A 55860-nucleotide genomic window follows, 5' to 3' on the forward strand; every position below is an offset into this window, starting at 1 on the left:
ATCGTGGCCCGCTCGTACTGATCCACCGTCCCGCCGGTACCGACGTGGTGACGTACTGACCCGTTAGTACCGGTGTGGCTCGTGTGAATTGATACGCCCGATGTGACGGGCGTGACGTGAGGGGTGCCCCGGAACGTAGTCCGGGGCACCCCTGTACGTACCGACTCCTCCGGAGTTCTGCGCACCCGCCCTCCTCAGGGTGCATGAGACTGAACTGACTGGTACGTGCAAAAAATTTGGAATGGCCCGGAATCGGAACACCGGGGCCCCCAGGCTCGTTGTCACGACGTGAGCACGACACCACCTGTTCTGGCCGCAGAGCTGGCGCTGGCGTGGGCCGACATTCAGCGGTACCACCCCGAGCTGCCCGACCTCGCCGCGCCCGAGTCCCTGATCGGAGAGTCCTCGTCCGCCTGTGGCGCCGAGCTCTCCTTCGAGCGACTGCTGCACGAGGCAGTCCACGGCATCGCCGCGGCCCGCGGCGTCCGGGACACCTCGCGCGCCGGCCGCTACCACAACCGCCGTTTCCTGGCGATCGCCGAGGAGATGGGCCTCGACCATTCCGAGGAACCGCACGCGAGCAGCGGCTTCTCCCTGGTCACGCTCAACCCGGAGGCCAAGAAGCGGTACCGCCCGACGATGGAGCGGCTGCAGCGCGCCCTGCGTGCGCACACCGTGGCCACCGCCGCCGACACCAAGCGCAGCTTCCGCGGACCGGCCGCCCGGCACGGCTCCTCCGGCGGCGGCGTCCGGGTCAAGGCGGTCTGCGACTGCGGGCGCAACGTCCGGGTGGTGCCGTCCGTGCTGGCCCAGGCCCCCATCGTGTGCGGCGGCTGCGGCAAACCCTTCCGCATCCCGGAAGTCGCGGTGGCTGCGGCCGCGTCCTGACGCGCCCGGGGCGTGTGGCAGAATGGGCAGCTGTACTCGACAGCCGCACAGGACCCCTCTCTCCTCCGGCTGACGCGTCCATCGGGCACCCGAGTACCGCAACCCCACGTGGCATCTCATGTGCCCAACCACGTCAAGACCAGGAGACACCACTCCAGTGGCAGTCAAGATCAAGCTCAAGCGCCTCGGCAAGATTCGCCAGCCGCACTACCGCGTCGTCGTCGCCGACTCCCGTACCCGCCGTGACGGCCGGGCCATCGAGGAGATCGGTCTGTACCACCCGACGTACAACCCCTCGCGCATCGAGATCGACTCGGAGCGCGCGCAGTACTGGCTGTCCGTCGGCGCCCAGCCGACCGAGCCGGTCCTCGCCCTCCTGAAGCTCACCGGTGACTGGCAGGCGCACAAGGGCCTCCCGGCCCCGGCGCCGCTGCTGCAGCCGGCGACGAAGGAAGACAAGCGTCGTTCCTTCGACGAGTTCGCGAAGGCGCTGGAGGGTGGCGACGCCAAGGGCGAGGCCATCACCCAGAAGAAGAAGGCTGAGAAGAAGGCGGACGAGGCCGAGGCCGCCGCCGAGTCGACCGAGGCCTGAGCATGCTCGAGGAGGCTCTTGAGCACCTCGTAAAGGGCATTGTCGACAACCCCGATGACGTGCAGGTCGCCTCGCGCAACCTGCGTCGTGGGCAGGTGCTGGAGGTCCGGGTCCACCCCGACGACCTCGGCAAGGTGATCGGCCGCAACGGCCGCACCGCGCGCGCCCTGCGCACCGTCGTGGGAGCCATCGGCGGACGGGGAATCCGCGTCGACCTCGTCGACGTGGACCAGGTCCGCTGAGCAGTTGAACCACCGGCACGGGCCGGGGAGGGCGCACCGTTGCCCACCCCGGCCCGTGCTGTTTCACGATGGCGGGAGCAGCCATCGATCGAGCAACCACGACGGAGAGGTACCACCTCCGCGAGAGCGGCGGCGGTTCGGCCGCGAAAGAGGAGAGAGAGCGTGCAGCTCGTAGTCGCCCGGGTGGGCCGTGCCCACGGCATCAAGGGTGAGGTCACCGTCGAAGTGCGCACCGACGAGCCGGAACTCCGGCTCTCCCCGGGTGCCGTGCTTCACACCGAGCCCGCGTCCGCCGGCCCCCTCACCATCGAGACCGGCCGGGTGCACAGCGGCCGGCTGTTGCTCCGCTTCGAGGGCGTGAAGGACCGCACCGCCGCCGAGGCGCTCCGCAACACGCTGCTGATCGCCGAGGTCGACCCCTCCGAACTGCCGGAGGAGGAGGACGAGTACTACGACCACCAGCTGCTCGACCTGGACGTGGTGCTCGCCGACGGCACGGTGATCGGCCGGATCTCCGAGATCTCCCACCTGCCCTCGCAGGACCTGTTCATCGTGGAGCGCGAGGACGGCACCGAGGTGATGATCCCCTTCGTGGAGGAGATCGTCACCGAGATCGACCTGGAGGAGCAGCGGGCCGTGATCGACCCGCCGCCGGGCCTGATCGACGACCGCGCCGAGATCGTCTCCTCGCGCGATGCCGGGGGAGAAGAAGCCTGATGCGGCTGGACGTCGTCACGATCTTCCCCGACTACCTGGAGCCGCTGAACGTCTCCCTCGTCGGCAAGGCGCGGGCCCGCGGGCAGCTCGACGTACACGTCCACGACCTGCGCGAGTGGACGTACGACCGGCACAACACGGTCGACGACACCCCCTACGGCGGCGGCCCCGGCATGGTCATGAAGACCGAGCCGTGGGGCGACTGCCTGGACGACGCCCTCGCCGCCGGGTACGAGGCCGGCGCCCACGGCCCGGTCATGGTCGTCCCCACGCCCAGCGGTCGGCCCTTCACCCAGGAACTCGCCGTCGAGCTCTCCGAGCGGCCCTGGCTGATCTTCACCCCGGCCCGGTACGAGGGCATCGACCGCCGGGTCATGGACGAGTACGCCACCCGCATGCCGGTCTACGAGGTCTCCATCGGCGACTACGTCCTGGCCGGCGGCGAGGCCGCGGTCCTGGTGATCACCGAGGCGGTGGCCCGTCTGCTGCCCGGTGTCCTGGGCAACGCCGAATCGCACCGGGACGACTCCTTCGCGCCCGGCGGGATGGCGAACCTGCTGGAGGGCCCCGTCTACACCAAGCCGCCGGTGTGGCGCGGCCGCGGCATCCCCGAGGTCCTGCTCAGCGGCCACCACGGGAAGATCGCGCGCTGGCGCCGGGACGAGGCGTTCGCCCGCACCGCCCTGCACCGCCCGGACCTCATCGAGCGCACCGAGGCCGCGGCCTTCGACAAGAAGGACCGCGAGACCCTCAGCATCCTGGGCTGGGCTCCCACCCCCGACGGCCGATTTTGGCGCAGGCCGGAAGGCGTGGAAGAATAAGCGGCTGCTGTACGCCCGCGTGCGCCCCTGCCACAGGGGGACCGTCGCCCGCCGGGTGGCGCAGCTCCCGAATTCTCTACGGAAACCCGCACGGCGGCCTGTGGCGTCGTGCGAAGAAAGCAGACGAAGAACATGTCTTCTCTCCTCGACGGTGTGAACGCCGCCTCCCTGCGCTCGGACGTCCCGGCCTTCCGCCCGGGTGACACGATCAACGTGCACGTCCGCGTCATCGAGGGCAACCGCTCCCGTATCCAGCAGTTCAAGGGCGTCGTCATCCGCCGCCAGGGCTCCGGCGTCTCCGAGACCTTCACCGTCCGCAAGGTCTCCTTCTCCGTCGGCGTCGAGCGCACCTTCCCGGTGAACTCCCCGATCTTCGAGAAGATCGAGCTGGTCACCCGCGGTGACGTCCGCCGCGCGAAGCTGTACTACCTCCGTGAGCTCCGTGGCAAGGCCGCGAAGATCAAGGAGAAGCGCGACAACTGATCTCGCGCCGGGTCCAGGGAGCGGCCGGATAGGCTCCTCCCGATGGACACCGAAGCACGAGTCACGCAGCGCGGCCACTCTTCCCCCGACGAGGGGGCGGAGCGGTCGCGCTTCGCGTTTTCCGGACGTCTGACCTGGCGGCGTGCCGGGCTGGCCGGTGTCGCCCTCACCGTCGGCCTGCTGCTCTTCAGCAACTTCGTGCTGCAGCCCTTCCTGATTCCCAGCCGCTCGATGGAGCCGACCCTGGAGGTCGGGGACCGGGTGCTGGTCAACAAGCTGGCGTACCGTTTCGGCGAGCAGCCCCGCCGGGGCGACGTGGTGGTCTTCGACGGCCGAGGCTCCTTCGTACAGGAAGGGCCGGAGGGCAATCCCGTCGGCGAGGCCCTGCGCGGTGCGGCCGCCGCCCTCGGGCTGGCCGAGCCGGCCGACACCGACTTCGTGAAGCGGGTGGTGGGCGTGGGCGGCGACGACGTGGTCTGCTGCGACGACCGCGGCCGGATCAAGGTCAACGGAACGCCCGTGGACGAGCCCTACGTGTACCCGGGGGACGTCCCCTCGACGGTTCCGTTCCGGATCGTCGTGCCCGTCGGCACCCTGTGGGTGATGGGGGACCACCGGTCCCAGTCCCGGGACTCCCGCGACCACCTCGGCTCGCCCGGCGGCGGGATGGTGCCGGTGGACAAGGTCATCGGACGGGCCGACTGGATCGGCTGGCCGCTCTCCCGCTGGGGCAGACCCGGCGGCTCCGGCGGTACGGGTGGGTAGCCGCGGGCGGTCACGCCGCGAGCGCGACGCGGAGCTGGAGCGGCTCGGCGGGCGCGCCGAACGACGCCGGCTGGCCCGGCGCAGCAAACGGCGCCGTCGGACCCGGCGGGCCGGCGAGCTGCCGCTGCTGGTGGTGGTGGCCCTCTGCATCGCGCTGCTCCTCAAGACCTTCCTGGTGCAGGCGTTCTTCATCCCGTCGGGCTCGATGGAGCAGACCATCCGGATCGGCGACCGGGTGCTGGTGGACAAGCTGACCCCGTGGTTCGGGGCCAAGGCCGAGCGCGGCGACGTGGTCGTCTTCAAGGACCCGGGCGGCTGGCTCAAGGGCGAGACCCGGGCCGCCCCCGACCCGGTCGGCGTCAAGCAGCTCAAGCAGGCACTCACCTTCATCGGCCTGCTGCCCTCCTCCGACGAGCAGGACCTGATCAAGCGGGTGATCGGGGTGGGCGGGGACACCGTCAAGTGCTGCGACGCCCGGGGCCGGGTGAGCGTCAACGGCGTGTCCATCGATGAGCCGTACGTGATGAGCGGGAACACGCCCTCCGACATCAGGTTCGAGGTGAAGGTCCCCGAGGGCCGGCTGTTCGTGATGGGCGACCACCGGGCCAACTCGGCGGACTCCCGCTACCACTTGGACGAGCAGTTCCAGGGCACCATCGCCGAGAAGGGCGTGGTCGGCCGGGCCTTCGTGATCGCCTGGCCGTCGGGCCACTGGGGCGGCCTGGACAAGCCCGCCGTCTTCGCCACGGTGCCCGATCCCGCGCGCCGGGGACGCAGGAGGCACAGGCCCGTCGCATAGTGTGTCCTCCGTCTCCCGATGCTTGGGGAACTCCCGCTCGTTAGAGGAGTGGAGGGCCCGCGTCAGTTCCGGCGCGGGCGGGTGTACGAAGTGAGGAGTGGATGTGGGGGATGTGGCGGTAGGCGCACGTTCCGGACGGGATGAGCCCGAGGAGCGGCCCGAGCGGCCAGGGGCCCAGCAGCCGGAGGACGCCGTCGACGGTGCGGGCGGGACGGACGGGACCGCCGGAGTCGACGAGGCCGCCGAGAGCCCGCAGCGCTCCTTCTGGAAGGAGCTGCCCCTCCTCATCGTCATCGCCCTGGTGCTGGCCCTGCTGATCAAGACCTTCCTGGTGCAGGCGTTCTCGATCCCCTCCGACTCCATGCAGAACACCCTGCAGCGCGGGGACCGGGTGCTCGTGGACAAGCTGACCCCGTGGTTCGGCTCGGAGCCGGAGCGCGGCGAGGTCGTGGTCTTCAACGACCCGGACGAGTGGCTGGCCGGCGAGCCGACCCCGGAGCCCAACATCTTCCAGCAGGCCCTCAGCTGGATCGGCCTGATGCCCTCGGCCGACGAGAAGGACCTGATCAAGCGGGTCATCGCGGTCGGCGGCGACACGGTGGAGTGCCAGAAGGGCGGACCGGTCAAGGTCAACGGGAAGGCGCTCGACGAGCCGTACATCTTCCCCGGCAACACCCCGTGCGACGACAAGCCGTTCGGCCCGCTGAAGGTGCCGAAGGACCACATCTGGGTCATGGGTGACCACCGGCAGAACTCGTACGACTCCCGGTACCACACGGACGACAAGACCAAGGGCTTCGTGCCGAACGAGAAGGTCGTCGGCCGCGCCGTGGTCGTGGCCTGGCCGGTGACCCGCTGGGCGACCCTGCCGGTGCCGGACACCTTCGACCAGCCGGGCATCGGCGACCAGGCCGCGGCGGCCGCGATCGGGCTCGGGCCGGCCGGACTGGGAGTGGCCGGTGCGGTACCGCTGGTGATGTGGCGCAGGCGGGTGCTGACCCGGGGGCGTACCGCCGGGTAGATTGCCGCCCAGTCGACGATCTCCGAGGTGGGGGGCGCTGGGATGGGCGAAGCAGCACGTGGGACAGGTGGCCGCGGCCGCCTCGGCAACATACTGTCGGGGCTGGCCGTGGCCATCGGCTTTGCCCTCTTCCTGGGCGGATTCGTATGGGGCGCGCTGGTCTACCAGCCGTACACGGTCCCCACGGACTCGATGATGCCCACCGTGCGGCCGGGGGACCGGGTCCTCGCCGAGCGGATCGACGGCGGCGAGGTGCGCCGCGGCGACGTGGTGATCTTCACCGATGCCGACTGGAGCAACGCGCCCATGGTCAAGCGGGTCGTCGGCATCGGCGGTGACACCGTGCGCTGCTGCGACCAGGACGGACGGCTGACCGTGAACGGCAAGGAGCTGGACGAGCCGTACGTCGACGACGTCAAGGCCGACGGCTCCGGGCGCCGTTCGGGCCTCGCCTCGGACACGCCGTTCGAGGTGACGGTCCCCCAGGGCAAGCTGTTCCTGCTCGGTGACAGGCGGGCCGCCTCGCTGGACTCCCGGGCCCACCTCCAGGACGCCGGACAGGGCATGGTGGACCGCTCCGCGGTCACCGCACGCGTGGACGCCCGGGCCTGGCCCTCACCGGCGATGCTGGACCGCCCGCGGACCTACGCGGGGCTGCCCGGCGGGACCTCCTCGCCCGGCCCGCTGGCGCTCCAGGTGTACGCCGCGCTGGCCGGTGCGGTGCTGGTGGTCGCAGGGTCGGCGTACGGGCCCGTCGCGCGGCGCTTCGGCAGGGCACGGCGGGAGCCGACCGATGTCCGCTGAAACCGGTCCGCGCAAGGTCTCGCGGCTGATCCTGCTGGACCCGGACGACCGGGTCCTGCTGCTGCACGGCTTCGAGCCGGCCGATCCGGCGGTCGACTGGTGGTTCACCCCGGGCGGCGGCCTGGAGCCGGGAGAGACCCGGGAGCAGGCCGCGCTGCGCGAGCTGGCGGAGGAGACCGGGATCACCGGCGTGGAGCTCGGCCCGGTGCTCTGGCACCGGTACTGCGCCTTCCCCTTCGACGGGCGGCGCTGGGAACAGGACGAGTGGTACTTCCTGGCCCGGACCGACCGGACGGAAACCGCCCCGACCGGCCTCACCGAGCTGGAAAAGCGCAGCGTCACCGGGGCGAGATGGTGGACTTGCGAGGAACTTCTCGCAGCACGTGAGACGGTGTACCCGACCAGACTCGCCGAGCTGTTCCGCGCACTGCTCGACGACGGTCCCCCGGCCGCGCCGGTGGTCCTGGACCCCGAAATCGTTTAGGGGCGCACGGGCCTGGCGCACAATAGGGGGACGCACGGCTGAAGGGGAACATGCCATGAGCGCCGAGGACCTCGAGAAGTACGAGACCGAGATGGAGCTGAAGCTCTATCGCGAGTACCGCGACGTCGTCGGGCTGTTCAAGTACGTGATCGAGACGGAACGCCGGTTCTACCTCACCAACGACTACGAGATGCAGGTGCACTCGGTCCAGGGCGAGGTGTTCTTCGAGGTCTCGATGGCCGACGCGTGGGTCTGGGACATGTACCGGCCGGCCCGATTCGTCAAGCAGGTCCGGGTGCTGACCTTCAAGGACGTGAACATCGAGGAGCTCAACAAGACCGACCTGGAGCTCCCGGGCAGCTGATCCGGGCCGCCGGCAGGACAACCCGTTCACCCCTGTGGGTGAGCGGGTTGTCCACAGGCCCCGGGTTGTCCACCAAGATCCACGGGGTGCGCACGGCTGAGGGACCGTCGGTCCCGGAGGTGGTGCGCGATGGACGCACGAGGGGCACTGGGCAGGTACGGCGAGGACCTGGCCGCGCGGCGGCTGACCGAGGCCGGGATGAGGGTGATCGCGCGGAACTGGCGGTCCGGGCCCGGCGGGGAGATCGACATCGTCGCCCGGGACGGCGACGCGCTGGTGGTCTGCGAGGTGAAGACGCGCCGGGCGGGCCCGTTCGAACATCCGATGGCGGCCGTCGGACGGGGCAAGGCCGACCGGCTGCGGATGCTCGCCGCGCGCTGGATCGCCGACCACGGCGGACCACCCCCGGGCGGGGTGCGGATCGACCTGGTCGGGGTCGTCCTGCCGCGCCGGGGCGCCCCGGTCGTGGAGCACGTCCGGGGGGTGGCGTGATGGGCTTCGCACGGACCTGCTCGGTGGCGCCGGTCGGCGTCGAGGGCGTGCTGGTCGAGGTCCAGGCCGACCTGGAACCGGGCATCGCCGCCTTCACACTGGTCGGACTGCCCGACAAGACCCTGTTCGAGAGCCGGGACCGGGTCCGGGCGGCAGTGGTGAACTCCGGCGCGGAATGGCCCCAGAAGAAGCTCACCGTGGGCCTGAGCCCGGCGTCCGTGCCGAAGTCCGGCGCCGGCTTCGACATGGCCATCGCAACGGCGGTGCTGGGCGCGGCGGAACGGATCGACCCGGCCGCCATCGCCGACCTCGTCATCGTCGGCGAACTCGGCCTGGACGGCCGCGCCCGCCCCGTCCGGGGCGTGCTCCCGGCGGTCCTGGCCGCTGCGGAGGCCGGCTACCGCCGGGTGGTCGTCCCCGAGCAGTGCGCCGGGGAGGCCGCCCTGGTCCCCGACGTCTCGGTGCTCGGCGTCCGCAGCCTGCGCCAGCTGATCGCCGTACTCACCGACGGCGAGATCCCCGACGAGCCTCCGCCGTACCCGCCGGACGGGCCGGACCCGATGCTGGCGGGCCTGGTCGTGCCCGGAGCGGCCGTCGGTGCGGGGATCGGGACGGGCGTCCGGGCCGGGCTGCCCGACCTGGCGGACGTCGCCGGGCAGCGGTCCGCCCGGCGGGCCCTGGAGGTGGCCGCCGCCGGCGGACACCACGTGTTCCTCACCGGCCCGCCGGGAGCGGGCAAGACCATGCTGGCGGAGCGCCTTCCGGGGATCATGCCGGCCCTCACCCGGCGGGAGTCCCTGGAGGTCACCGCCGTCCACTCGGTCGCCGGACTCCTGCCGCCCGGCGAGCCGCTCGTACGGGCCGCGCCGTACTGCGCCCCCCACCACTCGGCGACCATGCAGTCGCTGGTGGGCGGCGGCAGCGGGCTGCCACGGCCCGGCGCGGTCTCGCTGGCCCACCGGGGCGTGCTCTTCCTCGACGAGGCACCCGAGTTCAGCACCAAGACGCTGGACGCGCTGCGGCAGCCGCTGGAGTCGGGAGAAGTGGTGATCGCCCGGGCGGCCGGGGTGGTGCGGCTGCCCGCGAGGTTCCTGATGGTCCTCGCCTCCAACCCCTGTCCCTGCGGCCGGCACACGGTGCACGGCACCGGCTGCGAGTGCCCGCCGGCGGCGATCCGGCGTTACCAGGCCCGGCTCTCCGGTCCGTTGCTCGACCGGGTGGACCTGAGGGTGGAGGTGGAGCCGGTCAGCCGGTCCGACCTGCTCGGGCAGGGCGGGCGGGGCGAGCCCAGCGCGGCCGTCGCGGCCCGGGTGGCCGGGGCCAGGGACCGGGCGGCGGCCCGGCTGGCCGACACGCCCTGGAGGGTGAACAGCGAGATCCCCGGCCACGAGCTGCGGACCCGCTGGGAGCCCGCCCCCGGGGCGCTGGCCCAGGCCGAACGGGACCTGGAGCGCGGCCTGCTCACCGCCCGCGGCCTGGACCGGGTGCTCCGCGTCGCCTGGACGGTGGCGGACCTCGCCGGCAAGGAGCGGCCGGACGCCCTGGACGTGGCCGTCGCCCTGGAACTGCGCACGGGCATCGCCCGCGGCGCGGCGCTCGCCCCGGGGGCCGTGTGATGGCCGGCGACCGGGACGAACTCCTGGCCAGGGTGGCCCTCACCCGGGTGCTGGAGCCGGGGGACGAGCACGGGGGACGCTGGCTGCGGCGCCACGGGGCGGAGGGGGTGATACGGCGCCTCGCCGGGGGACCGGGGGACTGGGGCGAACTCGACGGCGTGGGGGCCGGACGGCTCGCCGGGTACCGGGAGCGGGCCGCCCGGGCCGACCCGGAGCGGGACCTGGCGGACATCGCCGGACTGGGCGGCCGCTTCGTGTGGGCCGGCGCGCCGGAGTGGCCCGGCCAGCTGGACGACCTCGGCGACGCCCGCCCCGTCGGACTGTGGCTCCGCGGCCGGCCGGACCTGCGGGTCTGGGCGCTCCGCTCCGTCGCCCTGGTCGGGGCCCGCGCCTGCACCCCGTACGGCACGCACATGGCGCAGACCCTCGCCGCCGGACTCGCCGAGCGCGGCTGGGTGGTGGTCTCCGGCGCCGCCTACGGCATCGACGGGGCCGCCCACCGCGGCGCGCTCGCCGTCGGCGGGGCCACCGCGGCCGTCCTGGCCTGCGGGGTGGACACGCACTATCCGCCCGGGCACGCCGGCCTGCTCGGCCGGATCGCCGGGGCGGGCCTGCTGATCGGCGAGCTGCCGCCCGGCAGCCACCCCACCCGCAGCCGGTTCGTCCTGCGGAACCGGGTGATCGCCGCCCTCACCCGCGGCACCGTGGTCGTCGAGGCCGCCCACCGCAGCGGCTCCCTGGTCACGGCACGCCGCGCCCAGCGGCTCGGCCGGCTCACCATGGGCGTGCCCGGCCCCGCCACCAGCGGGCTCTCCGCCGGGGTGCACGAACTGCTGCGCGGCGAGGCGGCCCTGGTCACCGACGCCGACGAGATCGTCGAACTGGTCGGCGGCATGGGCGAACTGGCCCCCGAGCGCCGGGGGCCGGTGCTCCCCCGGGACCTGCTCCACGAGGAGACCGCCCGGGTGCTGGAGGCGCTCCCCGCCGGGCGGCCCGCCGGCGCCCGGGAGGTGGCGCTCGCCGCCGGCACCGGCACCGATGAAGTCATCGGCAGACTGTACGAACTTCACTCTCTGGGGTTCGTCGAACGGCAGGGCGACGGATGGAGGTTGACGGGACACCCGGACGGCCAGGCCACTCGAACCGGTGGCGCCCGGCGAGGCGACCGTTGACCTGGGGAGTTCCGGTGAAAGAGTGAAGCCGATGAGAGACGCGGTCTTCCCGGTGGCAGTCCCCGGGACCGTGCGCGAGGCGCCGGTCCCGGACCACCCGCGCGACTCCGGGGGCGCCGGGGCCGTCATACGATCCCGTACTCTTCGCGCACCGCGACTGTTCAGTCACGCTACGCTCCCCACGAATCCGGCCCCGACAAAGGCGACCCATGCCCCAGCACACCTCAGGGTCTGACCGCGCTGCGGCACCCCCCGCTGCCCGCGGCAGCGAGCGGTCCACCGCGCCCTCGTCCCTGGACGCGCTGTGGCGCTCCTACAAGGACTCGGGCGACGAGCGCCTGCGGGAGCAGTTGATCCTGCACTACTCGCCGCTGGTGAAGTACGTGGCCGGCCGGGTCAGCGTCGGCCTCCCGCCCAACGTCGAGCAGGCGGACTTCGTCTCCTCCGGGGTCTTCGGACTGATCGACGCCATCGAGAAGTTCGACATCGACCGCGCGATCAAGTTCGAGACGTACGCGATCACCCGCATCCGCGGCGCGATGATCGACGAACTGCGCGCCCTCGACTGGATCCCGCGCTCCGTCCGGCAGAAGGCGCGTGCCGTGGAACGCGCCTACGCCACCCTGGAGGCGCAGCTCAGGCGCACCCCCACCGAGGCGGAGGTGGCCGCCGAGATGGGCATCTCGGTGGAGGAACTCCACACCGTTTTCAGCCAGTTGTCGCTGGCCAACATGGTCGCCCTGGAGGAGATGCTGCACGTCGGCGGCGAGGGCGGCGAGCGGCTCACGCTGATGGACACCCTGGAAGACACCGCCGCCGACAACCCGGTCGAGGTGGCGGAGGACCGGGAGCTGCGCCGGCTGCTGGCCCGCGCCATCAACACCCTCCCCGAACGGGAGAAGACGGTGGTGACCCTCTACTACTACGAGGGGCTCACCCTGGCCGAGATCGGCCACGTGCTCGGCGTCACCGAGTCCAGGGTCAGTCAGATCCACACCAAGTCCGTGCTGCAGCTGCGGGCGAAGCTGGCGGATGTCGGCCGCTGACCTGGCGGAGCTCCGTAGAGTGGGAACGTGCCCAGGATTCGAGCGGCCTCCGTGGCCGAGCACCGGACGATGCAGCGCGGCGCCCTGCTGGACGCCGCCCGTTCCCTGCTGTCCGAGGGCGGTACGGAGGCGCTGACCTTCCCCGCCCTCGCCGAGCGGACCGGCCTGGCCCGGTCCTCCGTCTACGAGTACTTCCGCTCCCGCGCGGCCGTGGTCGAGGAACTCTGCGCCGTGGACTTCCCGGTCTGGGCGGCCGAGATCGAAGCGGCCATGGAGGCCGCGGACACCCCCGAGGCCAAGGTCGAGGCGTACGTCCGGCAGCAGCTGGCCCTGGTCGGGGACCGGCGGCACCGGGCCGTGGTGGCGATCTCGGCGAGCGAGCTGGACGCCGGTGCCCGGGAGAAGATCCGCGCCGCCCACGGCGGCCTGGTGGCGATCATCGTCGAGGCGCTCGGCGCCCTTGGTCACGACCGGCCCCGGCTCGCCGCGATGCTCCTGCAGGGCGTCGTGGACGCCGCCGTCCGCCGGATCGAGCTCGGCGCCGCCGAGGAGCCGGCCGAGGTCACCGAGGCGGCCGTGGCCATGGCGCTCCGCGGCGTACGGGGCTGAGCCCGGCGGCCCCGGCCGACGGCAGCAGCCGGGGCGAGGACCGGGGGACCAGGGGCAGCGGGTTGAGGTAGACCTCCCCGGCGAGCAGCCCCCAGTGCAGGCAGGACGCCCGGCAGTGGCTCCCCGCCTCCAGGACCGCCACCACCTGCCCCGCCCGCACCGCCTCGCCCTCGGCGACCAGCGGGCGGACCGGTTCGAACGTGGTGCGCAGACCCCCCGGGAGGGTGAGCGACAGCACTCCGCGGCCCGCCACCTGTCCGGCGTAATGGACCCGGCCCGGGCCCACCGCCCGTACCTCCGCGCCCACCGGGGCGGCCAGGTCCACCCCGCGGTGCCCGGCCGCGTACGGGGTGGGCGGCGGATCCCACCACCGCGCCACCACCAGCGGCGCGGGCAGCGGACGGACCCGCCGCACCGGATCAGCCGGCCCTGCGGCGCCGGGCGCGCCCGCAGCCGGCAGGGGCTGCAGCAGGGCCGGAACCAGGGGCTGGACAAGGGGTGGAACAAGGGCCGGAAGCAGGCCCAGCAGGAAGATCGGCAGCAGTGGCGTCATGCCCGCAGGGTCCCGCGCACCCCGCCCCCGCGCTGCGGCCTGTGGACGACGGGGCCGCTGTGGGCAGGGGCGTCACCCGGCACGGTGCCCGGTCCCGTACACTTCTTGTGGCGATCCGGGTCACCGGGTCGACTTCGCACGCCCCAGCGCCGACCGGTCATGCGGTCTGGCGGCGGCGTCCCTCGGTCCCCTTCGACGGGGGCGGGACGCGGCCGGGGCGTCAGGAATGAAACCGAGAATCCAAGGAGATACGGCCATGGCCGTCGTCACGATGCGGGAGCTGCTGGAAAGCGGCGTCCACTTCGGTCACCAGACCCGTCGCTGGAACCCGAAGATGAAGCGCTTCATCTTCACCGAGCGCAACGGCATCTACATCATCGACCTGCTCCAGTCGCTGTCGTACATCGACCGCGCCTACGAGTTCGTCAAGGAGACCGTCGCGCACGGCGGCTCCATCATGTTCGTGGGCACCAAGAAGCAGGCCCAGGAGGCCATCGCCGAGCAGGCGACCCGCGTTGGCATGCCGTACGTCAACCAGCGCTGGCTCGGTGGCATGCTCACCAACTTCTCCACCGTCTACAAGCGCCTCCAGCGTCTGAAGGAGCTTGAGGCGATCGACTTCGAGGACGTCGCCGCCTCGGGTCTCACCAAGAAGGAGCTCCTGGTCCTCTCCCGCGAGAAGGCCAAGCTGGAGAAGACCCTCGGTGGTATCCGCGAGATGTCGAAGGTCCCCAGCGCGGTCTGGATCGTCGACACCAAGAAGGAGCACATCGCCGTCGGTGAGGCGCGCAAGCTCCACATCCCGGTCGTCGCGATCCTCGACACCAACTGCGACCCCGACGAGGTCGACTACAAGATCCCGGGCAACGACGACGCGATCCGCTCCGTCACCCTGCTCACCCGCGTGATCGCCGACGCCGTCGCCGAGGGCCTCATCGCCCGCTCCGGCGCTGCGACCGGTGACTCGAAGCCGGGCGAGAAGGCCGCCGCCGAGCCGCTCGCCGAGTGGGAGCGCGACCTGCTCGAGGGCGAGAAGAAGGCCGACGAGGCTCCGGCCGCCGAGGCCCCCGCCGCCGAGGCTCCGGCCGCCGAGGCCCCCGCTGCCGAGGCTCCGGCCGCGGACGCCGAGCAGGCCTGATCCCACTGGGAGAGGCCCGGCGTTCATCCGCCGGGCACTCGCAGCACGGACGATGACGACGGGGGACGGTGCACACCAGAGCACCGGCCCCCGCCGTTCACCCGTAGATCTACGACTTCGAGAGAGAATCACAGACTCATGGCGAACTACACCGCCGCTGACGTCAAGAAGCTCCGCGAGCTCACCGGCGCCGGCATGATGGACTGCAAGAAGGCGCTGGACGAGGCCGAGGGCAACGTCGACAAGGCCGTCGAGGCCCTGCGCATCAAGGGCCAGAAGGGCGTCGCCAAGCGCGAGGGCCGTTCTGCCGAGAACGGTGCCGTCGTGTCCCTCATCGCCGACGACAACACCTCCGGTGTCATCGTCGAGCTGAAGTGCGAGACGGACTTCGTCGCCAAGGGCGAGAAGTTCCAGGCCGTCGCCGCCGACATCGCCAAGCACGTCGCCGCCAGCGCCCCGGCGGACATCGAGGCCCTGCTCTCCTCCGAGATCGAGGCCGGCAAGACCGTCCAGGCGTTCGTGGACGAGGCCAACGCCAACCTCGGTGAGAAGATCGTCCTGGACCGCTTCGCGCAGTTCGCCGACGGCTTCGTCTTCGCCTACATGCACCGCACCATGCCCGACCTGCCCCCGCAGATCGGTGTCCTGGTCGAGCTGGACAAGGCCGAGGGCGACCTCGCCAAGGGCATCGCGCAGCACATTGCCGCGTTCGCCCCGAAGTACCTCTCCAAGGAGGACGTCCCGGCCGAGGTCGTCGAGACCGAGCGCCGCGTCGCCGAGGAGACCACCCGCGCCGAGGGCAAGCCCGAGGCCGCGCTCCCGAAGATCGTCGAGGGTCGCGTCAACGGCTTCTTCAAGGAGGCCACCCTCCTCGGCCAGGCGTACGCGCTGGACAACAAGAAGACCGTTCAGCAGATCCTGGACGAGGCCGGTGTCACCCTGAAGCGCTTCTCGCGCATCAAGGTCGGCATCTGAGTCCGTCCGTACGCGACGGACACCCGGACCCCGGTAGGGTCTGAAGCAGTCGGCCGCGCTCGCGCAGGACGACCGCAGATCTGACGAGGAGGCCATTGCCGCACAGGGAACCGCAAGGACCCCGGCAATGGCCTTCTTCGTATGTGCACGAGGAGATCTCCATGAATCAGGGCGTGGCCCCCCACACCGCTTCCGACACCAAGAGCCACCACGAGAAGAAGGGTGTCCGCCGCTTCCTGCTGAAGCTGTCGGGCGAGGCCTTCTCCGGCGGCGGGGGACTGGGCGTCGACCCCGACGTCGTGCACGCGATCGCGCGTGAGATCGCGGGCGTGGTCCGCGACGGCGCGGAGATCGCCGTCGTCATCGGCGGTGGCAACTTCTTCCGCGGCGCCGAGCTGCAGCAGCGCGGCATGGACCGGGCCCGGTCCGACTACATGGGCATGCTCGGCACGGTCATGAACTGCCTCGCCCTCCAGGACTTCCTGGAGAAGGAGGGCATCGACTCCCGCGTCCAGACCGCCATCACCATGGGCCAGGTCGCGGAGCCGTACATCCCGCTGCGGGCCGTACGGCACCTGGAGAAGGGCCGCGTCGTCATCTTCGGCGCCGGTATGGGCATGCCCTACTTCTCCACCGACACCACCGCCGCCCAGCGCGCGCTGGAGATCGACGCCGAAGCCCTGCTCATGGGCAAGAACGGCGTCGACGGGGTCTACGACTCCGACCCGAAGACCAACCCGGACGCCGTGAAGTTCGACGCGCTGGAGTACGGCGAGGTGCTCTCCCGCGACCTCAAGGTCGCCGACGCCACCGCCATCACGCTGTGCCGCGACAACAAGCTCCCGATCCTCGTCTTCGAGCTGCTGGCCGAGGGCAATATCGCCCGCGCGGTCAAGGGTGAGAAGATCGGCACGCTCGTGAGCGACCAGGGCACCCGGGCCTGAACGCTCGGTCGGCCCGCCGGCCCGCCCGCCCGAACCATCCACATCTGACATGCAGGAGCACGTGGTGATCGAAGAAATCCTCCTCGAAGCCGAGGAGAAGATGGAGAAGGCCGTCCTGGTGGCCAAGGAGGACTTCGCCGCGATCCGCACCGGCCGTGCGCACCCGGCGATGTTCAACAAGATCGTGGCGGACTACTACGGTGCCGTCACGCCCATCAACCAGCTGGCCTCCTTCTCGGTGCCCGAGCCGCGCATGGCCGTGGTCACGCCGTTCGACAAGAGCGCCCTGCGCAACATCGAGCAGGCCATCCGCGACTCCGACCTGGGCGTCAACCCCAGCAACGACGGCAACATCATCCGTGTGACGTTCCCGGAGCTGACCGAGGAGCGCCGCCGCGAGTACATCAAGGTCGCCAAGGGCAAGGGCGAGGACTCCAAGGTCTCCATCCGCGCCGTGCGCCGCAAGGCCAAGGACGCCCTCGACAAGCTGGTCAAGGACAAGGAGGCCGGCGAGGACGACGTGCGCCGCGCCGAGAAGGAGCTCGACGACACCACCGCGAAGTACGTCGCGCAGGTGGACGAGCTGCTCAAGCACAAGGAAGCCGAGCTCCTCGAGGTCTGATGAACGACTCTCCTTGGGAGGCGGAGCCGGTTCCGGCAGGTGCCGCATATGATCGGGGGGCCGTCCTTCCGGACGGCCCCCCGTTCCGCGCCGAGACGCCGCTGCAGGAGCCCATGCCCACGCCACCCCCGCAGCCTCCGCAGGACGCCCCGCCGCCGCCGAAGAAGCGCGCCGGGCGTGACCTGCGCGCCGCCATAGGGGTCGGCGTCGGTCTCGGCGCCGTCATCTTCGCCTCACTGCTGATCGTGAAGGCGGTCTTCGTCGGCGTCATCGTCGTCGCCGTGGTCGTCGGCCTGTGGGAGCTCACCTCACGGCTGCAGGAGCGCAAGGGCATCAAGGCCCCGCTCGTGCCGCTCGCGGTGGGCGGTGCCGCCATGGTCATCGCCGGCTACGTCCGTGGCGCCGAGGGAGCCTGGGTCGCCATGGCCCTGACCGCGCTCGCGGTGCTGGTGTGGCGGATGACCGAGCCGCCCGAGGACTACCTCAAGGACGTGACCGCGGGCGTGTTCGCCGCGTTCTACGTGCCGTTCCTCGCCACCTTCGTCGCCATGCTGCTCGCCGCCGACGACGGCCCGCAGCGGGTGATCACCTTCCTGGTGCTCACCGTGGTCAGCGACACCGGTGCGTACGCGGTCGGCTGGCGCTTCGGCAAGCACAAGCTCGCCCCCCGCATCAGCCCCGGAAAGACCCGCGAGGGCCTGTTCGGTGCCGTGGCCTTCGCCATGGTGGCCGGTGCGCTGTGCATGCAGTTCCTGATCGACGACGGCACCTGGTGGCAGGGCCTGGTCCTGGGCCTGGTGGTCGCGGTCAGCGCCACCCTCGGCGACCTGGGCGAGTCGATGATCAAGCGGGACCTCGGCATCAAGGACATGGGCACCCTGCTCCCCGGACACGGGGGCATCATGGACCGCCTGGACTCCCTGCTGCCGACGGCCCCGGTGGTCTGGCTGCTGCTGGCCCTGTTCGTCGGGACGGGCTGACGCCGGTACCCGAAGGGCTGACGCCGGCCCCCGAACGGCCGAACCCGGCCCGGACGGGACCCACCCGGTACTCTGGAAGGGCGCGCTGCCGGTGCAGCGCGCCTTTCGTCTTACGAGGAGTACCTGCCATGGCCCGCCCCGCTCCGGGAGAGCTCACCTTCGTCGCCCCTCGCGGAGTCAAGAAGCCGCCGCGGCACCTCGCCGACCTCACGCCGGCCGAGCGCCGCGAGGCCGTCGCCGCCGTCGGCGAGAAGCCGTTCCGGGCCAAGCAGCTCTCCCAGCACTACTTCGCGCGGTACGCACACGACCCCGCCGAGTGGACCGACATCCCGGCCGCCGCCCGCGAGAAGCTGCGCGAGGCCCTGCTGCCCGAGCTGATGTCCGTCGTACGGCACATCTCCTGCGACGACGACACCACCCGCAAGACCCTGTGGAAGCTGCACGACGGCACCCTGGTGGAGTCCGTGCTGATGCGCTACCCCGACCGGGTCACCATGTGCATCTCCTCGCAGGCCGGCTGCGGCATGAACTGCCCGTTCTGCGCCACCGGCCAGGCCGGCCTCGACCGCAACCTGTCCACCGCCGAGATCGTGCACCAGATCGTCGACGGCATGCGGGCGCTGCGCGACGGCGAGGTCCCCGGCGGCCCGGCCCGCCTCTCCAACATCGTCTTCATGGGCATGGGCGAGCCGCTGGCCAACTACAACCGGGTGGTCGGAGCCATCCGCCGGCTCACCGACCCCGAGCCCGACGGCCTGGGCCTGTCCCAGCGCGGCATCACCGTCTCCACCGTCGGCCTGGTCCCGGCCATCCACCGCTTCGCCGACGAGGGCTTCAAGTGCCGCCTCGCCGTCTCGCTGCACGCCCCCGACGACGAGCTGCGCGACACCCTGGTCCCGGTGAACACCCGCTGGAACGTGCGCGAGGTGCTCGACGCGGCCTGGGAGTACGCCGAGAAGTCCGGCCGCCGGGTCTCCATCGAATACGCCCTGATCCGCGACATCAACGACCAGGCGTGGCGGGGCGACCTGCTGGGCCGGCTGCTCAAGGGCCGGCGGGTGCACGTCAACCTGATCCCGCTGAACCCGACCCCGGGCTCGAAGTGGACCGCCTCCCGCCCCGAGGACGAGCGGGCGTTCGTCCAGGCGATCGCCGCCCACGGCGTGCCGGTCACCGTCCGTGACACCCGCGGCCAGGAGATCGACGGAGCCTGCGGTCAGCTCGCCGCGAGCGAACGGTAGTCTGGCCCCCGTACATCTGCATATTCCGACAGGGGAGCGCCACAGCGCTGAGAGTGCGGCAACCGTCAGGCCGCAGACCCTCTGAACCTCGCCCGGGTCATTCCGGGTAGGAAGTTCGGTCACCACCTCAAGCTGTTGCGCCCTGCCCGGGTGCCCCGCTCCACCGAGCGCCCGGGCGGGGCCGCGTCTTCTCCTGGACACCCCAGGAGGAACATCCGTGAACACCACGAAGAAGATCGCGGGGGCCGCGCTCGCCGCCGCGCTCGGCGTGACCACGCTCACCGCGTGCGGCGGCGACGACAAGGACGCCGGCGCGGGCAGCGGAGCGGCGCCGAAGACGGTGACCGTGGTCGGCCACGACTCCTTCAACCCCTCCAAGGAGGTCCTGAAGGAGTTCGAGAAGCAGACCGGCTACCGGGTCGAGGTGGTCAAGAGCGGCGACGCGGGCGCGGCGCTGAACCAGGAGATCCTCACCAAGGGCAAGCCGCGTGGCGACGTGTTCTTCGGTGTCGACAACACGATGCTCTCCAAGGCCCTCGACAACGGCATCTTCACCCCGTACGAGGCCAAGGGCCTCGCCGCGGTGGGAGCCGGGTACCAGCTCGACAAGCAGCACCGGGTCACCCCGATCGACACCGGCGACATCTGCGTCAACTACGACAGGCAGTACTTCACGGACAAGAAGCTCGCCCCGCCGCAGACGCTGGACGACCTGGTCAAGCCCGAGTACAAGAACCTGCTGGTCACCGAGAACGCCGCGACCTCCTCGCCCGGCCTCGGCTTCCTCCTGGCCACCGTCGGCAAGTACGGCCAGGACGGCTGGAAGGACTACTGGAGCAAGCTCAAGGCCAACGGCGTCGAGGTCGTCGACGGCTGGGAGCAGGCGTACAACGAGCGGTTCTCCGGATCCGCCGGCGGCAAGAAGGCCAAGGGCGACCGCCCGCTGGTCGTCTCCTACGCCTCCAGCCCGCCGGTCGAGGTGCTGTTCTCCGAGCCGCAGCCGGCCGAGGCCCCGACGGGCGTCTCCACCGGCACCTGCTTCCGCCAGATCGAGTTCGCCGGTCTGCTGAAGGGCGCGAAGAACGAGGCGGGCGGCAAGGCCTTCATCGACTTCATGATCGGCAAGGCGTTCCAGGAGGACATGCCGCTGAACATGTTCGTGAACCCGGTGGTCAAGGACGCCAAGCTGCCCGAGGTCTTCACCAAGCACGGTGTGCTGATCGAGAAGCCGGAGAACGTCGCTCCGGACACCATCGCCAAGAACCGTGAGCAGTGGGTCCAGGCGTGGACGTCGCTCGTCGTGAAGTAGGCGCCGGGAAAGCCGGGAAGAAGGCGGCGGCCGCGGAGCGCGCGGCCGCCCGCCGGGGCACCCTGCTCCGGCTCGGCCTGCTGGCCCTGCCCGTCGCCTTCTTCGCGGTGTTCTTCGCCTGGCCCGTCGCCTCGATCGTCGGGCGCGGCCTCAAGACCGACGAGGGGTGGCAGTTCGGCCGCATCGCGGAGGTGCTGGGCCGGCCCGACATCGCCGACGTGCTCTGGTTCACCACCTGGCAGGCCGTCGTCTCCACCGTGCTCACCCTGCTGATCGCGCTGCCCGCCGCATACGTCTTCGCCCGGTTCTCCTTCCCGGGCAAGGAAGTGCTGCGGGCGGTGGTCACCGTCCCGTTCGTGCTGCCGACCGTGGTTGTCGGCACCGCCTTCCTGGCCCTGGTCGGCCGCAACGGCCTGACCGACGAGCTGTGGGGCTTCCGCCTGGACACCACCGTCTGGGCGATCCTCCTCGCGCACGTCTTCTTCAACTACGCCGTGGTCGTCCGGACCGTCGGCGGACTGTGGGCCCAGCTCGACCCGCGCCAGGAGGAGGCCGCCCGGGTGCTGGGAGCGGGCCGGTTCGCCGCCTGGCGGCGGGTGACCCTGCCCGCGCTGGCCCCGGCGGTGGCCGCCGCCGCCCTGATGGTCTTCCTCTTCACCTTCAGCTCCTTCGGCGTCGTCCAGATCCTCGGCGGACCCGCGTACGCCACCCTGGAGGTGGAGGTCTACCGGCAGACCGCCCAGCTGCTGGACCTGCCGACGGCCGCGGTCCTGACGATGATCCAGTTCACCGCGATGGCCCTGATCCTGGCGGTCCACGCCCGTACGGTCCGCCGCCGGGAGACCGCGCTCCGCCTGGTCGACCCGTCCGGTACGGCGCACCGGCCGCGCGGCGCCGGCCAGTGGGCGCTGCTGGGCGGAGTGCTGCTGACGGTGGCCCTGCTGATCGTGCTGCCGCTGGGCGTCCTGGTGGAACGTTCCTTCGACACCTCCGGCGGCTACGGCCTCGGCTTCTACCGCGCCCTCCAGGACGCCGGCTCGACCGGCACCTTCGTGGTGGCCCCGCTGGAGGCCGTCTGGAACTCCCTCCGGTACGCCCTGGCCGCCACCGCGATCGCCCTGCTCATCGGCGGTCTCGCCGCGGCCGCCCTCACCCGGCGCGCCGGCCGGTTCGTACGCGGCTTCGACGCCCTGCTGATGCTCCCGCTCGGCGTGTCCGCGGTGACGGTCGGCTTCGGCTTCCTGATCACCCTGGACGAACCTCCGCTGGACCTGCGGACCTCCTGGATCCTGGTGCCGCTGGCGCAGGCCCTGGTGGGCGTGCCCTTCGTCGTACGGACCATGCTGCCGGTGCTGCGGGCGGTGGACGCGCGGCTGCGCGAGGCCGCCGCGGTGCTGGGCGCGTCCCCCTTCCGGGCCTGGCGGGAGGTCGACCTGCCGCTCGTACGCCGGGCCCTGCTCATCGCGGCCGGATTCGCCTTCGCGGTCTCCCTGGGCGAGTTCGGGGCGACCGTGTTCATCGCCCGGCCGGACCATCCGACGCTGCCGGTGGCGGTGGCCCGGCTGCTGGGCCGGGCCGGTGAGCTCAACTACGGCCAGGCCATGGCCCTGAGCACCATCCTGATGCTGGTGTGCGCGGCGTCGCTGCTGGTGCTGGAGCGGCTGCGGCCCGACAAGACCTCCGGAGAATTCTGATGCGAGCACAGCCCGGGAAGTCCGCCACGGCGGGGGCCGGACTGCTGGAGATCGAGGACGTCACCGTCCGCTTCGGCGAACGCGCCGTGGTGGAGGACGTCCGCCTCGACGTCGCCGAGCACGAGATCGTCTGCGTCCTCGGCCCGAGCGGCAGCGGCAAGTCCACCCTGCTGCGGGTGATCGCCGGACTCCAGCCCGTCTCCGCCGGCCGGGTCCGGCTCGGCGGCGCCGACCAGGCCGGAGTGCCGGTGCACCGGCGCGGGGTGGGCCTGATGTTCCAGGACCACCAGCTGTTCCCGCACCGGGACGTGGGCGGCAACGTCGCCTTCGGCCTGCGGATGGCCGGATCCCCGAAGGCGTCGTACGGGCCGCGGGTCGCCGAACTCCTCGACCTGGTCGGTCTGCCGGGGGCGGAGCGCCGGGCCGTGGCCTCGCTCTCGGGCGGCGAGCAGCAGCGTGTCGCGCTGGCGCGCGCGCTGGCCCCGTCCCCGCGCCTGCTGATGCTGGACGAACCGCTCGGCCAGCTCGACCGCGGACTGCGGGAACGGCTGGTCGTGGAACTCCGCGCCCTCTTTTCCCGGCTGGGCACCACCGTCCTGGCCGTGACCCACGACCAGGGCGAGGCGTTCGCGCTCGCCGACCGGGTGGTGGTGATGCGCGACGGGCGGATCGCCCAGGCGGGTACCCCGCTGGAGGTCTGGCAGCGTCCTGCCTCGGAGTTCGTCGCCCGCTTCCTGGGCTTCGAGAACGTGGTCCCGGCGACCGTGTCGGACGGCATGGCGGCCACCCCGTGGGGGCGGGTACCGGTTCCGGCGGACGCCCCGGCGGGGGAGTGCCGGCTGCTGGTCCGGCCGGGTGGCGTCCTGCTGTCCCCCTCCGGCCTGGACTGCGTGGTGGAGTCCCGGACGTTCCGCGGCACCCATGTGGCGGTGGCCCTCCGCCCGCACTCCGGTCCGGGGCTGGAGGCGGAGTGCGAGCTGGCGGAGGCCCCCGAGGTCGGTGCCTCGGTCTCGGTGACCTTCGCCCCGTCGGACGTGGTGGTCCTTCCGGCGGAGTAGGCCCGCGGGGTGGGCCCGTCGAGGGCCTACGGCACCGGGACCGGGGCCGGTTCCGGCTGTTCGGCCGGGGCGTCGTGGCTGCCGAACCAGGCCACTGCCACGGCTCCGGTCACGGCCAGGACGAAGCCCGCCACGGCGAGCCAGGCCAGGCCGGGGCGGGAGGCGTCGCCCAGCCAGAGGACGCCGATCGCGCCCGGCAGGACCGTCTCGCCGACGACCAGGGCGGCCGTCGCTCCGTTCACCGAACCGATCTGCAGGGCGACCGTGTGCAGGTACATGCCTCCCGCGCCGGCCACCACGATCGCGTACAGCGCGGGATCGGCGAGCAGCGTGCCGAGCCGGAACGGGTCGACGCCGTCGAGGATCCGGACGCCCACGCCGAGGGCGCCGAAGGCCAGGCCGGAGAGCAGGCCGGCGAGGACGGCGGCCCGCGCGCCCAGGAACCGTACGGCCACCGTGCCGCCCACGATGATGAGGACGGTCACCGCGAGCAGCCACCAGTGCGTGGCCCGGCCGGTGTGGCCGCTGCCCTCGTGACCGGCTGCGGTGGCCAGCAGCACCAGGGACAGGCACACGGTGGCGATAGAGGTCCACTCCCGCCGGCTCAGCCGGATCCCGAGCATCCTGACGCTCAGCACCGCCGTGACGACCAGGTTCGCGCTGATGACGGTCTGGGACAGGAACAGCGGGAGCAGCCGGGCGGCCAGTGCGCCCAGTCCGAAGCCGACGAAGTCCAGCACCGTGCCGAGGATGAACTCCCAGGTCATCGCGGCTTTGGCGGTGGAGGTCAGGTTGGGTCCGCCGTGCGCGGTGACTCCTGCGGCGGCGGGGTCCTCGCGGGCGGCACGGCGGGACCCCACCGCCTGGAGCACGGATCCGGTGCCGTAGCAGAGGGACGCCGCGACAGCGGTCAGCAAGCCTATGAGCACGGTGGCTCCGTTCACGTCTGGCAGTGGTGCGTACCTCTGCCAGACGGCTGAACGGGCTCCGGAGTTGCCTCCGCTCGGGTGTGACCCGTGGATCAGCGGTTCAGTGGATCAGTGGTTCAGCGGTTCGGGCGTGGGCGTGCCCCGCGGGTCAGCGGCTCAGGGCCATCGTGGTCAGCTGGGCCACGCCCCAGCTGAGCGGCAGGCACAGGGCCAGCAGCGCGGCGGCCCGCACGGTGGCCGCCGTACGCAGCACCCGGACCGGGGTGCCCAGGTCCAGCAGGGTCTGCCGGGCCTGCGCCCGTGCCTGCCGGACCTCCACGGCGGCGGTGGCCAGGGAGGCCGCCGCGCACGCGGCGACCAGGGCGGCGGCCGGGCCGGTCAGCGGGCCCAGCGGCACCGGTGTCCCGCCGGTCCCGGCCAGGGCCAGGGCGGTGAGCCCGGCGGCGGTCACCGCGCAGGTCACCCCGAGCGGGCCGCCGACACGGCCGGCCTCCTCCTGGAGCGCGCGTCCGGCCAGCAGGCGCAGCGCGCCGGGGCGGGCGGCCTGCACCGCGGTCCCGCACGCGTACGTCAGGCCGGGCCCGGCGAGGGCCAGCCCGAGGGCGGTGAGCGACCAGCCGGCCAGGATGCCGGCGGTGCCCGGGCCGGCGTAGGCCTGGGTGGCGAGTCCGCAGGCGGTGAGCGCGACCCCCCAGGGGAGCCGGGCCTGCGGGGTTCGGGGGGTGTGCGGACGCAGCGCGAGGGTGACGGCGGCGGACGCGGTCAGCGGGGTCAGGGCCAGCAGGGTGAGGGCGCCGGCCACCGGCAGCGGCAGGCCCGCGTGCAGGGTCGCGGATCCGGCCCCGTCGAAGGGCAGTCCGCTGAGGTCGCCGCGCAGGTGCAGGAACAGGGCGAGGGCGACCGCACTGCCCAGGGTGCAGGCCACGGAGGTGGACACGGCCGCGATCAGGGCGGTCCGTACGGGGCCCAGTCCGGCGGCGGTCAGTCCCTCGGGGGGCCGGGACGCCGGGTCGGTACGGGCCACGGCGACGGCCAGCTGCACGGTGAGGGCGAGCGGCACCAGGGTCCACAGCAGGCGAGGGAACGATACGGCAGCCTCGGCCGGGCCGGTGGCCGCCGCGGCGTCGGCGAGGACGCACAGCAGGAGGTATCCGGTGCCGGCGGAGGCGGCGGCGACCAGCAGGCGGCGCAGCTGGAGCAGTGGGCCGGAGCCCCTGGTCAGGCGGAGAGCGAGCACTCGGGGCGGCCTTCCGGTGCGTCGGGGCGGTCGGGCGGCTGCGGTGCGGCCGTGGCGGGGCGGCCGTCCAGCAGGGCCAGCCGGCGGTCGGCGGTGTCCGCGAGGGCGGGGTCGTGGGTGGCGAGCAGCACCGTGATGGAGTGCGACCGGGCGGCCGTGGCCAGGGTGCGCAGCAGCAGCGCGTGCTCGGCCCGGTGCAGCGGTGCGGTGGGCTCGTCGGCGAAGATCACCGCGGGCTCGTTGACCAGGGCGCGGGCGAGGGCGACGCGCTGGCACTCGGCCCGGGTCAGGGCGCGCGGGCGTTTGCGGGCGAAGGCGCCGAGGTCGAGGCGTTCCAGCCAGTCCATGGCGGTCCGCTTGGCGGTGCGGTGCGGTGCCCCGGAGAGGAGCAGGGGCAGGGCCGCGTTCTCCCAGACGTTCAGTTCGGGCATCAGGTGCGGCTCGGGGCCGATCCAGCCGAACCGGTCGCGGCGCAGCCGTTCCCGGGTGAGGTCGCCCATGGTGTGCACGGGCACGCTGTTGAACCAGACCTCGCCCTGGTCGGGGCGGAGCTGTCCGGAGAGGCAGCGCAGCAGAGTGGTCTTGCCGGACCCTCGGGGTCCGGTGACGGCGAGGATCTCGCCTTCGCGGACGCTCGCCGAGACGCCGATGAGTCCGGGCGAACCGTCGTGGGAGTAGTGCAGGGACCGTGCCCAGAGCACATCGTTGTCCGGGGGAGCCACCATGGCGTACACCTCCGTCCGGGGGAACGAAGCGGAGCCCGTTCGGTCACTGGCGCCGTAACGTCATCCAATCCGACAATCGGCCCGAGTGCCCACAGCACAGGGCCCGGACCCTGCCGTTCCCACTCGAACGGAGGATCCGGGCCCTGTGTGGCGCCGGACGGCCGAGGGCTCTGCCCGGGGCGCCGGACTCCGGTCAGTACGGTCCCTGACCGGAGCTCGCTCTGGCTAGAGCTTGGTCCACGCCTCGGTGAGCACCGAGCGCAGGATGCCTTCGATCTCGTCGAAGGTGCCCTGGTCGGCGATCAGCGGCGGGGCCAGCTGGATGACCGGGTCACCGCGGTCGTCGGCACGGCAGTAGAGGCCGTTGTCGAAGAGCGCCTTGGAGAGGAAGCCGTAGAGCACGCGCTCGGTCTCCTCGTCCGTGAAGGACTCCTTGGTGTTCTTGTCCTTCACGAGCTCGATGCCGTAGAAGAAGCCGTTGCCGCGGACGTCACCGACGATCGGCAGGTCGTGCAGCTTCTTCAGGGTGTTGAAGAAGTTGCCCTCCTGGTCCAGCACGTGCTGGTTCAGGCCTTCCTTGTCGAAGATGTCGAGGTTGGCGATCGCGACCGCCGAGGACACCGGGTGGCCACCGAAGGTGTAGCCGTGCAGGAAGGTGTTGTCGCCCTTGTAGAACGGCTCGGCGATGCGGTCCGAGACGATGCAGGCGCCGATCGGGGAGTAGCCCGAGGTCATGCCCTTGGCGCAGGTGATCATGTCCGGCACGTAGCCGAACTTGTCACAGGCGAACATCGTGCCGAGTCGGCCGAAGGCGCAGATCGTCTCGTCGGAGACGAGCAGCACGTCGTACTGGTCGCAGATCTCGCGGACCCGCTGGAAGTACCCGGGCGGCGGCGGGAAGCAGCCACCGGCGTTCTGCACCGGCTCCAGGAAGACCGCGGCGACGGTGTCGGGGCCCTCGAAGAGGATCTGCTGCTCGATCTGGTCGGCGGCCCAGCGGCCGAAGGCCTCGGGGTCGTCGCCGTGGATCGGGGCGCGGTAGATGTTGGTGTTCGGGACCTTGTGGGCACCGGGGACCAGCGGCTCGAAGGGGGCCTTCAGGGCCGGCAGGCCGGTGATGGACAGGGCGCCCTGCGGGGTGCCGTGGTAGGCGACCGCACGCGAGATGACCTTGTACTTCGTGTGCTTGCCCTGCAGCTTGTAGTACTGCTTGGCGAGCTTCCAGGCGGTCTCGACGGCCTCGCCGCCACCGGTGGTGAAGAAGACCTTGTTCAGGTCACCGGGGGCGTAGTCCGCCAGGCGCTCGGCGAGCTCGACGGCCTTGGGGTGCGCGTACGACCACACGGGGAAGAACGCGAGCTCCTGGGCCTGCTTGTAGGCGACCTCGGCCAGTTCCTTGCGGCCGTGACCGGCGTTCACCACGAACAGTCCGGCGAGACCGTCCAGGTAGCGCTTGCCCTTGTCGTCGAAGATGTAGGTGCCCTCACCCCGCACGATGGTGGGGACGGGCGCGTTCTCGTACGACGACATGCGGGTGAAGTGCATCCACAGGTGGTCGTACGCAGTTTTGGAGAGGTCCTGGCTCACGGGCTATCGAGTTCCCCACATGTAGGTCTGCTTCTTGAGCTTCAGGTAAACGAAGCTCTCGGTAGATCGCACGCCGGGGAGCGTGCGGATCCGCTTGTTGATCGTTTCCAGCAGGTGGTCGTCGTCCTCGCAGACGATTTCCACCATCAGGTCGAACGAGCCCGCGGTCATCACCACGTACTCGCATTCGGCCATCGAGGTCAGTGCGTCGGCCACCGGGTCGAGGTCGCCCTCGACATGGATCCCGACCATCGCCTGCCGTCGGAGGCCCACGGTGAGCGGGTCGGTGACGGCGACGATCTGCATGACGCCCTGGTCGAGCAGCTTCTGCACGCGCTGGCGCACGGCTGCCTCGGACAGGCCCACGGCCTTGCCGATGGCTGCGTACGGACGTCGGCCGTCCTCCTGCAGTTGCTCGATGATCGCCAGGGACACAGCATCGACCGAAGGGGACGGTTGTCTGTTCCTGGAATCTGCGCTTCGACTGACCACGGCCTCACTGTGCACGAGGAGTCGTCTGTTCCGCAACCCGGATTCAATGAAATCCGTTGTCCATCGGAGTGAATCTCACTGATTTCGTAGTTCCTCGTGTCCTGCCCTGTCGAAAGCGTCGCCCGAGAGGCTAGGCTGGGGGAGTTGTCTCAACCGTTGGACATTGATCAGGAGTGTGGGTGTAGTGACCACCGAACTGCGTCGTCTGCGCAACTACATCGGCGGGGAGTTCAAGGACGCCGCCGACGGGCGGACCACCGAGGTGGTCAACCCCGCCACCGGCGAGGTGTACGCGACCGCCCCGCTGTCCGGCCAGGCTGATGTGGACGCCGCCATGGCCGCCGCCGCGGCGGCCTTCCCGGGCTGGCGCGACACCACGCCCGCCGAGCGCCAGAAGGCGCTGCTGAAGATCGCGGACGCCTTCGAGGCGCGCGCCGAGGAGCTCGTCGCCGCCGAGTCCGAGAACACCGGCAAGCCGCTGGGCCTCACCGCCAGCGAAGAGCTGCCGCCCATGGTCGACCAGATCCGCTTCTTCGCGGGTGCCGCGCGCATGCTCGAAGGCCGCTCGGCCGGCGAGTACATGGACGGGATGACCTCGATCATCCGCCGTGAGCCGGTCGGTGTCTGCGCCCAGGTCGCCCCGTGGAACTACCCGATGATGATGGCCGTGTGGAAGTTCGCGCCGGCCATCGCCGCGGGCAACACCGTGGTGCTCAAGCCCTCGGACACCACCCCGGCCTCCACCGTCCTGATGGCCGAGATCATCGACTCGGTCCTGCCCAAGGGCGTCTTCAACGTCATCTGCGGTGACCGCGAGACCGGCAAGGCCATGGTCGAGCACTCCGTCCCGGCGATGGCCTCCATCACCGGCTCGGTGCGGGCCGGCATGCAGGTCGCCGAGAGCGCCTCCAAGGACGTCAAGCGCGTCCACCTGGAGCTCGGCGGCAAGGCCCCGGTCGTGGTGTTCGAGGACGCCGACATCGCCAAGGCCGTCGAGGACATCGCCGTGGCGGGCTACTTCAACGCCGGCCAGGACTGCACGGCCGCGACCCGCGTGCTCGTCCACGAGTCCATCCACGACGAGTTCGTGACGGCGCTGGCCAAGGCCGCCACCGACACCAAGACCGGCCAGCCGGACGACGAGGACGTGCTGTACGGCCCGCTGAACAACCCCAACCAGCTCAAGCAGGTCGCGGGCTTCATCGAGCGCCTCCCCGCCCACGCCAAGGTCGAGGCGGGCGGCCACCAGGTCGGCGACAAGGGCTACTTCTACGCCCCGACCGTGGTCTCCGGCCTCAAGCAGGACGACGAGATCATCCAGAACGAGGTCTTCGGCCCGGTCATCACCGTCCAGTCCTTCACCGACGAGGCCCAGGCGCTGCAGTACGCGAACGACGTCGAGTTCGCCCTCGCCTCCTCGGTCTGGACCAAGGACCACGGCCGCGCGATGCGCATGTCCAAGAACCTCGACTTCGGCTGCGTGTGGATCAACACCCACATCCCGCTGGTCGCCGAGATGCCGCACGGCGGTTACAAGAAGTCCGGCTACGGCAAGGACCTCTCCGCCTACGGCTTCGAGGACTACACCCGCATCAAGCACGTGATGACCTCGCTCGACGGCTGACCCGTCACCCGGCCGGCCGGGTGGCCGGATGACCGATCACCCGACTGATCACAGCTGAGTCCCCAGGGGGCGGGCAGTAGACAGAGTGTCTATTGCCCGCCCTTCGGCGTTCCCCGAGTCTTGGGCCATGCCAGAACTCCCCTTCACCCGCCGCTCGGTGCTGCGCGGCCTCGGTGCCGCCGGCCTGGTGTCCGCCCTCGCCGGCTGCGGTGTTCCCGCCGCGTACGTCCCCGAGGGCCGCCGGGGCGGACCGGACCGGTCCGGCCGGGACAAGAGCGTCTCCTTCTCCAACTGGCCCCTCTACATCGACACCGACGAAGAGGACGAGACGAAGCGGCCGACGCTGGAGTCCTTCTCCGAACGGACCGGGATCGCCGTCCGGTACACCGAGGAGATCAACGACAACGACGAGTTCTTCGGCAAGGTCGGCCCGGCCCTGATGAACCACCAGGAGACCGGCCACGACCTGGTGGTGGTCAGCGACTGGATGGCAGCCCGGTTCGTCCACCTCGGCTGGGCGCAGAGGATGGACCGCTCCGGCCAGTCCAACGTGGCACGGAACCTCGACCCGCAGCTGCGCTCACCCGCCTTCGACGAGGGCCGGCTGCACACCGTTCCCTGGCAGTCCGGGATCACCGGCATCGCCTACAACCGCAAGGCGCTCGGCCGCGAGATCCGCTCCGTCAAGGACCTCTGGCAGCCGGACCTGGCCGGCAAGGTCACCCTCTTCTCCGGTCTGGACGAGTCCTTCGCCCTGCTCATGCAGGGCAACGGCGTGGACGTCACCCGCTGGACCGAGGCGGACTTCCACCGGGTCTGCGACCAGGTGGAGCAGCTGGTGAAGAAGAAGCACATCCGGCGCTTCACCGGCAACGACTACACCTCCGATCTGAGCAAGGGGGACGTGCTGGCCTGTCAGGCGTACTCCGGTGACGCCATCCAGCTCCAGGCCGACAACCCCGACATCGAGTTCGTGATCCCCGAGGAGGGTGCCGAGCTCTGGGCGGAGAGCCTCCTGATCCCCAACCTGGCCCGCCACAAGGTCAATGCGGAGGCCCTGATCGACCACTACTACGACCCGGAGGTCGCCGCCGAGCTCGCCGCCTCGGTCAACTACGTGTGCCCGGTCCCCGCCGCTCGCGAGGTGCTGGCGGCCGCGGAGGACAAGGAGACCGCCGAACTGGCCGAGAATCCGCTGATCTTCCCCGACGAGGACATGCGCAAGCGGCTCGCGGTGGCCCGCGACATCTCCGCGGCCGAGCGGCGGACCCTCGCCAAGCGCTGGAACGCGATCGTCGGTCTCTGACCCCCGCCCGCCCGTGGCCCGCCCCGCTCACTTGAACGCGTTCAGCATTTTGGCTGAACGTGTTCAATTCCAGGTGTACGCTTCCTTCCGTGAGCGAGAGAAACGCCCTTGAGCGGCGCATACGCGCCTGGCTGGTCCTGTTCCTCGTCTGCCTGGTGCTGAGCGGACTCACCGCCTTCCCCCTGGTGAGCGAACTCCGCTGGGCCAACGCCCTGATGGAAAACGAGTGGCTCCGGCGGGTCGGTGACGGGCTGGAGCGGGCCGATGCCGAGTACCCCTTCCTCCTCTACGGCACCGACTGGCTCGCCTTCGCCCACCTGGTCATCGCCGTCTTCTTCTACGGCGTCCACCGCGACCCGGTCCGCAACATCTGGATCGTCGAAGCCGGCATGATCGCCTGCGCCGGCATCATCCCGCTGGCCCTGATCTGCGGACCGATCCGCGGGATCCCCTTCTGGTGGAGCGTCATCGACATGTCCTTCGGGGTCTTCGGAGTGATCCCGCTGCTGGTCCTGCGTCGCATGATCAAGCGCCTTGAGGCGATGCCCGCGTAGCCCGAGGCCCCGCCGCGGGGCTACTTCGCGAAGGCGGCCATCACGATGCCGAACGCCACCGGGTTCATGTCCTCGCCCTTCGCGTTGGTGGAGTTGACCGAGTAGACCAGCGTGCGGGAGAGGTCGCGGGTCGCGCCTATCGCGGTGTTGTAGCCGTGCCGGCCGCCCGACTTGCCCCACGCCACCGTGCCGTCGGGCAGGACGATCCTGGACAGACCCGCCGTCAGCGTGGCGTCCTTCCCGTTGGTGAAGTTCTTCACGGCGGGCACCGTGAACATCTCCTCCAGCTGGGCCTTCGGGACGATCTGCCCGCTGAACAGGGCGATCGTGAACCGCTCCAGATCGGCAGTGGTCGAGATGATGTCCCCCGCCGCCCACCGGTCCGAGGAGTTCCACTCCGTCACATCCCGCAGCTCCCGGGAACCGTCAGCCTTCTCGATCGCCTGGTAGCCCCGGTTGTGCGGACCGTGGATCTTCGTCTGCTTCCGAGCCGGGAAGGAAGTCTGGTGCAGACCCAGCGGCTTCAGGATCCGCCGGGCGACCGCATTCTCGTACGAAGTCCCCGTCACCTTCTCGATGAGCACGCCCAGCACCGTGTAGTTGATGTTCAGATAGTGCTGGGCCGATCCCGGGGTGAACTCCGGCTTCTTCGCCAAGGCGTTGGCCAGCTGATCGTGCGGGTCGGTCACATCGAAGCGGTGCTCCCACTGCGCCTCGAAGGAGTCGCCCGGGCCGTCGGCCGCCGGAATTCCGCTGGTGTGGTTGAGCAACTGCCGCACGGTGACCGTGCCGTAAGCGTCGGGGACCGTCCCGGGCAGGTACCACCGGACCGGCCGGTCCAGATCCACCCGGCCCTCGGCCGCCAGCTGGAGCACCACGGCAGAAGTGAAGGTCTTGGTCACCGACCCGGCCCGGAACCGCCCCCGCGGAGTGGCCTCCCGGCCGGTGATGATGTCCGCGACACCGGAACTGCCCCGCCAGCTCCCGCTCGTACCGCCCACCCGGACCAGCGCGGCCGTCGCGTCCTTGTTCTGCGCCCCGAGACCGGCGATCGCCCGCTCCAGCGCCGCGGCATTCGGCGCGGTCGACACCAGCGGTGCCGTGACCCCCGCCGAGACCGGGCCCGGGGCCGGAGCGGCGTGTGCGACGACGGGTCCGGACGCGATGCCCAGGACCAGAGCGGCGGCGATCAGCGTGCGCCTACGAGCCTTCATGATGGGATCCCCCTCTGACCTCACCGGGCCACTGCGGCCCTCGATGACTCAATGCTGCAGGTCAGGGGGGTGGTTGAGGATCACCACAGAGAGGGGTCTTATCCGGTACGACAACTCACCGGCCAGAGGGAGGCGACACGCCGTCCACTCACTCCCCGGAGGGAGTACCCGCCGCGATCAGGCCCGTCTCGTACGCGCAGATCACCGCCTGGATCCGGTCTCGCAGCCCCAGCTTCGCCAGCACGTTCCCCACGTGCGACTTCACCGTGTGCTCGCTCACCACCAGCGCCGCGGCGATCTCCGCATTCGACAGCCCCCGTCCCAGGTGCAGCAGCGTCTCCCGCTCCCGCGCCGTCAGCACCTCAAGCCGGTCCGCGGCCGCCGGGGGAACGGCCGGCTGCCGGGCCGTCGCTGCCGTGTACTCCTCGATCAGCCGCCGCGCCACCGACGGCGCCAGCAGCGACTCGCCTGCCGCCACCACCCGCACCGCGTGCACCAGATCGTCCCGCCGCACGTCCTTCAGCAGGAAGCCGCTGGCCCCCGCGTGCAGCGCCTCGTACACGTACTCGTCGGCGTCGAAGGTCGTCAGCATCACGGTCCGGCAGGCGCTCTCCGCGCTGATCCGGCGGCACGCCTCGATCCCGTCCAGCTCAGGCATCCGGATGTCCAGCAGGGCCACGTCCGGCGCCAGTTCGCGGACCGCCGCCACCGCGGCGGCGCCGTCGCCGACCTCCGCCACGACCTCGATGTCCTTCTGCACGTCCAGGATCAGCGCGAAACCGCTGCGCACCAGCTCCTGGTCGTCGGCCACCACCACACGGATCGTCATCCGGCCACCCCCTGCGGCGAGGTTACAAGCCGGACGCCCAGCCGGAAGCCGCGGCCTCCGTCCCCCGCCCCCGACCAGGCGGTCCCGCCGTGGGCCGCGGCCCGCTCCCGGACCCCGATCAGCCCGTGCCCGCCCGAACTCCTGTCGGCACCCCCACCGGCAGTCCCGCCGGGCCCCCGCCCGTCGTCCGTCACCGTGACGGTCAGGTCGCCTTCCCCGTTCCCGCCCCCGTAGTCCAGCCGGACCGTCACCCGGGTCGCGTCCGCGTGCTTGACCACGTTGGTCAGCCCTTCCTGCACCACCCGGTACACAGTCGCCTCCACCGTCCCCGGCAGCGGGCGCTCCGCACCGCACCGCTCGTACGCCACCTCCAGACCGCCCCTCCGCACCCGGTCCAGCAGTGCGGGCAGCCCGGCGATGCCCGGCTGCGGCTCGCGCGGCGCCGGGCCGTCCTCACGCAGCACCCCGAGCATGGTGCGCAGTTGGGCCATGGCCTCCCGCCCCGTCTCGGCGATGGCGTCGAAGGCGGCCTCGGCCCGTTCCGGAGCCCGCCGCACCGCCACCGGTCCTGCCTCCGCCTGGACGATCATGATGCTCACCGCGTGCGAGAGGATGTCGTGCATCTCCCGCGCGATGCGGGCCCGTTCGCGGGCAGCCGCCTGCTGTGCCTCGATCCGGTTGGCCCGCTCCAGCTGGGCCGCCCGGTCCTCCACGGCTGCCGTGTACGCCTGCCGGGTGTACTGCAGCCGCCCCAGGGCGTAGGCGGCCGTGGCGCAGAACCCGGTGAAGAACAGCTCGCGGGCCGTCCCGGTGTTCAGCCCCACCGACACGGCCAGCACCACCCCCGTCCCGGCGCCCACCCCCGCCCGCACCAGGCCGGTGCACCGCAGCGCCACCGTGTAGAAGGCGATCAGCCCGGCGTACGGCAGCGGCTGCCCCGGCCCGTCGACGTACAGCCGGTACGCTCCGCCGATGGCCAGGATCAGCACCAGTGCGAGGACCGGCGCCCGGCTCCGCCACACCAGCGGCACCACTCCGAGCGTGGTGAACGCGTACGTGCTCCAGGTCGCCGGTGGCACCTCCGGCTCCCTCGGCAGTACGAAGGGCATGGTGACGGCGAGCTGCACCAGCAGGGTCAGCGCCAGGTCCACCAGCCGGGGGTCCGCCCGGCGCACCCGGTCCTGCAGGGTCCGTATCCCGGTCACCGGCCGGACCGGGCCCTGACCTCGGCCAGCAGTCCGGGCCGGTTGGTGGTGATCGAGTCGACGCCGGCCGCGATGAGCCCGCGCATCGCCCACCGGGTGTCCGCGGTCCAGGCCGACACCTTCAGCCCGTCCGCGTGCAGGGCGTCCGTCAGTTCCCGGCCCACCAGCGCGAAGCGGTAGTTGAGCCAGGCCGGCCGTACCGCGTCGAGCAGCACCCGGCGCGGCGGGCTGAGCGTGGTCCAGGTCAGGGCGATCTCCGCGGCGGGATCGGCGGCGCGGACGGCGAGCATCGTGTTCGGCCCCGCGCAGTAGTACGTCCGGTCCCCGGCGCCGCACTCGCGCACCACGTCCACCACCTTCCGCACGTCCTCCCCGGAGGCGCCCGGCAGGTCGAGCATGAGCCGGCCCGGGCCGGCGGCGAGCAGGGTGTCGTGCAGGGTCGGCACCCCGCCGCCGGTGAGTTCGCGCAGCTGCGCGGCGGTCATCGTGCCCAGCAGGACGTCCGCCCGCCACAGCCGGGCCAGGGAGGCGTCGTGCAGCAGCACCGGGACGCCGTCCCGGGTCAGCCTTACGTCGACCTCGACGGCGTCCGCTCCGCGCGCGAACGCGGAGCGGACCGAGTCGAGGGTGTTCTCACGGAACCGGTAGGGATCGCCGCGGTGGCCGACGGCCGTCAGGGTGTGCATGATCCCATTGTCGGCACCGGGTCAACGGGTCAGCGGGTGAGCCACGCCTCGGTGTACGTGTCGATCTCCGCGATCAGCGCCGCCTTGCCGGCCGGGTCGAGGAAGGACGCCTCGACGGCGTTCTTCGCGAGGGCCGCCAGGCCGCGCTCGTCCAGCTCCAGCAGCCGGGCCGCGACCGCGTACTCGTTGTTCAGGTCGGTGCCGAACATCGGCGGGTCGTCGCTGTTGATCGTGACCGGCACGCCCGCCTCGACCATCTCCTTCACCGGGTGCCGGTCCAGGTCGGTGACGGCGCGGGTGGCGATGTTGGAGGTCGGGCAGACCTCCAGCGCGATCCGGTGCTCGGCCAGGTACTTCAGCAGGGCGGGGTCCCGGGTGGCGCTGGTGCCGTGGCCGATGCGCTCGGCGCCCAGCTCGTTGATCGCGTCCCAGATGGTCTCCGGGCCGGTGGTCTCGCCCGCGTGCGGGACGCTGTGCAGTCCGGCCGCCCGGGCCCGGTCGAAGTACGGCTTGAACTGCGGGCGCGGCACGCCGATCTCGGGACCGCCCAGGCCGAAGGAGACCAGGCCCTCGGGGCGCAGGTCGACGGCGAGCCGCGCGGTCTCGGCGGCGGCCTCCAACCCGGCCTCGCCGGGGATGTCGAAGCACCAGCGCAGGATCACGCCGAGTTCGGCCTCGGCGGCCTTGCGGGCGTCCTCGATGGCGGCCATGAAGGCCCGCTCCTCGATGCCGCGGCGGGTGGAGGAGTAGGGCGTGATGGTGAGTTCGGCGTAACGGATGTTCTGCCGGGCCATGTCACGGGCGACCTCGTAGGTCAGCAGCCGTACGTCCTCGGGGGTGCGGACCAGGTCCACCACCGACAGGTAGACGTCGATGAAGTGCGCGAAGTCGGTGAAGGTGAAGTAGTCGGCCAGCGCCTCGGGGTCGGTGGGGACCTTGGAGTCGGGGTGCCGGGCGGCGAGCTCCGCCACGATGCGGGGGGAGGCGGAACCGACGTGGTGGACGTGGAGTTCGGCCTTGGGCAGCCCCTCGATGAAGGGGAGCAGCTCGGTCATGACGGGCCTCTCGGGTGCGGGCGGCGGGGCCGGACGGGCAAAGGCTCATCGTAGGCGGACCGGGGGCGCTGTCGGCGGCAGCCCGTAGCATGGCCGGGTACCAGAGGGGGGATCCACATGACCGGTCAGAGCCCTGAGTCCAGGGACCCGTGGGCGCCGCCGGAGCAGCCCGCGGGCGGCGGGGGCGCTCCGCAGGGCGGTCCGGGCGGCGCGCCCGGCACGCCCTCGGTCCACGACCAGCCGACGATCATCGGCATGCCCGGAGCGGACGGGCTCCCGCCGGTCGAGGGCCGGCAGCCCGCCGCCGGGCCGGTCCCCGGGTCCGGAGCACCGCAGCAGGCCGGCGCGCCGTACGGGTACCCGCCCGCGGGCGCAGGAAGTTACGGCTACCCGAGCCACACGGGCGGGCAGCCCGCCCAGCCGGCGCAGACCGTGTACCCGGGATATCCGGGCCACCCGGGGTATCCCGGACAGGCCGGTTACCCGCCGTACGGCTCCCAGATGAGGAACGGCTTCGGGATCACCGCGCTGGTGCTCGGCATCATCTCCGCGGTGCTGTTCTGCATGAGCTTCGTCGCCGTGGCCATCGGCATCGCGGCGGTCATCTTCGGTGTGCTGGGACGGGGCCGGGTCACCCGGGGCGAGGCGGACAACGGGGGAGTGGCGCTGGCCGGCATCATCCTCGGCGCCGTCGGGATCGTCATCGGCGGCGTGCTGGCCACCTTCATCGTGATCACCGCGGTGAAGGACGCGCAGGACGACGACGGCTACGACTACACGCCGCCGCCCGCCTCGACCTCCCGGGTGCTGCACCGCACCTGAGCCGTTCGCGGCCCGCGGACGGGGCGCGTACGCCGCTCAGTCCGTCCAGGGCCAGTCGGCGGACCGGCCGGCCTCGATGAGCGGGACCATCCGGAACGCGGCGTCGGCCAGACCGCCGAAGGTGTACCGGCGGCGTCCCGAACGGCCGTGGGCCGGCAGGTACCCCGCCAGGTTCCAGGTGTAGACCGGAACGTCCGCCGGGACCGGCTCGGCCACGCCGCGCGGGTGGTCCGGTGCGGCCTGCTCGTCGGTGACGATCAGGACCCGGTCGTGGCCCCGGTAGTGGGTGCGGACGGCCTTCGTGGTGTACGTGCCGCCCAGACTGCGGAACCGTTTCAGCACCTGGAGCACCGGTTCCCCGGCCCGGAACGGCACCTCCGCGCTGCTCCAGCCGAACTCCACCAGGTCCGCCTGCTCGGCACGCATCGCCAGCGCGGTGCCGAACACGGCCGCGGCGTCGGCCCGGGTCAGCCGGGACCGGTCGGACAGGGTGTCCCAGAACATCGAATCGGACCGGTCCACCAGGACCAGGGTCCGGCCGGGCAGGGCCGGGACGTTGGCGAGCGCGTGGCCCAGGGCCCGTTCCAGCGGCTCCGCCCAGCGCGGTGACGGCGCGTGCCGGTGGGCGGCGAGGTACCGGAAGGGGAACTGCCGGGAGCGGGCCACCTCTGCGGGGTCGGCGAGCCGGGCGGCGACCCCCGCCGCCACCTCGTCCGACACGCCCGCCCCGTCGAAGTTCCGCAGGTTCCGCAGCAGTGCCATGGGCCCCATCGAGGGGATCACCGCCTCCCACACGGCCGCGTCCACGGGCCCCTGGAGCCATCCGGCCAGTGCCTCCCAGGTCATCCCGGCCCCGGCCAGCCGCTCCGGTCCGTCCGCCCCGGTCACCACGGCCCGCCGTTCGTCCGGCGGCAGGTCCAGCAGCGCCCGGTGCGCGGTCAGGAGCCGGTCGGAAGCCGGCGGGACCGCCCGTTCCGGCCGGTGGCGGCGGTCCAGGGCGTACCGGAACAGCCCGCCCTGCCAGGGTTTGGCCGGGTCGGGCGAGGCGTGCACCAGGTTCAGCACGTCCCCGAAACGGAACTCCTTCGAGACGGCGTCGTACTTGAGCAGCGACCGGGAGGAGTACAGCCGCCGCACGGCGTCGGCGACGCCCCGCTTCACGGGCTGGGGCACCTTCCGCCCGTACCGGGAGATCCAGTGGGCGAGCAGCTCGCCGGGCTCGTCGGCGCGCAGGAGCACCGAGTCGATCACGGACCGGTTCGACGGACCGTCGCTCGCCCCCGCGTCGAGGCGGGCCCGGACGAACGCGGCCGCACCGGTGAGGGACGCCGTGCGCACCTGGGCCTCACCGCGGAGCCAGCGCAGCAGACCGGCGGTCCACACCGGGTCCTCGACGGCGAGCCGGCCGACCAGGCGGACGTACCGGTCGTCGCGGTCCCCGCCGTCCTCGTAGAAGGTCTGCTGCCCGGCGAAGTTGGCCACGGCCAGCAGGAAGAGCTCCTCCCGGGGCTCCCGGGCGAAGCCCGGGCCGCGTGCGTGGGTCAACAGACCCGGCGGGCGGTGGTGGGCCGTCGGGACGGGCAGGGTGCGCGCGGCCGCCGCGATGTGCGGGGACACGAGCATCTCGGACCAGATCTTGGACACGCGCTGCGCGGAGCGAGGCAGTGAATCCCCCCGGGACCCATGGAAACGGAACACGGAAAGCCGTCGGCCGGCGGGCTGCGCACGGGCAGGACCGGAGGGCGGAGCCGGGAAGATCAACCCGGGATGGTGACCCCGGGATGGTGACCCCGGGATGGTGACCCCGGGATGGTGACCCCGGGATGGTGACCCCGGGAGGGCGGCCCCGGCGCCCCGGACGGCGGCATGAAGCGCCCGCACCCCCCGAGATCAGAAGAGGCGGCGGCGTCACTTGGTCGTGCTTTTCGGAAGGAAGTAGCCGCCACCGGGCGCACCGGGAGGTGCGGTCGCGCCGTCACCCTAGGCAGGCACCGGAACCGCCCGCCAGCCATTTACGCGCCGCCGGCCTTGCCCGCCCCGCCCGCCGTCCCCGTCAGACCAGGCCCTCGCCCGAGCGCAGCCGGTCCCGTGCCTCCATCAGCGCGAAGCCCAGCAGGTTCAGCCCGCTCCAGCGGGCCGGGTCCAGCGCACGCTGGTCGTCGGCGCCCAGTCCGATGCCCCAGATCCGGTCCAGCGGGCTCGCCTCGACCAGCACCCGCTCACCGGTGCCCAGCAGGTATCCGGTCAGCTCGGGCGAGGAAGCGAACTTGTGCACGCTGCCCTCGACCACGATCGCGAACCGCTCCCGCTCCCAGACCGCGTCGTCGAAGCCGCGCACCAGCCGGCCCGCCTTCTTGGCCTCTGCGGGGGTGGGCGAGGACAGCACCGCGCGTTCCGCTTCGGCGTCGCCGAACAACCGCGCCTTCCCGGCCATCATCCAGTGCTCCGCCGTCGCGTACTCGACGTCACCCACCGTGAAGGGCGAAGGCCACCACTGGCTGAGACAGCTCGGGCCGAGCGATCCGTCCGGTCGCGGGCGGTGCCCCCAGAAGGGCAGATACTTGACCCGTTCACCCCGGCTGACCTGCCCGATCAGCGCCTCGATCATCTCCATGCACGCCAGTCTGGCAGCCGCCACTGACACTTCGTACGGGATTTGCGGCCTGTCTCGACACATGGTCGACCGATTCCGTCGCGTAATCAAAAGGCAACAACGGAATCACTTGGCGGAGTCGAACGGCTCTGTCAGGATCGGCCTTCAATTCGAGCTGGAGCTACGGAGAGCGTGATGGGCAACCGCTTCCAGATCAAGGACCGCTTCGCAGAGGGCGCGCAGTACATCGACGGCCGACTGCGGCCCGGTACCTCCGGACGGTCACACACCGTCGTCAATCCCGCAACCGGGGAGGGCGTCCTCGACTACGAGCTGGCGGGCACCGCCGACGTGGACCTGGCCGTCGCGGCCGCCAAGCGGGCCTTCCCCGCCTGGGCCGCGGCCACTCCCGGGGAGCGTTCCGACGCCCTGCACCGGCTGGCGGCGGTCCTCGCCGAGCAGGCCGAGGACTTCGCGTACGCCGAGTCCGTGCAGTGCGGCAAGCCGCTCAAGCTCTCCACGGAGTTCGACGTGCCGGGCACGATCGACAACACCGCGTTCTTCGCCGGCGCCGCCCGGCACCTCCAGGGCCAGGCCGCCGGCGAGTACTCCGGCGACCACACCTCCTACGTACGGCGCGAGCCGATCGGCGTCATCGGCTCCATCGCCCCCTGGAACTACCCCCTCCAGATGGCCGCCTGGAAGATCCTCCCGGCCGTCGCCGCGGGCAACACCATCGTGCTCAAGCCCGCCGAGCTCACCCCGCTCACCTCGCTGATGTTCGCCCGGGCGGCCACGGAGGCGGGCATTCCCGACGGTGTGATCAACATCGTCACCGGGGCCGGACGGGACGCCGGGGAGCACCTGGTGGGCCACCCGGACGTGGTGATGACCTCCTTCACCGGCTCCACCGCCGTCGGCAAGCGGGTCGCGGAGATCGCCACCACCACCGTCAAGCGGCTCCACCTGGAGCTCGGCGGCAAGGCCCCCTTCCTGGTCTTCGACGACGCCGACGTGGAGGCCGCCGCGCACGGCGCGGTCGCCGCCTCCCTGATCAACACCGGCCAGGACTGCACCGCCGCCACCCGCGCCTACGTCCAGCGCCCGCTGTACGACGCCTTCACCGCCAGGGTGGCCGAGCTGATGGACACCGTCCGCCTGGGCGACCCCTTCGCCCCCGGCACCGACCTCGGCCCGCTGGTCTCCCACGCCCAGCGCGACCGGGTGGCCGGCTTCGTCGAGCGGGCCCGGACGTACGCCACCGTGGTCACCGGCGGGGAGATCCCCGGCGGCGAGCTGGCCGACGGCGCGTACTACCGCCCCACCCTGATCGCGGACGCGCCGCAGGACAGCGAGGTGGTGCAGGCGGAGATCTTCGGCCCGGTGCTCGCGGTGCTGCCCTTCGACACCGACGACGAGGGCATCGCCCTGGCCAACGACACCCCCTACGGCCTCGCCGCCTCCGCCTGGAGCCGCGACGTCTACCGGGCCGGCCGCGCCACCCGCGAGCTCAAGGCCGGCTGCGTCTGGGTCAACGACCACATCCCGATCATCAGCGAGATGCCGCACGGCGGATACAAGGCCAGCGGCTTCGGCAAGGACATGTCCTCCTATTCGTTCGAGGAGTACACGCAGATCAAGCACGTGATGTACGACAACACCGCGGTGGCGGCCAAGGACTGGCACCGCACGATCTTCGGGGACCGATAGCACCCTCCTCACCGCCCGACCAGCGGTGGCACACCTCCCGAAAGGCCATCAGCGCATGGAGCAGTACGAGCCCGACCGCCTCTCGGCGGCGCAACTCGCCGCGATGCGGCGCAGTCTGACGAGCGGACGCGGCGCCCTCACCCGCCGCTCGCTGCTGCGCGCCTCCGGAGTCGGGGCGCTCACCCTCGGCGGCCTGGCCGCCCTGACCTCGTGCGGGATCCCGCCCGCCAAGCGGGAGGGCCCGGGCGCGCAGGCCTCCGAGGACCACTCGGACCGGGAGAAGGAGCTCAACTTCTCCAACTGGACCGAGTACATGGACATCAGCGAGGACGAGAAGACCCGCCCCACCCTCGCCGAGTTCACCAAGCGCACCGGGATCAAGGTCAAGTACACCGAGGACATCAACGACAACGTCGAGTTCTTCGGGAAGATCAGGCCGCAGCTCGCGGCCGGCCAGGACACCGGCCGCGACCTGATCGTGGTCACCGACTGGCTGGCCTCGCGCATGATCCGGCTCGGCTGGGCGCAGAAGCTCGACGCCGCCCACCTCCCGCACGCCTTCGCGAACCTGTCCCCGCAGTTCCGCAGCCCCGACTGGGACCCGGGCCGCGTCTACAGCTACCCGTGGACCGGCATCTCCACCGTCATCGCCTACAACACCAAGGCGACCGGCGGGAGGAAGGTCGACTCGGTCACCCAGCTCCTGGACGACCCCTCCCTCAAGGGGCGGGTCGGCTTCCTCACCGAGATGCGCGACACGGTCGGCATGACCCTCCTCGACATGGGCAAGGACCCGGGCAGCTTCACCACCGCCGACTACGACGCCGCCATCGGCCGGCTCCAGAAGGGCGTCGACAAGAAGCAGATACGCCGCTTCACCGGCAACGACTACACCTCCGACCTGGACAAGGGCGACATCGCCGCCTGTCTGGCCTGGGCCGGCGACATCATCCAGCTGCAGGCCGACAACCCCGACATCCAGTACGCGATCCCGGCCGCCGGCTACATCACCTCCAGCGACAACCTGCTGGTCCCGGCCAAGGCCCGGCACAAGGCCAACGCCGAGAAGCTCATCGACCACTACTACGAGCTCCCGGTCGCCGCACAGCTGGCCGCGTACATCAGCTACGTCTGCCCCGTCGAGGGGGTCAAGGACGAGCTCGCCAAGATCGACCCCGCGCTCGCGGACAACACCCTGATCGTCCCGGACAAGGCCATGGCCGCGAAGTCGCACGCCTTCCGCTCCCTGACCGCCGAGGAAGAGACGGCGTACGAGGAGAAGTTCACCAAGCTCATCGGCGCCTGACGGGCCTGCCGGCCCCCGCCCCCTCCCGCCCACCACAGACACCCGGGACCGCGACCCATGACTGACACGACCACCGGCGGCGACGTCCGCCTCAGCGGGATCAGCAAGCACTACGGCTCCTTCACCGCCGTGCACCCGCTCGACCTCACCATCCCCCAGGGCTCGTTCTTCGCCCTGCTCGGCGCCTCCGGCTGCGGCAAGACCACCACCCTGCGCATGATCGCCGGCCTGGAGGACCCCTCCACCGGCACGGTCAGCCTCGGCGACCGCGAGGTCACCCACCTGCCGCCGTACAAGCGCCCGGTGAACACGGTCTTCCAGAGCTACGCGCTCTTCCCCCACATGGACATCTTCGAGAACATCGCGTTCGGCCTGCGCCGCCGCGGCATCAAGTCGGTCGCCAAGCAGGTCGACGAGATGATCGACCTGGTCCAGCTCGGCGAGCACGCCCGCAAGAAGCCGCACCAGCTCTCCGGCGGCCAGCAGCAGCGCGTCGCCGTCGCCCGCGCCCTCATCAACCACCCCCAGGTCCTCCTCCTCGACGAGCCCCTCGGCGCCCTCGACCTCAAGCTGCGCCGCCAGATGCAGCTGGAGCTCAAGCGGATCCAGACCGAGGTCGGCATCACCTTCGTGCACGTCACCCACGACCAGGAGGAGGCCATGACCATGGCCGACACGGTCGCGGTCATGAACGGCGGCCGGGTCGAGCAGCTGGGCGCCCCCGCCGAGCTCTACGAGAACCCGGGCACCACCTTCGTGGCGAACTTCCTCGGCACCTCCAACCTCATCCAGGCCTCCGTGGAGTCCGCCGGCGAGGAGGTCGTCGTCTCCGCGGGCGGTACGAAGCTGCGGCTGCCCGGCGCACGGTGTTCCACCACCCCGCGCTCCGGCGGCGCACTCCTGATCGGCGTACGCCCCGAGAAGATCTCCCTGGTCCCGGCGGCCGACGAGGACACCATCGCCGCGGGCCGCAACAAGGTGGCCGGAAAGATAGCCGACTCCTCCTTCATCGGCGTCTCCACCCAGTTCGTGATCGACAGCCCGGTCTGCCCGGAACTGGAGGTGTACGTGCAGAACATCGAGCGCGACGCCCGGCTGGTCCCCGGCGCCGACGTGATCCTGCACTGGAACCCGGAGCACACCTTCGGACTGGACGCCTCGCAAGACATCGACGCCGGCGTCGAGACGGTCGAGGAGGGCGCATGACCGCCACCGCCGAGGCGCCGCCGCAGGCGCCCCCCGCCGCGGAGCCCCCGGTCCACAAGCCCTCCGCCCGCAAGCGCCTGGTCCCGTACTGGCTGCTGCTCCCCGGCATCCTGTGGCTGCTGGTCTTCTTCGTCCTCCCGATGGTCTACCAGGCCTCGACCTCCGTGCAGACGGGCTCGCTGGAGGAGGGCTTCCGGGTCACCTGGCACTTCCAGACCTACTGGGACGCCTTCACCGAGTACTACCCGCAGTTCCTGCGCTCCCTGCTCTACGCCGGCACGGCCACCGTGCTCTGCCTGCTGCTCGGCTACCCGCTTGCCTACCTGATCGCCTTCCGGGCGGGCCGCTGGCGCAACCTGCTGCTGATCCTGGTCATCGCGCCGTTCTTCACCAGCTTCCTGATCCGCACCCTGGCCTGGAAGACGATCCTCGCCGACAGCGGCCCGGTGGTGGGCGTGCTCAACAGCCTGCACGTCCTGGACGTCACCAGCTGGCTCGGCATGACCCAGGGCGACCGGGTCCTGGCCACACCGCTCGCGGTGGTCTGCGGCCTGACGTACAACTTCCTGCCCTTCATGATCCTGCCGCTGTACACCTCGCTGGAGCGCATCGACACCCGGCTCCACGAGGCCGCCGGAGACCTCTACGCCGCACCACTGACGACCTTCCGGAAGGTCACCTTCCCGCTGTCCATGCCGGGCGTGGTCTCCGGAACCCTGCTCACCTTCATCCCGGCGAGCGGCGACTACGTCAACGCGGAACTGCTCGGCTCCACCGACACCCGCATGATCGGCAACGTCATCCAGTCGCAGTACCTGCGGATCCTCGACTACCCGACGGCGGCCGCGCTGTCGTTCATTCTCATGGCCATCGTGCTGATCATGGTCACCATCTACATCCGCCGAGCGGGGACGGAGGACCTGGTCTGATGCAGTGGCTCCGACGGAATCTCGTCGTCATCGCAGGTCTGGGCACCCTCGCCTACCTGATCCTGCCGAACGTCGTCGTGACGGTGTTCTCCTTCAACAACCCCTCCGGGCGCTTCAACTACGCCTGGCAGGAGTTCTCGCTGGACGCCTGGAAGGACCCCTGCGGGGTCGCCGACCTGTGCGGCTCCCTCGCGCTCTCGCTCCAGATCGCCCTCTGGGCCACCATCGGCGCGACCGTCCTGGGCTCGATGATCGCCTTCGCCCTCGTCCGCTACCGCTTCAAGGCGCGCGGCGCGGTCAACTCGCTGATCTTCCTGCCGATGGCCATGCCGGAGATCGTGATGGCCGCCTCGCTGCTCGCGCTCTTCCTCAACATGGGCATCGAGCTGGGCTTCCGGACGATCCTGATCGCCCACGTCATGTTCTGCCTCAGCTTCGTCGTCGCCGCCGTCAAGGCGCGCGTCCTGTCGATGGACCCCCGGCTGGAGGAAGCCGCCCGCGACCTCTACGCGGGACCGGTGCAGACCTTCCTGCGGGTCACCCTCCCGATCGCCGCCCCCGGCATCGCGGCCGGTGCGCTGCTGTCCTTCGCGCTGTCCTTCGACGACTTCATCATCACCAACTTCAACTCGGGCAGCACCGTCACCTTCCCCATGTTCGTGTGGGGATCGGCCCAGCGCGGTACGCCCGTCCAGATCAACGTCATCGGCACGGCGATGTTCGCCATCGCCGTCCTGGTGGTCCTCGCCGGCCAGCTGGCGAGCAGCCGCCGGAAGAAGATGCAGCTCAAGTAACACACCACGCACCACGCATCACGTAACTCTGTAGGGAGTTGGAAGCCATGGCCCCAGTCGCCATGCGAAGTGTCACACGATCCCTTTCCGACGCACTGCCGGTCTCGTACTGGCTGGACGACCCCGGCAAGCCGGCCGCGCAGCCCGCCCTCACCAGCGACGAGAGCTGCGACCTGCTGGTGATCGGCGCCGGCTACAGCGGCCTGTGGACCGCGCTGCTCGCCAAGGAGCGCGACCCCGCCCGGGACGTCGTACTGATCGAGAGCAAGGAGGCGGGCTGGGCCGCCTCCGGCCGGAACGGCGGCTTCTGCGCGGCCTCCCTCACCCACGGCTTCGCCAACGGCCTCGCCCGCTGGCCCGGCGAACTGGCGAAGCTGGAGGAGCTGGGCGCCCGCAACCTCGACGGGATCGAGGAGGCGGTCGCCCGCTACGGCATCGACTGCGACTTCGAGCGCACCGGCGAGATCGACGTGGCCACCGAACCCCACCAGGTCCAGGAGCTGCGCGAACTCCAGGAGGAGGCCGAGCGCCTCGGTTTCGGCGGAGCGGTCTTCCTCGACCGGGACGCCGTACGCGCCGAGGTCGACTCGCCCACCTTCCTCGGCGGTCTGTGGGACCGCGACGGCGTGGCCATGCTCCACCCGGCCAAGCTGGCCTGGGGCCTGAAGCAGGCGTGCCTGGGCCTGGGGGTGCGGATCTACGAGAACACCCGGGGGCTGTCGCTGACCTCCTCCGGCGCGGGGATGGCCGTACGGACCCCCTACGGCCGGGTCTTCGCCCGCCGGGTCGCGCTCGGCACGAACATCTTCCCCTCGCTGGTCCGGCGGATCCGCCCGTTCACGGTCCCGGTGTACGACTACGCGCTGATGACCGAGCCGCTCACCGAGGAGCAGCTGGCCGCCATCGGCTGGAAGAACCGGCAGGGCCTGGGCGACAGCGCCAACCAGTTCCACTACTTCCGGATCACCCCGGACAACCGGATCCTGTGGGGCGGCTACGACGCGATCTACCCCTACAAGGGGAAGCTCGACTCCGAGTACGACCACCGCCCGGAGACCTACCTCAAGCTGGCGCAGCACTTCTTCACCTGCTTCCCCCAGCTCGACGGGCTCCGGTTCAGCCATGCCTGGGGCGGCGCCATCGACACCTGCTCGCGCTTCTCCGCCTTCTTCGGCACCGCGCACTCCGGGCGGGTCGCCTACGCGGCCGGCTACACCGGGCTCGGCGTGGGCGCGACCCGTTTCGGCGGGGACGTGATGCTGGACCTGCTGGACGGCGAGCGCACCGAGCGCACCGAACTGCAGATGGTGAAGTCCAAGCCGATGCCGTTCCCGCCGGAGCCGATCGCCTGGACCGGCATCGCCCTCACCAAGTGGTCCCTGGCCCGCGCGGACGCGCGGGGCGGGCGGCGCAACCTGTGGCTGAAGACGATGGACAAGTTCGGCCTGGGCTTCGACAGCTAGGGAGTTCCGAGCCCCCTGACGCACGGGGCGGTCCCGGAGGCCTGAGGGCGGGCGGTCCGCGCGCCCCCGGCGCACTCCGCGGGCCGCCCCGTGCGCGTTTTCACCTCCACGGGTGTGCCGGACCCGCGTCATCCCCGGGCGCCGGCCCGCTCTCTCCCCGTGACAGCCCTCGTTCCGGAGGGCCCTCACGGGGAAACGGAGGCCGGGCCATGCGGAGCTCGGAGTACCAGGAGTCCGGCAAGCACGAGCAGTTCGGCAAGCACGAGGAATCCGGGAAGTGCGGGGAGTCCCGGACGGCGGTGGAGTGGCTGGCCTCGGCGGCGCCGGACCCCGAGACCTGCCGGTGGGAGTGGGAGCGCAACCCGTACGGCATCGCGCTGCTGCCCGCCGGACGGCGCTGGGACGTGCTGATCCTCCCGCGGCGGCTCGGCCAGGCCACCTTCGAGGTGCTGGGCCTGCTGCTGGACCGGCCCGGCCCGGTGCTCGCCGACTTCGGCGACGCGCGGCTGGGCTTCTTCGTGCCCGCGGGCACCGCCTCGCGCTGGCTGGGCACGGGCGTACGGGGAGCCGGGCGCGGCACCTGGATCGTGGTCCCGCACCCGGGCCGGGCCCTCGGCGGGACCCGCTGGCTGGTGGTCCCGGACGGGCGGGGCACCCTGACCGATCCGGCGGTCCTGGAACTGGCGATGCACGAGGCGGCGGCCCGCGTGGCGGGTCAGCCCGGGTGACGCATGCCCCGCGCGGCGGCGACCCCCGCCAGCAGCGGCGTACAGAGCAGTACGGCGCCCAGCACGTCCAGCGGCCAGTGGAAGCCGCGCAGCAGCAGGCCCACGGCCGTCGCCGCGGTGAGCAGCAGCGCGGCGGCCGCCGGCCAGCGGCGGCGGGCGTACGGGGAGACCAGCAGGGCGGCGCCGGCGTACGCGACCAGGGCGGTGGCGGTGTGGCCGGAGGGGAAGTAGCCCGCGGCCCAGGGCTCCAGCGGCCCCGGCCGGGCGGTCCAGTCCTTCAGCGGCACGATCAGCGCGGGGACCAGCGCCATCGCCAGGCCCGCGGCGGCCACCGCGCGGCGGCGCGCCCCGCGCCACAGCGCGTACGCCATGGCCGCGAGCAGGACCGGTACGGCGACCGGGACGTTGCCGAGGTCGGCGAGGGGTTCGGTGACCGCGTCCGGGACGGTCCGCACCAGGGACCTGCTGATGGCCTCGTCGGGGGCGAGGAGCGGGCCTCCGGTGATCACCTGCCAGGTGACCAGGGCCAGCCCGGCGAGGGGGAGGACGCAGAGAAGGAGGAGAAGGAGGGGGGTGGCCGGCCGTCCCGGAACAGGGGGGATGGTTCCGGGACGGCCGCCCGGATCGGTTCGGCGCGCGCCCCGGGGGGTTTGGGGCGGGCGGTCGTCCGATCTCCGAGGAGTGATGTGCTGCGCGAACGCATGTCCGGTGCGGCGCTGGGGAAGCCCGGTTCCGGGGTCGCCCGCGGTTTCCCGCGGACGGGGTGTCTCACTCATCTGCAGAAACCGTACGGCAGCCGAAGGGGGACCGACAGCAGGATCGCGTTCCTGCCATCGGCCCCCCACACCTTCTTCACAACGCCCGACCGTTACCGCGGGTACCGGTCGAGCACGGTGTCGGCCGTCCGATCGGATGTCCGACGGACGGCCGCTCGGACGGCGGCTCCGACGGCCGCCGTGACGGCAGTCCGGACGTGCGTCCGGAGCCGGATCAGACCGTGTCGGTGGCGCCGATGCCCGCGAACGCGGCCTCGATCAGGTCCAGGCCCTCGTTCAGCAGGTCCTCGCCGATGACGATCGGGGGGAGGAAGCGGAGCACGTTGCCGTAGGTGCCACAGGTGAGGACGAGCAGGCCCTCGGCGTGGCAGGCCTTGGCGAGCGCGCCGGCCGCCTCCGGGTTCGGGGTCTTGGACGCGGGGTCCTTGACCAGCTCGATGGCGATCATGGCGCCGCGGCCGCGGATGTCGCCGATGATGTCGTACTTCTCCTGCATCGCGGAGAGGCGGGACTTCATGATCGACTCGATCTTCTTCGCCTTGGCGTTGAGGTCGAGCTCCTTCATGGTCTCGATGGAGCCGAGCGCACCGGCGCAGGCGACCGGGTTGCCACCGTAGGTGCCGCCCAGGCCACCCGCGTGGGCGGCGTCCATGATCTCGGCGCGGCCGGTCACGGCGGCGAGCGGCAGACCGCCCGCGATGCCCTTGGCGGTGGTGATCAGGTCCGGGACGATGCCCTCGTCCTCGCAGGCGAACCACTGGCCGGTGCGGCAGAAGCCGGACTGGATCTCGTCCGCGACGAAGACGATGCCGTTCTCGTTGGCGAACTTCACGATCTCCGGCAGGAAGCCCTTGGCCGGCTCGATGAAGCCGCCCTCGCCGAGCACCGGCTCGATGATGATCGCGGCGACGTTCTCCGCACCGATCTGCTTGCTGATCTGGTCGATCGCCTGCTTGGCGGCCTCGGGGCCGCAGTTCTCCGCACCGGTGGGCCAGCGGTAGCCGTAGGCGACCGGCACGCGGTAGACCTCGGGGGCGAACGGACCGAAGCCGTGCTTGTACGGCATGTTCTTCGCGGTCAGCGCCATGGTCAGGTTGGTGCGGCCGTGGTAGCCGTGGTCGAAGACGACGACGGCCTGGCGCTTGGTGTACGAACGGGCGATCTTGACGGCGTTCTCGACGGCCTCGGCGCCGGAGTTGAACAGCGCCGACTTCTTCGCGTGGGTGCCCGGGGTCAGCTCGGCGAGCGCCTCACAGACCTCCACGTAGCCCTCGTACGGCGTCACCATGAAACAGGTGTGGGTGAAGTTCTCCAGCTGCGCGGTGGCGCGGCGCACGACGGCCTCGGCGGAGGCGCCGACCGAGGTCACGGCGATGCCGGAACCGAAGTCGATCAGGCGGTTGCCGTCGACGTCCTCGATGATGCCGCCGTCCACGCGGGCCGTGAACACGGGCAGCACGGAGCCCACGCCGCCGGCGACCGTCGACAGCCGGCGGGCCTGAAGCTCCTGCGACTTGGGGCCGGGGATCGCGGTGACGAGCTTGCGCTCCTGCGGGACAGAGGTCATAGGGGGCTCCTGGAGTGTTTCGGACGCACTTGTGTCTTTGATCCGCAGGCTAGGCCCGGGGGAGGGCCTCAGGCATGCTCCGTTCGGTAGTGGTGCCCGCGTGTCCTTGTCCGTGACGGCCATACGGGGTGTCTTGTGGTCGGGGCCCGGATACGGCAGCCGCGACGCGGGCGGGCACTAGATTGAGCGGCGCAGCACCGGGACTTGGCAGGGGGCAGGGGTTCATGGAGACGGACGGTACGTACGGCGGCCACACGGGGAACGGGGGCAGCGGGGGCGACGCCGGCACCGGGGGGAGCACCGGCGACCCGGCATCGGACGCGGCACGTCCCGCGGAGACGCCCCGACCGGTCGGCCTCCCGCCGGCGCGACAGCCGAAGACCCCCGCGCGGGACTTCGCCGCGCCACCCGTTCCGGCCGCGCCGCCGGCCGTACCGCCAGGAGCACCGATGGCCGCCGCGCCGCAGGCCGCCGTCCCGCCGCCCCCCGACCGCTTCGCGCCCCCGGCGCCCGCCGCCCCGCCGACCACCGTCCCGCCGCCCGCCGGCCCGCCCACCGCGCCCCCGCCGCCCGCGCGCCGCCCCGACGGGCGGACCTCCTTCACCGACTGGCTGCGGACGCCCCGGCGTTCGGACGGTCCCGGCGTCTGGGCCTACGGGCACGTGCCCCGGCCCGACACCGCACCCGACGAGGCACCCGCCCGGACCATGCTCTCGGGCGCGGTCATCTCCCTGCTCGCGTGCGTGCTGGTCTGGTCCCTGCTGCGCCGCGGCTACATCCCGTACTGGACCGTCCCGGTGAAGCTCTTCACCCCGGCCGACTGGTGGGACCGGCTGGGCGGCGGCCCGGTCGCCGGCACCGGCGGCGACGCGGCCCTGGCCATCTACGAACTGCTCCTCGTGGCCGGCCTGCTGTACGGCTTCGGCAAGCTCGGCGCCTGGCCGGAGACATGGCGGAGGCTGGCCGCCCCCCGGACCGGAGTGCGGGTGGCCCTGGCCGCGGCCGGAGCGCTGCTCACCGTCGCCCTGGTGGCCGAGAACGCCCTGCCCCTCGGCCGCGTCGTCTACGCCCTGCTCCCCTACGACCACGAGCACAACGACCCCGCCACGCTCGCCGCCAACGCCGAGATGGTCGACACGGCCGACCTGCTGATCCGGCTGGCCGTGCTGATCCCCTTCGGGTGGCTCGCCCTCGGCCGCTCCGTGCGCCGCCGCCCCGCAACCGCCGCGGACGGCGGGGCGGCAGCGGTCGCGCCCGCCCCCGGCGGACCCGAGGACCCGGCCGACTGGCCGGAACTGCGGGCCGCCGGGCTGCCCGAGGCCGCCGACCGGCTGCGCGCCGAGGCCGCCGACGGACGGATGAACGACGTGGACGCCGCCCGGATCCGGCGCGCCTGGGACACGGTCACCGCGGACCCCGGCCGCCGTACCGTCTTCACCGACGCCGTGCGGAGCCGCGGCGCCGGAGCCTGCGTCCACCCCTCCGGGGCCCGGGACCTGCCCGTCCGGACCGCCCGGCACGACCTGCTGGCCCGCCAGGTCCGCCTCGGCACGGTCACCGACCTGGACCGCAACCCCTACCCGCGGCGCGGCACCGGGCTGGCCCTCGACCCCACCGTGCTGGGCACCTCGATGGTCGCCGTCGGACCCTCCGGGGCCGGGAAGACCCGCCGACTGGTCCGGCCGGTCGTCGAGTCCCTCTCCCTCCAGGCCCTGGCCGGCCGGGCCGCCGTCGTCGCCGTCTGCCCGGCCGGCACCCCCCTCGGCCCCGACGAGGCGTACGACGTGGTGATCCGGATCGGCGACCCGGCCACCGTGCACGACCTCGACCTCTACGGCGGCACCACCGACCCGGACGAGGCCGCCGGCCTGCTCGCCGAGGCCCTGGCCGGAGACCAGCCCGGCACCGACGTACGCCGCGCCGCCACCGCCCTGGCCCAGCTGCTCGGCCCGTTCCGCACGGCGTACGGGCGCTTCCCCGGCGTCCCGGAACTCCGCGAGCTCGTCGACCGGGCCCCCGCCGCCGAGGAACGGCTGCGCGCCGCCCTGGAGACCGCCGGAGCGCACACCATGCTCCGCGAGCTCGACGCCCGCACCCGGCAGCACGGCACCCCCGGCGACCCCGGCCCGCTCCTGTCCGGCCGGATCGCCCTGCTGGACCGGCCCGCCTTCCAGGGCTTCTTCGACACCACCGGCCGGCAGGGGCGCCCCTTCTCCCTGCGGACCCTGGAACACCCCGTCCGGGTCCGCGTCGAGCTGCCCGAACGCGGGCACGCCGACGCCTCCCGGATGCTGGCCCGGCTGCTGCTGGCCCAGTTCACCGCCGGCGCCACCGCCCGCACCGACCGCTCGCTGTTCGCCTTCCTCGCCCTCGACGACGCCACCCACACCCTCACCCCGGAGACCGTGCGCGGCCTCCAGCGGCTTCGCTCCGCCAACGCCGGCGTGCTGCTCGCCCTGCGCACCCTGGACGACGTACCGGAGGCGCTGCGTGCGCCGCTGCTCGGCGTCGTCGGCTGCCGGGCCGCGTTCGCCGGCGTCACCACCTGGGACGGACAGCGCTTCGCGGAGGCATGGGGCACCGAATGGGTGGAGACCCGGACGGTCACCCACCGCACGGTCTACGCCGACCAGCCGCTCACCCGGATGGTCAACTCCTTCCGCAAGCTGGTCACCGGCAAGGCCGTCACGACCGATGCGGTCACCGTCCGGCAGGAGGAGCGGGAGCGCTGGTCCGCCTCCGACCTGGCGCACGCGGTGCCGGCCGGGCACGCCGTGCTCTCGGTGACCTCGGTGGGCGGGGAACGCTCCGCACCGCTGCTGGTGGACCTGGACGGCTGACCGGCCGGCCGGACGGGCCCCGCGGACGGCGCGCCGGCGGGGTTCCGTCCACTCCGTGGAACCGGCTGTACAGACCCGTACGGGGTGGCAGAATCGAAGCGAGCCGTTCGTACACCACGGCGAAATCCCCGCGATGCCCGAGATCCCCACGATCCCCGTTGTCCCCGGGACCCTCACGATCCCCGGGATCCTCCGAGAAGTCCCCGCCGCCGTTCCACGAAAGCCGTGACCGAAGCCGATGCCGCTCACCCTCGCCTCGCTCGTCCAGCACTCGGCGCTCAAGCTCAGCGTCCGCGCGGGGGAAGGACGTCTCGACACCCCCGTGCGCTGGGCGCACGTCAGTGAGCTCGCCGACCCCGTGCCCTACATGGAGGGCGGCGAGCTGCTCCTGATCACCGCGATGAAGCTGGACGCGGACGACCCGGAGGAGATGCGGCGGTACGTGCGCCGGCTCGCGGCCGCCGGCGTCGTCGGCATCGGCTTCGCCGTCGGCGTGAACTACGAGGCCGTCCCCGAGGCACTGGTGGCGGCCGCGCAGGCCGAGGACATGCCGCTGCTCGAGGTCCCGCGGCGCACCCCCTTCCTCGCCATCAGCAAGGCCGTCTCGGCGGCCCTGGCCGCCGACCAGTACCGGGCCGTGACCGCCGGCTTCGAGGCGCAGCGGGAACTGACCCGGGCCGCGCTCTCCGCCGAGGGCCCCGCCGAACTGCTGGCCAGGCTGGCCGCGCACGTCCAGGGCTGGGCCGCGCTCTACGACGCCTCCGGCACGGTGGTCGCCGCCGCACCGGAATGGGCGGCGCGCCGGGCCGCCCGGCTCACCGCCGACGTGGAGCGGCTGCGGGAACGGCCCGCGCCCGCCAGCGCCGTCGTCGGCGGCGCCGAGGACCGCGTGGAACTCCAGTCCCTGGGCACCGGCCGGCGGGCCAGGGGCGCGCTGGCCGTGGGCACCGAGGCCCCGCTGGGCACCGCCGAGCGGTACGCCGTGCACTCCGCGGTCGCCCTGCTGACCCTCACCACCGAACGCTCCCGCTCGCTGCACGATGCGGAGACCCGGCTGGGCTCGGCCGTGCTGCGCATGCTGCTCGCCGGGGAGGCCGAGCACGCCCGCTCGGTGGCCGGGGACCTGTACGGGGCCCTGCTCGAAGCACCGTTCCGGCTGGTGATCGCCGAGCCGGCGCTGTCCGGCACGGCCCAGCCGGAAGGGCTGGCCGTCCTCACCGACGCGGTCGAGGCGGCGGCCGGCCGCAACGGGGAGGCGCTCCTGGTGGTCCCCGAGCAGGGCCGGCTGGTGATCCTGGCCGCCGACGGCGGCGCGGCCGTACAGGCCGTGGCCGACCACGCCGAGGCGCTGGAGTCGCGCCGGGGCCGCGACGCGACCGGGCCCGAGCCCGACGAACTCGTCGTCGGCCTGTCCGCGCCGGCCGGGCCGGCCACCGCCGCGGTGGCGTTCAAGCAGGCCGACCAGGCGCTGGCGGTGGCCCGCCGCCGGGGCCGCCCGCTGGTGGAGCACGAGGACCTGGCGGCCGGCTCGGTCCTGCCGCTGCTCGCCGACGACGCCGTACGGGCCTTCGCCGAGGGCACGCTGCGGGCCCTGCGGGAGCACGACGCGACCGGGCGCGGCGATCTGGTCGCCTCGCTGCAGGCGTGGCTGTCGCGGCACGGGCAGTGGGATGCGGCGGCGGCCGATCTGGGGGTGCACCGGCACACCCTCCGGTACCGGATGCGGCGGGTCGAGGAGATCCTCGGCCGCTCCCTGGACGACCCGGACGTCCGCATGGAGCTGTGGCTGGCCCTCAAGGCCACCGCGCCCCCGGCGTAGCCGACGCAGCGTGCCTTGGCCCCGGGCTTGGCCCCGGGCTTGGCCTTGGCCCCGGCCCCGGGCTTGGCCTTGGCCCCGGCCTTGGCCCTGGCCTGACTCCCGGCCTGGCCGCGGCCTCTGGCCTGGCCCCCGGCCCCCGGCCCGGCCCCGACCCTGGCTCCGGCTCCGGCCTGGCCGCTGCGCGGCCGTTTTCCCCTCCCCGCCCTTTCCCGAAACCGGGGCCCAGCCCCGGACCCCCTTCTTCGCCTGCGTGCCGGGGGTGGGCCGGTCGCGCAGTTCTCCGCGCCCCTGGCGGGGGCGCGGCCGGAGCCGCCCCCGCTGGGGGCAGGCGTTCCGCAGGGCGGAACGGGTGGGCACACCGGATCCCCGCCCCGCCGGTTGAGCGGGGTCCGGGGCGGAGCCCCGGTTTCGGGAAGGGGTGGGGAGGGGCATCGC

General features: G+C 72.0%; 54 protein-coding genes, 1 pseudogene and 1 riboswitch (1 of these 56 cut by a window edge). Of the genes and pseudogenes, 40 read left to right on the forward strand and 15 right to left on the reverse strand.

All coding sequences use genetic code 11. The annotated features are described in order from the left end of the window. From proS to AB0O36_RS20120, 18 genes and pseudogenes are all read left to right on the forward strand, one after another. Positions 1-21, forward strand: partial view of a proline--tRNA ligase gene (gene proS / locus AB0O36_RS20035; RefSeq protein ID WP_365111949.1) — the final stretch only. It extends 1392 nt beyond the left edge of the window; the window shows 21 of its 1413 coding nt (coding positions 1393-1413); its start codon lies off the left edge, out of view; its stop codon occupies positions 19-21. A gap of 267 nt (positions 22-288) precedes the next feature. After that, entirely contained in the window at positions 289-888 is a 600-nt protein-coding gene (locus AB0O36_RS20040; RefSeq protein ID WP_365111952.1) for a hypothetical protein, read from the forward strand. A gap of 157 nt (positions 889-1045) precedes the next feature. Then, positions 1046-1480 (forward strand): 30S ribosomal protein S16, encoded by a 435-nt coding sequence (gene rpsP / locus AB0O36_RS20045; protein ID WP_365111955.1) that lies wholly within the window; start codon positions 1046-1048, stop codon positions 1478-1480. A 2-nt stretch (positions 1481-1482) separates the two neighbouring features. Next, a complete protein-coding gene (locus AB0O36_RS20050) occupies positions 1483-1722 on the forward strand; it encodes an RNA-binding protein (RefSeq protein ID WP_007266827.1) in 240 nt (79 codons plus the stop codon). A 162-nt stretch (positions 1723-1884) separates the two neighbouring features. Further along, positions 1885-2439, forward strand: a complete 555-nt coding sequence (rimM, locus tag AB0O36_RS20055) for a ribosome maturation factor RimM (RefSeq protein WP_365111958.1) — start codon at positions 1885-1887, stop codon at positions 2437-2439. After that, positions 2439-3260, forward strand: a complete 822-nt coding sequence (gene trmD, locus AB0O36_RS20060; RefSeq protein WP_365111961.1) for a tRNA (guanosine(37)-N1)-methyltransferase TrmD — start codon at positions 2439-2441, stop codon at positions 3258-3260. The genes rimM and trmD overlap by 1 nt, the downstream gene beginning before the upstream one ends. Positions 3261-3392: 132 nt before the next feature. Then, complete coding sequence (gene rplS, locus AB0O36_RS20065) at positions 3393-3743, forward strand: 50S ribosomal protein L19 (protein WP_365111964.1); 351 nt, start codon at positions 3393-3395, stop codon at positions 3741-3743. Between the two features lie 42 nt (positions 3744-3785). Beyond that, positions 3786-4508 carry a signal peptidase I gene (lepB, locus tag AB0O36_RS20070; RefSeq protein ID WP_365111967.1) on the forward strand — a complete coding sequence of 241 codons (723 nt, stop codon included), beginning with the start codon at positions 3786-3788 and terminating at the stop codon, positions 4506-4508. Beyond that, positions 4501-5451 (forward strand): annotated as a pseudogene (gene lepB, locus AB0O36_RS20075) (signal peptidase I). Before lepB (AB0O36_RS20070) ends, lepB (AB0O36_RS20075) begins: the two are co-directional and overlap by 8 nt. Further along, positions 5420-6328: a signal peptidase I gene (gene lepB / locus AB0O36_RS20080; RefSeq protein WP_365111969.1), complete on the forward strand. Its 909-nt coding sequence runs from the start codon at positions 5420-5422 to the stop codon at positions 6326-6328. Before lepB (AB0O36_RS20075) ends, lepB (AB0O36_RS20080) begins: the two are co-directional and overlap by 32 nt. A 42-nt stretch (positions 6329-6370) precedes the next feature. Then, the gene (gene lepB / locus AB0O36_RS20085; RefSeq protein ID WP_365111972.1) at positions 6371-7132 is read left to right on the forward strand and encodes a signal peptidase I; all 762 of its coding nucleotides are present in this window, start codon (positions 6371-6373) and stop codon (positions 7130-7132) included. After that, positions 7122-7616 carry an NUDIX hydrolase gene (locus tag AB0O36_RS20090; RefSeq protein ID WP_365111975.1) on the forward strand — a complete coding sequence of 165 codons (495 nt, stop codon included), beginning with the start codon at positions 7122-7124 and terminating at the stop codon, positions 7614-7616. The genes lepB (AB0O36_RS20085) and AB0O36_RS20090 overlap by 11 nt, the downstream gene beginning before the upstream one ends. A 55-nt stretch (positions 7617-7671) precedes the next feature. Next, positions 7672-7980, forward strand: a complete 309-nt coding sequence (locus AB0O36_RS20095) for a DUF2469 domain-containing protein (protein ID WP_008737534.1) — start codon at positions 7672-7674, stop codon at positions 7978-7980. Between the two features lie 129 nt (positions 7981-8109). Then, on the forward strand, positions 8110-8472 hold the full coding sequence (locus AB0O36_RS20100) for a YraN family protein (RefSeq protein WP_365111978.1): 363 nt from the start codon (positions 8110-8112) through the stop codon (positions 8470-8472). After that, positions 8472-10088, forward strand: coding sequence for a YifB family Mg chelatase-like AAA ATPase (locus AB0O36_RS20105; RefSeq protein ID WP_365111980.1), 1617 nt, complete (start codon positions 8472-8474; stop codon positions 10086-10088). The genes AB0O36_RS20100 and AB0O36_RS20105 overlap by 1 nt, the downstream gene beginning before the upstream one ends. Further along, entirely contained in the window at positions 10088-11260 is a 1173-nt protein-coding gene (gene dprA / locus AB0O36_RS20110) for a DNA-processing protein DprA (RefSeq protein WP_365111982.1), read from the forward strand. The genes AB0O36_RS20105 and dprA overlap by 1 nt, the downstream gene beginning before the upstream one ends. Positions 11261-11469: 209 nt before the next feature. Continuing rightward, positions 11470-12306, forward strand: coding sequence for an RNA polymerase sigma factor WhiG (gene whiG, locus AB0O36_RS20115; RefSeq protein WP_365111985.1), 837 nt, complete (start codon positions 11470-11472; stop codon positions 12304-12306). Positions 12307-12375: 69 nt separating this feature from the next. Beyond that, positions 12376-12915 carry a helix-turn-helix domain-containing protein gene (locus AB0O36_RS20120; protein ID WP_365112212.1) on the forward strand — a complete coding sequence of 180 codons (540 nt, stop codon included), beginning with the start codon at positions 12376-12378 and terminating at the stop codon, positions 12913-12915. Here the strand turns inward: AB0O36_RS20120 and AB0O36_RS20125 are convergent. Then, a complete protein-coding gene (locus AB0O36_RS20125) occupies positions 12869-13468 on the reverse strand; it encodes a M23 family metallopeptidase (protein WP_365111987.1) in 600 nt (199 codons plus the stop codon). The two genes, AB0O36_RS20120 and AB0O36_RS20125, sit on opposite strands and share 47 nt — an antisense overlap. 256 nt (positions 13469-13724) lie before the next feature. On the opposite strand from AB0O36_RS20125, the gene rpsB reads away from it, so the two are divergent. The 9 genes from rpsB (at position 13725) to AB0O36_RS20170 (ending at position 23429) form a co-directional block, all read left to right on the forward strand. Beyond that, positions 13725-14606 (forward strand): 30S ribosomal protein S2, encoded by an 882-nt coding sequence (rpsB, locus tag AB0O36_RS20130; RefSeq protein ID WP_365111990.1) that lies wholly within the window; start codon positions 13725-13727, stop codon positions 14604-14606. 138 nt (positions 14607-14744) lie between these two features. Continuing rightward, positions 14745-15581 carry a translation elongation factor Ts gene (gene tsf / locus AB0O36_RS20135; RefSeq protein ID WP_365111993.1) on the forward strand — a complete coding sequence of 279 codons (837 nt, stop codon included), beginning with the start codon at positions 14745-14747 and terminating at the stop codon, positions 15579-15581. Positions 15582-15742: 161 nt separating this feature from the next. Continuing rightward, a complete protein-coding gene (gene pyrH / locus AB0O36_RS20140) occupies positions 15743-16525 on the forward strand; it encodes a UMP kinase (RefSeq protein ID WP_365111996.1) in 783 nt (260 codons plus the stop codon). A 64-nt stretch (positions 16526-16589) separates the two neighbouring features. Beyond that, positions 16590-17147, forward strand: a complete 558-nt coding sequence (gene frr, locus AB0O36_RS20145; protein ID WP_365112215.1) for a ribosome recycling factor — start codon at positions 16590-16592, stop codon at positions 17145-17147. Then, complete coding sequence (locus AB0O36_RS20150) at positions 17147-18127, forward strand: phosphatidate cytidylyltransferase (RefSeq protein ID WP_365111998.1); 981 nt, start codon at positions 17147-17149, stop codon at positions 18125-18127. Before frr ends, AB0O36_RS20150 begins: the two co-directional genes overlap by 1 nt. Positions 18128-18255: 128 nt before the next feature. Next, entirely contained in the window at positions 18256-19368 is a 1113-nt protein-coding gene (rlmN, locus tag AB0O36_RS20155) for a 23S rRNA (adenine(2503)-C(2))-methyltransferase RlmN (RefSeq protein ID WP_365112000.1), read from the forward strand. Between the two features lie 20 nt (positions 19369-19388). Next, positions 19389-19499: riboswitch (TPP riboswitch) on the forward strand. 86 nt (positions 19500-19585) lie between these two features. Then, positions 19586-20677: a thiamine ABC transporter substrate-binding protein gene (locus AB0O36_RS20160; protein ID WP_365112003.1), complete on the forward strand. Its 1092-nt coding sequence runs from the start codon at positions 19586-19588 to the stop codon at positions 20675-20677. An 80-nt stretch (positions 20678-20757) separates the two neighbouring features. Next, positions 20758-22371, forward strand: coding sequence for an iron ABC transporter permease (locus AB0O36_RS20165; protein WP_365112218.1), 1614 nt, complete (start codon positions 20758-20760; stop codon positions 22369-22371). Next, positions 22371-23429, forward strand: coding sequence for an ABC transporter ATP-binding protein (locus AB0O36_RS20170; RefSeq protein ID WP_365112006.1), 1059 nt, complete (start codon positions 22371-22373; stop codon positions 23427-23429). The genes AB0O36_RS20165 and AB0O36_RS20170 overlap by 1 nt, the downstream gene beginning before the upstream one ends. A gap of 26 nt (positions 23430-23455) precedes the next feature. Here the strand turns inward: AB0O36_RS20170 and AB0O36_RS20175 are convergent, their stop codons facing one another. From AB0O36_RS20175 to AB0O36_RS20195, 5 genes are all read right to left on the reverse strand, one after another. Next, positions 23456-24358, reverse strand: a complete 903-nt coding sequence (locus tag AB0O36_RS20175; RefSeq protein ID WP_365112009.1) for a hypothetical protein — start codon at positions 24356-24358, stop codon at positions 23456-23458. Positions 24359-24506: 148 nt separating this feature from the next. Beyond that, the gene (locus AB0O36_RS20180) at positions 24507-25595 is read right to left on the reverse strand and encodes a hypothetical protein (protein ID WP_365112012.1); all 1089 of its coding nucleotides are present in this window, start codon (positions 25593-25595) and stop codon (positions 24507-24509) included. Continuing rightward, positions 25577-26320: an ATP-binding cassette domain-containing protein gene (locus AB0O36_RS20185; protein WP_365112015.1), complete on the reverse strand. Its 744-nt coding sequence runs from the start codon at positions 26318-26320 to the stop codon at positions 25577-25579. Before AB0O36_RS20185 ends, AB0O36_RS20180 begins: the two co-directional genes overlap by 19 nt. A gap of 225 nt (positions 26321-26545) precedes the next feature. Beyond that, positions 26546-27907, reverse strand: a complete 1362-nt coding sequence (locus AB0O36_RS20190; protein ID WP_365112017.1) for an aspartate aminotransferase family protein — start codon at positions 27905-27907, stop codon at positions 26546-26548. Between the two features lie 3 nt (positions 27908-27910). Continuing rightward, positions 27911-28414 carry an Lrp/AsnC family transcriptional regulator gene (locus tag AB0O36_RS20195; RefSeq protein ID WP_365112021.1) on the reverse strand — a complete coding sequence of 168 codons (504 nt, stop codon included), beginning with the start codon at positions 28412-28414 and terminating at the stop codon, positions 27911-27913. Between the two features lie 169 nt (positions 28415-28583). Between AB0O36_RS20195 and AB0O36_RS20200 the strand changes: the two genes are divergently transcribed. The 3 genes from AB0O36_RS20200 (at position 28584) to AB0O36_RS20210 (ending at position 31883) form a co-directional block, all read left to right on the forward strand. Further along, positions 28584-30023: a gamma-aminobutyraldehyde dehydrogenase gene (locus AB0O36_RS20200; RefSeq protein ID WP_365112026.1), complete on the forward strand. Its 1440-nt coding sequence runs from the start codon at positions 28584-28586 to the stop codon at positions 30021-30023. Between the two features lie 127 nt (positions 30024-30150). Continuing rightward, positions 30151-31329 carry an extracellular solute-binding protein gene (locus tag AB0O36_RS20205; protein ID WP_365112029.1) on the forward strand — a complete coding sequence of 393 codons (1179 nt, stop codon included), beginning with the start codon at positions 30151-30153 and terminating at the stop codon, positions 31327-31329. Positions 31330-31418: 89 nt separating this feature from the next. Further along, positions 31419-31883, forward strand: a complete 465-nt coding sequence (locus AB0O36_RS20210) for a hypothetical protein (protein WP_365112032.1) — start codon at positions 31419-31421, stop codon at positions 31881-31883. Between the two features lie 20 nt (positions 31884-31903). Here the strand turns inward: AB0O36_RS20210 and AB0O36_RS20215 are convergent, their stop codons facing one another. The 5 genes from AB0O36_RS20215 to AB0O36_RS20235 all read right to left on the reverse strand — a co-directional run bounded on the left by AB0O36_RS20215 (position 31904) and on the right by AB0O36_RS20235 (position 36872). Beyond that, entirely contained in the window at positions 31904-33097 is a 1194-nt protein-coding gene (locus AB0O36_RS20215) for a serine hydrolase domain-containing protein (protein ID WP_365112035.1), read from the reverse strand. Between the two features lie 148 nt (positions 33098-33245). Further along, the gene (locus AB0O36_RS20220) at positions 33246-33926 is read right to left on the reverse strand and encodes a response regulator transcription factor (protein ID WP_365112038.1); all 681 of its coding nucleotides are present in this window, start codon (positions 33924-33926) and stop codon (positions 33246-33248) included. Beyond that, entirely contained in the window at positions 33923-35035 is a 1113-nt protein-coding gene (locus AB0O36_RS20225) for a histidine kinase (RefSeq protein ID WP_365112221.1), read from the reverse strand. The genes AB0O36_RS20220 and AB0O36_RS20225 overlap by 4 nt, the downstream gene beginning before the upstream one ends. A gap of 92 nt (positions 35036-35127) precedes the next feature. After that, positions 35128-35817: a glycerophosphodiester phosphodiesterase gene (locus AB0O36_RS20230; protein ID WP_365112041.1), complete on the reverse strand. Its 690-nt coding sequence runs from the start codon at positions 35815-35817 to the stop codon at positions 35128-35130. A 29-nt stretch (positions 35818-35846) separates the two neighbouring features. Beyond that, positions 35847-36872 carry an adenosine deaminase gene (locus tag AB0O36_RS20235; RefSeq protein ID WP_365112044.1) on the reverse strand — a complete coding sequence of 342 codons (1026 nt, stop codon included), beginning with the start codon at positions 36870-36872 and terminating at the stop codon, positions 35847-35849. Between the two features lie 117 nt (positions 36873-36989). Between AB0O36_RS20235 and AB0O36_RS20240 the strand changes: the two genes are divergently transcribed. Then, a complete protein-coding gene (locus tag AB0O36_RS20240) occupies positions 36990-37694 on the forward strand; it encodes a DUF4190 domain-containing protein (protein WP_365112047.1) in 705 nt (234 codons plus the stop codon). A 36-nt stretch (positions 37695-37730) separates the two neighbouring features. On the opposite strand, the gene AB0O36_RS20245 is transcribed toward AB0O36_RS20240, so the two are convergent. Together AB0O36_RS20245 and AB0O36_RS20250 are read right to left on the reverse strand one after the other, a co-directional pair. Beyond that, on the reverse strand, positions 37731-39317 hold the full coding sequence (locus AB0O36_RS20245) for a TROVE domain-containing protein (protein ID WP_365112224.1): 1587 nt from the start codon (positions 39315-39317) through the stop codon (positions 37731-37733). 430 nt (positions 39318-39747) lie between these two features. Further along, the gene (locus AB0O36_RS20250) at positions 39748-40308 is read right to left on the reverse strand and encodes an NADAR family protein (protein ID WP_365112050.1); all 561 of its coding nucleotides are present in this window, start codon (positions 40306-40308) and stop codon (positions 39748-39750) included. A 174-nt stretch (positions 40309-40482) separates the two neighbouring features. Here AB0O36_RS20250 and AB0O36_RS20255 point away from each other — a divergent pair, with 174 nt between their 5' ends. From AB0O36_RS20255 to AB0O36_RS20285, 7 genes are all read left to right on the forward strand, one after another. Next, positions 40483-41997, forward strand: a complete 1515-nt coding sequence (locus AB0O36_RS20255) for a gamma-aminobutyraldehyde dehydrogenase (protein WP_365112053.1) — start codon at positions 40483-40485, stop codon at positions 41995-41997. A 55-nt stretch (positions 41998-42052) separates the two neighbouring features. Continuing rightward, positions 42053-43303: a spermidine/putrescine ABC transporter substrate-binding protein gene (locus AB0O36_RS20260; protein ID WP_365112056.1), complete on the forward strand. Its 1251-nt coding sequence runs from the start codon at positions 42053-42055 to the stop codon at positions 43301-43303. 57 nt (positions 43304-43360) lie between these two features. Further along, positions 43361-44509, forward strand: coding sequence for an ABC transporter ATP-binding protein (locus AB0O36_RS20265; RefSeq protein ID WP_365112059.1), 1149 nt, complete (start codon positions 43361-43363; stop codon positions 44507-44509). Next, entirely contained in the window at positions 44506-45438 is a 933-nt protein-coding gene (locus AB0O36_RS20270; protein ID WP_365112062.1) for an ABC transporter permease, read from the forward strand. Before AB0O36_RS20265 ends, AB0O36_RS20270 begins: the two co-directional genes overlap by 4 nt. Beyond that, a complete protein-coding gene (locus tag AB0O36_RS20275) occupies positions 45438-46232 on the forward strand; it encodes an ABC transporter permease (RefSeq protein ID WP_365112065.1) in 795 nt (264 codons plus the stop codon). Before AB0O36_RS20270 ends, AB0O36_RS20275 begins: the two co-directional genes overlap by 1 nt. 47 nt (positions 46233-46279) lie before the next feature. Beyond that, positions 46280-47695, forward strand: a complete 1416-nt coding sequence (locus AB0O36_RS20280) for an FAD-dependent oxidoreductase (RefSeq protein ID WP_365112068.1) — start codon at positions 46280-46282, stop codon at positions 47693-47695. A gap of 209 nt (positions 47696-47904) precedes the next feature. After that, a complete protein-coding gene (locus AB0O36_RS20285; RefSeq protein WP_365112071.1) occupies positions 47905-48423 on the forward strand; it encodes a hypothetical protein in 519 nt (172 codons plus the stop codon). On the opposite strand, the gene AB0O36_RS20290 is transcribed toward AB0O36_RS20285, so the two are convergent. Together AB0O36_RS20290 and gabT are read right to left on the reverse strand one after the other, a co-directional pair. Next, positions 48411-48932, reverse strand: a complete 522-nt coding sequence (locus tag AB0O36_RS20290) for a phosphatase PAP2 family protein (RefSeq protein ID WP_365112074.1) — start codon at positions 48930-48932, stop codon at positions 48411-48413. The genes AB0O36_RS20285 and AB0O36_RS20290 overlap by 13 nt on opposite strands. A 481-nt stretch (positions 48933-49413) precedes the next feature. Then, positions 49414-50766, reverse strand: a complete 1353-nt coding sequence (gabT, locus tag AB0O36_RS20295) for a 4-aminobutyrate--2-oxoglutarate transaminase (RefSeq protein WP_365112077.1) — start codon at positions 50764-50766, stop codon at positions 49414-49416. A 449-nt stretch (positions 50767-51215) separates the two neighbouring features. Here gabT and AB0O36_RS20300 point away from each other — a divergent pair, with 449 nt between their 5' ends. Both AB0O36_RS20300 and AB0O36_RS20305 read left to right on the forward strand, forming a co-directional pair. Then, positions 51216-53606, forward strand: a complete 2391-nt coding sequence (locus AB0O36_RS20300; RefSeq protein WP_365112080.1) for an ATP/GTP-binding protein — start codon at positions 51216-51218, stop codon at positions 53604-53606. 238 nt (positions 53607-53844) lie between these two features. After that, entirely contained in the window at positions 53845-55425 is a 1581-nt protein-coding gene (locus tag AB0O36_RS20305; RefSeq protein ID WP_365112083.1) for a PucR family transcriptional regulator, read from the forward strand. Positions 55426-55860: the final 435 nt, after the last annotated feature.

Origin of the sequence: Streptomyces sp. NPDC089799 (genome assembly GCF_040684755.1) — a bacterium.
Lineage (GTDB): Bacteria > Actinomycetota > Actinomycetes > Streptomycetales > Streptomycetaceae > Streptomyces.

What these genes read in the sequence shown, in the direction of transcription:
- AB0O36_RS20050 (WP_007266827.1), top strand. Translation starts at nt 1,483, where the DNA reads ATGCTCGAGGAGGCTCTTGAGCACCTCGTAAAGGGCATTGTCGACAAC.
- trmD (WP_365111961.1), top strand. Translation starts at nt 2,439, where the DNA reads ATGCGGCTGGACGTCGTCACGATCTTCCCCGACTACCTGGAGCCGCTG.
- rplS (WP_365111964.1), top strand. Translation starts at nt 3,393, where the DNA reads ATGTCTTCTCTCCTCGACGGTGTGAACGCCGCCTCCCTGCGCTCGGAC.
- lepB (WP_365111967.1), top strand. Translation starts at nt 3,786, where the DNA reads ATGGACACCGAAGCACGAGTCACGCAGCGCGGCCACTCTTCCCCCGAC.
- lepB (WP_365111972.1), top strand. Translation starts at nt 6,371, where the DNA reads ATGGGCGAAGCAGCACGTGGGACAGGTGGCCGCGGCCGCCTCGGCAAC.
- AB0O36_RS20090 (WP_365111975.1), top strand. Translation starts at nt 7,122, where the DNA reads ATGTCCGCTGAAACCGGTCCGCGCAAGGTCTCGCGGCTGATCCTGCTG.
- AB0O36_RS20095 (WP_008737534.1), top strand. Translation starts at nt 7,672, where the DNA reads ATGAGCGCCGAGGACCTCGAGAAGTACGAGACCGAGATGGAGCTGAAG.
- AB0O36_RS20100 (WP_365111978.1), top strand. Translation starts at nt 8,110, where the DNA reads ATGGACGCACGAGGGGCACTGGGCAGGTACGGCGAGGACCTGGCCGCG.
- AB0O36_RS20105 (WP_365111980.1), top strand. Translation starts at nt 8,472, where the DNA reads ATGGGCTTCGCACGGACCTGCTCGGTGGCGCCGGTCGGCGTCGAGGGC.
- dprA (WP_365111982.1), top strand. Translation starts at nt 10,088, where the DNA reads ATGGCCGGCGACCGGGACGAACTCCTGGCCAGGGTGGCCCTCACCCGG.
- whiG (WP_365111985.1), top strand. Translation starts at nt 11,470, where the DNA reads ATGCCCCAGCACACCTCAGGGTCTGACCGCGCTGCGGCACCCCCCGCT.
- AB0O36_RS20120 (WP_365112212.1), top strand. Translation starts at nt 12,376, where the DNA reads ATGCAGCGCGGCGCCCTGCTGGACGCCGCCCGTTCCCTGCTGTCCGAG.
- AB0O36_RS20125 (WP_365111987.1), bottom strand. Translation starts at nt 13,468, where the DNA reads ATGACGCCACTGCTGCCGATCTTCCTGCTGGGCCTGCTTCCGGCCCTT.
- rpsB (WP_365111990.1), top strand. Translation starts at nt 13,725, where the DNA reads ATGGCCGTCGTCACGATGCGGGAGCTGCTGGAAAGCGGCGTCCACTTC.
- tsf (WP_365111993.1), top strand. Translation starts at nt 14,745, where the DNA reads ATGGCGAACTACACCGCCGCTGACGTCAAGAAGCTCCGCGAGCTCACC.
- pyrH (WP_365111996.1), top strand. Translation starts at nt 15,743, where the DNA reads ATGAATCAGGGCGTGGCCCCCCACACCGCTTCCGACACCAAGAGCCAC.
- AB0O36_RS20150 (WP_365111998.1), top strand. Translation starts at nt 17,147, where the DNA reads ATGAACGACTCTCCTTGGGAGGCGGAGCCGGTTCCGGCAGGTGCCGCA.
- rlmN (WP_365112000.1), top strand. Translation starts at nt 18,256, where the DNA reads ATGGCCCGCCCCGCTCCGGGAGAGCTCACCTTCGTCGCCCCTCGCGGA.
- AB0O36_RS20170 (WP_365112006.1), top strand. Translation starts at nt 22,371, where the DNA reads ATGCGAGCACAGCCCGGGAAGTCCGCCACGGCGGGGGCCGGACTGCTG.
- AB0O36_RS20185 (WP_365112015.1), bottom strand. Translation starts at nt 26,320, where the DNA reads ATGGTGGCTCCCCCGGACAACGATGTGCTCTGGGCACGGTCCCTGCAC.
- AB0O36_RS20205 (WP_365112029.1), top strand. Translation starts at nt 30,151, where the DNA reads ATGCCAGAACTCCCCTTCACCCGCCGCTCGGTGCTGCGCGGCCTCGGT.
- AB0O36_RS20215 (WP_365112035.1), bottom strand. Translation starts at nt 33,097, where the DNA reads ATGAAGGCTCGTAGGCGCACGCTGATCGCCGCCGCTCTGGTCCTGGGC.
- AB0O36_RS20220 (WP_365112038.1), bottom strand. Translation starts at nt 33,926, where the DNA reads ATGACGATCCGTGTGGTGGTGGCCGACGACCAGGAGCTGGTGCGCAGC.
- AB0O36_RS20225 (WP_365112221.1), bottom strand. Translation starts at nt 35,035, where the DNA reads ATGCCCTTCGTACTGCCGAGGGAGCCGGAGGTGCCACCGGCGACCTGG.
- AB0O36_RS20230 (WP_365112041.1), bottom strand. Translation starts at nt 35,817, where the DNA reads ATGCACACCCTGACGGCCGTCGGCCACCGCGGCGATCCCTACCGGTTC.
- AB0O36_RS20235 (WP_365112044.1), bottom strand. Translation starts at nt 36,872, where the DNA reads ATGACCGAGCTGCTCCCCTTCATCGAGGGGCTGCCCAAGGCCGAACTC.
- AB0O36_RS20240 (WP_365112047.1), top strand. Translation starts at nt 36,990, where the DNA reads ATGACCGGTCAGAGCCCTGAGTCCAGGGACCCGTGGGCGCCGCCGGAG.
- AB0O36_RS20245 (WP_365112224.1), bottom strand. Translation starts at nt 39,317, where the DNA reads ATGCTCGTGTCCCCGCACATCGCGGCGGCCGCGCGCACCCTGCCCGTC.
- AB0O36_RS20250 (WP_365112050.1), bottom strand. Translation starts at nt 40,308, where the DNA reads ATGGAGATGATCGAGGCGCTGATCGGGCAGGTCAGCCGGGGTGAACGG.
- AB0O36_RS20255 (WP_365112053.1), top strand. Translation starts at nt 40,483, where the DNA reads ATGGGCAACCGCTTCCAGATCAAGGACCGCTTCGCAGAGGGCGCGCAG.
- AB0O36_RS20260 (WP_365112056.1), top strand. Translation starts at nt 42,053, where the DNA reads ATGGAGCAGTACGAGCCCGACCGCCTCTCGGCGGCGCAACTCGCCGCG.
- AB0O36_RS20265 (WP_365112059.1), top strand. Translation starts at nt 43,361, where the DNA reads ATGACTGACACGACCACCGGCGGCGACGTCCGCCTCAGCGGGATCAGC.
- AB0O36_RS20270 (WP_365112062.1), top strand. Translation starts at nt 44,506, where the DNA reads ATGACCGCCACCGCCGAGGCGCCGCCGCAGGCGCCCCCCGCCGCGGAG.
- AB0O36_RS20275 (WP_365112065.1), top strand. Translation starts at nt 45,438, where the DNA reads ATGCAGTGGCTCCGACGGAATCTCGTCGTCATCGCAGGTCTGGGCACC.
- AB0O36_RS20280 (WP_365112068.1), top strand. Translation starts at nt 46,280, where the DNA reads ATGGCCCCAGTCGCCATGCGAAGTGTCACACGATCCCTTTCCGACGCA.
- AB0O36_RS20285 (WP_365112071.1), top strand. Translation starts at nt 47,905, where the DNA reads ATGCGGAGCTCGGAGTACCAGGAGTCCGGCAAGCACGAGCAGTTCGGC.
- gabT (WP_365112077.1), bottom strand. Translation starts at nt 50,766, where the DNA reads ATGACCTCTGTCCCGCAGGAGCGCAAGCTCGTCACCGCGATCCCCGGC.
- AB0O36_RS20300 (WP_365112080.1), top strand. Translation starts at nt 51,216, where the DNA reads ATGGCCGCCGCGCCGCAGGCCGCCGTCCCGCCGCCCCCCGACCGCTTC.
- AB0O36_RS20305 (WP_365112083.1), top strand. Translation starts at nt 53,845, where the DNA reads ATGCCGCTCACCCTCGCCTCGCTCGTCCAGCACTCGGCGCTCAAGCTC.